The sequence below is a fragment of the Alteromonas sp. G4i13 genome (assembly GCF_054960505.1).
This window is the reverse complement of sequence record NZ_JBHNYX010000017.1, coordinates 1-57,671: the sequence shown is the minus strand read 5'-3', so window position 1 is coordinate 57,671 and position 57,671 is coordinate 1. Positions and strand designations below refer to the sequence as shown.

50 protein-coding genes and 1 pseudogene are annotated in these 57,671 nt (G+C 44.3%); 16 read left to right on the top strand and 35 right to left on the bottom strand.

The window, feature by feature from the left end; genetic code table 11:
• Positions 1–483 precede the first annotated feature (483 nt).
• The 3 genes from ACFI6J_RS10365 to ACFI6J_RS10355 all read right to left on the bottom strand — a co-directional run bounded on the left by ACFI6J_RS10365 (position 484) and on the right by ACFI6J_RS10355 (position 3,725).
• Entirely contained in the window at positions 484–1,500 is a 1,017-nt protein-coding gene (locus ACFI6J_RS10365) for an aspartate-semialdehyde dehydrogenase (RefSeq protein ID WP_014979671.1), read from the bottom strand.
• Between the two features lie 29 nt (positions 1,501–1,529).
• Positions 1,530–2,732 carry a 4-phosphoerythronate dehydrogenase gene (locus ACFI6J_RS10360; RefSeq protein ID WP_014976885.1) on the bottom strand — a complete coding sequence of 401 codons (1,203 nt, stop codon included), beginning with the start codon at positions 2,730–2,732 and terminating at the stop codon, positions 1,530–1,532.
• A gap of 237 nt (positions 2,733–2,969) precedes the next feature.
• The gene (locus ACFI6J_RS10355) at positions 2,970–3,725 is read right to left on the bottom strand and encodes a class II aldolase/adducin family protein (protein ID WP_014976886.1); all 756 of its coding nucleotides are present in this window, start codon (positions 3,723–3,725) and stop codon (positions 2,970–2,972) included.
• A gap of 176 nt (positions 3,726–3,901) precedes the next feature.
• Here ACFI6J_RS10355 and ACFI6J_RS10350 point away from each other — a divergent pair, with 176 nt between their 5' ends.
• Both ACFI6J_RS10350 and ACFI6J_RS10345 read left to right on the top strand, forming a co-directional pair.
• Entirely contained in the window at positions 3,902–4,591 is a 690-nt protein-coding gene (locus ACFI6J_RS10350) for a Crp/Fnr family transcriptional regulator (RefSeq protein WP_014949951.1), read from the top strand.
• An 81-nt stretch (positions 4,592–4,672) separates the two neighbouring features.
• Positions 4,673–5,581, top strand: a complete 909-nt coding sequence (locus ACFI6J_RS10345; protein WP_278346205.1) for an alpha/beta fold hydrolase — start codon at positions 4,673–4,675, stop codon at positions 5,579–5,581.
• A 219-nt stretch (positions 5,582–5,800) separates the two neighbouring features.
• Here ACFI6J_RS10345 and ACFI6J_RS10340 read toward each other — a convergent pair whose 3' ends face one another.
• The 5 genes from ACFI6J_RS10340 to ACFI6J_RS10320 form a co-directional block, all read right to left on the bottom strand.
• Entirely contained in the window at positions 5,801–6,088 is a 288-nt protein-coding gene (locus ACFI6J_RS10340; protein WP_110288632.1) for a type II toxin-antitoxin system RelE/ParE family toxin, read from the bottom strand.
• Positions 6,089–6,319 carry a ribbon-helix-helix domain-containing protein gene (locus ACFI6J_RS10335; protein WP_110288631.1) on the bottom strand — a complete coding sequence of 77 codons (231 nt, stop codon included), beginning with the start codon at positions 6,317–6,319 and terminating at the stop codon, positions 6,089–6,091.
• Positions 6,320–6,574: 255 nt separating this feature from the next.
• On the bottom strand, positions 6,575–7,741 hold the full coding sequence (locus ACFI6J_RS10330; RefSeq protein WP_278346204.1) for an alpha/beta hydrolase: 1,167 nt from the start codon (positions 7,739–7,741) through the stop codon (positions 6,575–6,577).
• Positions 7,742–8,008: 267 nt separating this feature from the next.
• The gene (gene fabB / locus ACFI6J_RS10325; RefSeq protein ID WP_168462852.1) at positions 8,009–9,223 is read right to left on the bottom strand and encodes a beta-ketoacyl-ACP synthase I; all 1,215 of its coding nucleotides are present in this window, start codon (positions 9,221–9,223) and stop codon (positions 8,009–8,011) included.
• A gap of 296 nt (positions 9,224–9,519) precedes the next feature.
• Positions 9,520–11,082 carry an AMP-binding protein gene (locus ACFI6J_RS10320; protein WP_278346203.1) on the bottom strand — a complete coding sequence of 521 codons (1,563 nt, stop codon included), beginning with the start codon at positions 11,080–11,082 and terminating at the stop codon, positions 9,520–9,522.
• 223 nt (positions 11,083–11,305) lie between these two features.
• Here ACFI6J_RS10320 and ACFI6J_RS10315 point away from each other — a divergent pair, with 223 nt between their 5' ends.
• Positions 11,306–12,550, top strand: coding sequence for a galactose oxidase (locus ACFI6J_RS10315; protein WP_282763501.1), 1,245 nt, complete (start codon positions 11,306–11,308; stop codon positions 12,548–12,550).
• Between the two features lie 33 nt (positions 12,551–12,583).
• Positions 12,584–14,647: a bifunctional tRNA (5-methylaminomethyl-2-thiouridine)(34)-methyltransferase MnmC2/FAD-dependent 5-carboxymethylaminomethyl-2-thiouridine(34) oxidoreductase MnmC1 gene (mnmC, locus tag ACFI6J_RS10310; RefSeq protein WP_278346202.1), complete on the top strand. Its 2,064-nt coding sequence runs from the start codon at positions 12,584–12,586 to the stop codon at positions 14,645–14,647.
• Positions 14,648–14,768: 121 nt separating this feature from the next.
• On the opposite strand, the gene ACFI6J_RS10305 is transcribed toward mnmC, so the two are convergent.
• The 6 genes and pseudogenes from ACFI6J_RS10305 to ACFI6J_RS10280 all read right to left on the bottom strand — a co-directional run bounded on the left by ACFI6J_RS10305 (position 14,769) and on the right by ACFI6J_RS10280 (position 18,601).
• A complete protein-coding gene (locus ACFI6J_RS10305) occupies positions 14,769–15,494 on the bottom strand; it encodes a FlgO family outer membrane protein (RefSeq protein WP_278346201.1) in 726 nt (241 codons plus the stop codon).
• A 10-nt stretch (positions 15,495–15,504) separates the two neighbouring features.
• The gene (locus tag ACFI6J_RS10300; RefSeq protein WP_278346200.1) at positions 15,505–16,269 is read right to left on the bottom strand and encodes a FlgO family outer membrane protein; all 765 of its coding nucleotides are present in this window, start codon (positions 16,267–16,269) and stop codon (positions 15,505–15,507) included.
• A 4-nt stretch (positions 16,270–16,273) separates the two neighbouring features.
• Complete coding sequence (locus ACFI6J_RS10295) at positions 16,274–16,939, bottom strand: FlgO family outer membrane protein (protein ID WP_278346199.1); 666 nt, start codon at positions 16,937–16,939, stop codon at positions 16,274–16,276.
• Between the two features lie 384 nt (positions 16,940–17,323).
• Entirely contained in the window at positions 17,324–17,743 is a 420-nt protein-coding gene (locus ACFI6J_RS10290; RefSeq protein ID WP_039236431.1) for a GNAT family N-acetyltransferase, read from the bottom strand.
• Positions 17,740–18,118, bottom strand: a pseudogene (locus tag ACFI6J_RS10285) (VOC family protein). The gene ACFI6J_RS10290 and the pseudogene ACFI6J_RS10285 overlap by 4 nt, the downstream one beginning before the upstream one ends.
• Positions 18,119–18,163: 45 nt before the next feature.
• Positions 18,164–18,601 carry a GNAT family N-acetyltransferase gene (locus ACFI6J_RS10280; RefSeq protein ID WP_278346197.1) on the bottom strand — a complete coding sequence of 146 codons (438 nt, stop codon included), beginning with the start codon at positions 18,599–18,601 and terminating at the stop codon, positions 18,164–18,166.
• Positions 18,602–18,867: 266 nt separating this feature from the next.
• On the opposite strand from ACFI6J_RS10280, the gene ACFI6J_RS10275 reads away from it, so the two are divergent.
• Entirely contained in the window at positions 18,868–19,578 is a 711-nt protein-coding gene (locus ACFI6J_RS10275; RefSeq protein WP_278346196.1) for a hypothetical protein, read from the top strand.
• Between the two features lie 93 nt (positions 19,579–19,671).
• Here the strand turns inward: ACFI6J_RS10275 and ACFI6J_RS10270 are convergent, their stop codons facing one another.
• On the bottom strand, positions 19,672–20,175 hold the full coding sequence (locus tag ACFI6J_RS10270) for a DUF2938 domain-containing protein (protein WP_278346195.1): 504 nt from the start codon (positions 20,173–20,175) through the stop codon (positions 19,672–19,674).
• A 91-nt stretch (positions 20,176–20,266) separates the two neighbouring features.
• Here ACFI6J_RS10270 and ACFI6J_RS10265 point away from each other — a divergent pair, with 91 nt between their 5' ends.
• Positions 20,267–20,686 carry a helix-turn-helix domain-containing protein gene (locus tag ACFI6J_RS10265; protein ID WP_278346194.1) on the top strand — a complete coding sequence of 140 codons (420 nt, stop codon included), beginning with the start codon at positions 20,267–20,269 and terminating at the stop codon, positions 20,684–20,686.
• Between the two features lie 60 nt (positions 20,687–20,746).
• Here ACFI6J_RS10265 and ACFI6J_RS10260 read toward each other — a convergent pair whose 3' ends face one another.
• From ACFI6J_RS10260 to ACFI6J_RS10250, 3 genes are read right to left on the bottom strand one after another with little or no spacing between them, the layout of a single operon-like run.
• A complete protein-coding gene (locus tag ACFI6J_RS10260; protein WP_278346193.1) occupies positions 20,747–21,235 on the bottom strand; it encodes a GNAT family N-acetyltransferase in 489 nt (162 codons plus the stop codon).
• Positions 21,236–21,240: 5 nt separating this feature from the next.
• Complete coding sequence (locus ACFI6J_RS10255; protein ID WP_278346192.1) at positions 21,241–21,972, bottom strand: SDR family oxidoreductase; 732 nt, start codon at positions 21,970–21,972, stop codon at positions 21,241–21,243.
• Between the two features lie 26 nt (positions 21,973–21,998).
• Entirely contained in the window at positions 21,999–22,655 is a 657-nt protein-coding gene (locus ACFI6J_RS10250; protein ID WP_462586073.1) for a hypothetical protein, read from the bottom strand.
• 208 nt (positions 22,656–22,863) lie between these two features.
• Here ACFI6J_RS10250 and ACFI6J_RS10245 point away from each other — a divergent pair, with 208 nt between their 5' ends.
• The gene (locus ACFI6J_RS10245) at positions 22,864–24,390 is read left to right on the top strand and encodes an ATP-binding cassette domain-containing protein (protein WP_342351270.1); all 1,527 of its coding nucleotides are present in this window, start codon (positions 22,864–22,866) and stop codon (positions 24,388–24,390) included.
• 223 nt (positions 24,391–24,613) lie between these two features.
• On the opposite strand, the gene ACFI6J_RS10240 is transcribed toward ACFI6J_RS10245, so the two are convergent.
• The 3 genes from ACFI6J_RS10240 to ACFI6J_RS10230 form a co-directional block, all read right to left on the bottom strand.
• Complete coding sequence (locus tag ACFI6J_RS10240) at positions 24,614–25,297, bottom strand: DUF1826 domain-containing protein (protein ID WP_278346189.1); 684 nt, start codon at positions 25,295–25,297, stop codon at positions 24,614–24,616.
• Position 25,298: 1 nt separating this feature from the next.
• A complete protein-coding gene (zigA, locus tag ACFI6J_RS10235) occupies positions 25,299–26,501 on the bottom strand; it encodes a zinc metallochaperone GTPase ZigA (protein WP_278346188.1) in 1,203 nt (400 codons plus the stop codon).
• Positions 26,502–26,582: 81 nt separating this feature from the next.
• A complete protein-coding gene (locus tag ACFI6J_RS10230; protein WP_278346187.1) occupies positions 26,583–27,539 on the bottom strand; it encodes a GlxA family transcriptional regulator in 957 nt (318 codons plus the stop codon).
• Positions 27,540–27,643: 104 nt separating this feature from the next.
• On the opposite strand from ACFI6J_RS10230, the gene ACFI6J_RS10225 reads away from it, so the two are divergent.
• On the top strand, positions 27,644–28,189 hold the full coding sequence (locus ACFI6J_RS10225; RefSeq protein ID WP_462586072.1) for a cysteine hydrolase family protein: 546 nt from the start codon (positions 27,644–27,646) through the stop codon (positions 28,187–28,189).
• A 32-nt stretch (positions 28,190–28,221) separates the two neighbouring features.
• On the opposite strand, the gene ACFI6J_RS10220 is transcribed toward ACFI6J_RS10225, so the two are convergent.
• From ACFI6J_RS10220 to ACFI6J_RS10210, 3 genes are all read right to left on the bottom strand, one after another.
• On the bottom strand, positions 28,222–28,782 hold the full coding sequence (locus ACFI6J_RS10220; protein ID WP_278346184.1) for an isochorismatase family protein: 561 nt from the start codon (positions 28,780–28,782) through the stop codon (positions 28,222–28,224).
• Between the two features lie 82 nt (positions 28,783–28,864).
• Positions 28,865–30,172 (bottom strand): short-chain fatty acid transporter, encoded by a 1,308-nt coding sequence (locus ACFI6J_RS10215; protein WP_282763511.1) that lies wholly within the window; start codon positions 30,170–30,172, stop codon positions 28,865–28,867.
• A gap of 67 nt (positions 30,173–30,239) precedes the next feature.
• Positions 30,240–34,361 carry a two-component regulator propeller domain-containing protein gene (locus tag ACFI6J_RS10210; protein WP_282763513.1) on the bottom strand — a complete coding sequence of 1,374 codons (4,122 nt, stop codon included), beginning with the start codon at positions 34,359–34,361 and terminating at the stop codon, positions 30,240–30,242.
• A 292-nt stretch (positions 34,362–34,653) separates the two neighbouring features.
• On the opposite strand from ACFI6J_RS10210, the gene ACFI6J_RS10205 reads away from it, so the two are divergent.
• Positions 34,654–35,882, top strand: a protein-coding gene (locus ACFI6J_RS10205) for an IS3 family transposase (RefSeq protein WP_462586071.1) whose coding sequence is annotated in 2 segments (ribosomal slippage) — positions 34,654–35,005 and positions 35,005–35,882 — 1,230 coding nt in all. Because the reading frame shifts where the segments join, the coding sequence is not laid out codon by codon here.
• 46 nt (positions 35,883–35,928) lie between these two features.
• Here ACFI6J_RS10205 and ACFI6J_RS10200 read toward each other — a convergent pair.
• From ACFI6J_RS10200 to ACFI6J_RS10185, 4 genes are all read right to left on the bottom strand, one after another.
• A complete protein-coding gene (locus ACFI6J_RS10200) occupies positions 35,929–38,682 on the bottom strand; it encodes a M16 family metallopeptidase (protein ID WP_278347073.1) in 2,754 nt (917 codons plus the stop codon).
• A 204-nt stretch (positions 38,683–38,886) separates the two neighbouring features.
• Positions 38,887–39,180 carry a YfcL family protein gene (locus ACFI6J_RS10195; protein WP_278347074.1) on the bottom strand — a complete coding sequence of 98 codons (294 nt, stop codon included), beginning with the start codon at positions 39,178–39,180 and terminating at the stop codon, positions 38,887–38,889.
• A 96-nt stretch (positions 39,181–39,276) separates the two neighbouring features.
• On the bottom strand, positions 39,277–40,440 hold the full coding sequence (locus ACFI6J_RS10190) for an ATP-NAD kinase family protein (protein WP_014949977.1): 1,164 nt from the start codon (positions 40,438–40,440) through the stop codon (positions 39,277–39,279).
• Positions 40,441–40,453: 13 nt separating this feature from the next.
• Entirely contained in the window at positions 40,454–41,176 is a 723-nt protein-coding gene (locus ACFI6J_RS10185; protein WP_278347076.1) for an elongation factor P hydroxylase, read from the bottom strand.
• 154 nt (positions 41,177–41,330) lie between these two features.
• Here ACFI6J_RS10185 and ACFI6J_RS10180 point away from each other — a divergent pair, with 154 nt between their 5' ends.
• The 3 genes from ACFI6J_RS10180 (at position 41,331) to ACFI6J_RS10170 (ending at position 43,787) form a co-directional block, all read left to right on the top strand.
• The gene (locus ACFI6J_RS10180) at positions 41,331–42,041 is read left to right on the top strand and encodes an FFLEELY motif protein (RefSeq protein WP_101565118.1); all 711 of its coding nucleotides are present in this window, start codon (positions 41,331–41,333) and stop codon (positions 42,039–42,041) included.
• 64 nt (positions 42,042–42,105) lie between these two features.
• Entirely contained in the window at positions 42,106–42,555 is a 450-nt protein-coding gene (locus tag ACFI6J_RS10175) for an acyl-CoA thioesterase (RefSeq protein ID WP_014976907.1), read from the top strand.
• On the top strand, positions 42,552–43,787 hold the full coding sequence (locus tag ACFI6J_RS10170; protein WP_278347077.1) for a retropepsin-like aspartic protease family protein: 1,236 nt from the start codon (positions 42,552–42,554) through the stop codon (positions 43,785–43,787). The genes ACFI6J_RS10175 and ACFI6J_RS10170 overlap by 4 nt, the downstream gene beginning before the upstream one ends.
• A gap of 63 nt (positions 43,788–43,850) precedes the next feature.
• Here ACFI6J_RS10170 and ACFI6J_RS10165 read toward each other — a convergent pair whose 3' ends face one another.
• The 3 genes from ACFI6J_RS10165 to ACFI6J_RS10155 all read right to left on the bottom strand — a co-directional run bounded on the left by ACFI6J_RS10165 (position 43,851) and on the right by ACFI6J_RS10155 (position 47,353).
• Positions 43,851–44,210, bottom strand: a complete 360-nt coding sequence (locus tag ACFI6J_RS10165; protein ID WP_278347078.1) for a HopJ type III effector protein — start codon at positions 44,208–44,210, stop codon at positions 43,851–43,853.
• A 142-nt stretch (positions 44,211–44,352) separates the two neighbouring features.
• Positions 44,353–46,395, bottom strand: a complete 2,043-nt coding sequence (locus ACFI6J_RS10160) for an NADPH-dependent 2,4-dienoyl-CoA reductase (protein ID WP_282761991.1) — start codon at positions 46,393–46,395, stop codon at positions 44,353–44,355.
• Positions 46,396–46,513: 118 nt separating this feature from the next.
• Entirely contained in the window at positions 46,514–47,353 is an 840-nt protein-coding gene (locus ACFI6J_RS10155) for a crotonase/enoyl-CoA hydratase family protein (RefSeq protein WP_282761993.1), read from the bottom strand.
• 138 nt (positions 47,354–47,491) lie between these two features.
• Between ACFI6J_RS10155 and ACFI6J_RS10150 the strand changes: the two genes are divergently transcribed.
• Entirely contained in the window at positions 47,492–48,112 is a 621-nt protein-coding gene (locus ACFI6J_RS10150; RefSeq protein ID WP_014949985.1) for a TetR/AcrR family transcriptional regulator, read from the top strand.
• A 43-nt stretch (positions 48,113–48,155) separates the two neighbouring features.
• Here ACFI6J_RS10150 and ACFI6J_RS10145 read toward each other — a convergent pair whose 3' ends face one another.
• Positions 48,156–49,808 (bottom strand): GMC family oxidoreductase, encoded by a 1,653-nt coding sequence (locus ACFI6J_RS10145; protein WP_075177513.1) that lies wholly within the window; start codon positions 49,806–49,808, stop codon positions 48,156–48,158.
• A gap of 214 nt (positions 49,809–50,022) precedes the next feature.
• On the opposite strand from ACFI6J_RS10145, the gene ACFI6J_RS10140 reads away from it, so the two are divergent.
• Positions 50,023–50,748: a DUF1439 domain-containing protein gene (locus tag ACFI6J_RS10140; RefSeq protein WP_014949987.1), complete on the top strand. Its 726-nt coding sequence runs from the start codon at positions 50,023–50,025 to the stop codon at positions 50,746–50,748.
• Positions 50,749–50,776: 28 nt separating this feature from the next.
• On the opposite strand, the gene ACFI6J_RS10135 is transcribed toward ACFI6J_RS10140, so the two are convergent.
• From ACFI6J_RS10135 to ACFI6J_RS10125, 3 genes are read right to left on the bottom strand one after another with little or no spacing between them, the layout of a single operon-like run.
• Positions 50,777–52,216 (bottom strand): wax ester/triacylglycerol synthase domain-containing protein, encoded by a 1,440-nt coding sequence (locus ACFI6J_RS10135; protein WP_039225237.1) that lies wholly within the window; start codon positions 52,214–52,216, stop codon positions 50,777–50,779.
• Between the two features lie 10 nt (positions 52,217–52,226).
• Entirely contained in the window at positions 52,227–52,892 is a 666-nt protein-coding gene (locus tag ACFI6J_RS10130) for a TetR/AcrR family transcriptional regulator (RefSeq protein ID WP_110288606.1), read from the bottom strand.
• Positions 52,893–52,949: 57 nt separating this feature from the next.
• On the bottom strand, positions 52,950–54,158 hold the full coding sequence (locus tag ACFI6J_RS10125) for a DUF445 domain-containing protein (RefSeq protein WP_014976916.1): 1,209 nt from the start codon (positions 54,156–54,158) through the stop codon (positions 52,950–52,952).
• A gap of 414 nt (positions 54,159–54,572) precedes the next feature.
• On the opposite strand from ACFI6J_RS10125, the gene ACFI6J_RS10120 reads away from it, so the two are divergent.
• Both ACFI6J_RS10120 and ACFI6J_RS10115 read left to right on the top strand, forming a co-directional pair.
• The gene (locus ACFI6J_RS10120; RefSeq protein ID WP_075177517.1) at positions 54,573–56,033 is read left to right on the top strand and encodes a DUF3336 domain-containing protein; all 1,461 of its coding nucleotides are present in this window, start codon (positions 54,573–54,575) and stop codon (positions 56,031–56,033) included.
• Positions 56,034–56,111: 78 nt separating this feature from the next.
• Positions 56,112–57,545, top strand: a complete 1,434-nt coding sequence (locus ACFI6J_RS10115; RefSeq protein WP_049587740.1) for a hypothetical protein — start codon at positions 56,112–56,114, stop codon at positions 57,543–57,545.
• Positions 57,546–57,671 lie beyond the last annotated feature (126 nt).

Sequence of the window (57,671 nt, the reverse complement as noted above, 5' to 3'; positions counted from 1 at the left end):
CCTCAAGCGTCTTTACCACCCGAGACGTATGGGCGGATTTTCTAGCCAATCAGTACGGAAGAAAATATTGGCTTTTATTTTTATTCTTAAGCCACCTTGAAACCATTAATAATCAAGCCAGCGTTTTACAGTCTTTTTGAACTTAGCAGTAAGATTTATTCGCGCTTTATAGAGTTCTTACCGTTCGCCTAAGTGTCTGACTGAGTATTGTTTTTAACGTTGTTCTATTCCTAACTTTACAAACTATAAACCAGTTATTAAGGGTGATCTAGTTAGACAGTAGTATTGAAGCGCTCTAATGCTCAAATTTTCGCTAAAAACGGCCATTCAGTAGCTTCGAGTGCTGTCTTTCTATCCCATTGAATAGTGCCACTTCATTGCAACGGGTAATGCCCCTTTCATTGCGTATCGGCAAGCACAGAAAAATGTTTACCTTTTCCTGTGCTTATCCGATTAATCAGAGGCGGAACCTCTGTAGAATACTTACAAGTAGTCGCGAATGAGTGTCTCAGCAATTTGAATGCTGTTTGTCGCTGCACCCTTGCGAATGTTGTCAGACACCACCCACAAATTTAAACCACACGGATGAGTAATATCATTCCTGATACGCCCCACATGCACAATGTCGTTGCCACTAGCGCTGCTTACTTGCGTTGGGAATTGCTCATTACCGTCGTAAACTGTTACGCCTGGCGCATCGGCTAAAAGCTCTTTAACATGCTGCGCATCTATTGGCGAACGCGTTTCAAGGTGAATAGCTTCAGCATGACCATAGAAAACCGGTACGCGCACAGCCGTGGCGTTTACCAAAATGCTTTGATCGCCCATAATTTTTTGGGTTTCCCACAGCATTTTCATTTCTTCTTTGGTGTAGTCGTTGTCTTGGAATACGTCGATTTGAGGGATAACGTTAAAGGCAATTTGGCGACTAAACGACTCTGGCTTTACTTCACGTGCGTTTAGCAAACCTGCGGTTTGTTTAGCCAGTTCTTCCATGGCTTCTTTACCGGCACCAGAAACTGACTGGTATGTGCACACGTTAATACGGTCAATACCAACAGCGTCTTGAATAGGTTTAAGTGCAACCAACATTTGAATGGTTGAGCAATTTGGGTTCGCAATAATGTTTCTATTGCGAAATTCTGCCAGTGCATGGGCGTTAACTTCTGGCACCACAAGTGGGATATCTGGCTCGTAACGAAACTCTGAAGTATTGTCGATAACAATACAGCCTTCCTCTGCCGCTAGCGGAGCAAATTTTGCAGAAATGCTGCCTCCAGCTGAGAAAAAGCCAAATTGCACTAATGACCAGTCGAAATCATCAGCATCTAATACTTCAATGTCTTCGCCTTTAAACGACACGGTACTACCTGCTGAACGTTTACTGGCAAGAGGATACAAACGGTTTACCGGAAAGTCTCGCTCTTCTAATAGTTCAATCATGGTTTGGCCCACTAGACCTGTGGCGCCAAGTACCGCTACGTCAAACGCTTGCGACATAATGCTTTATGCTCCTAATATTAAAATAACTAAACCAGACTTACGTGAAAGCCCAGTTTGGTGAATGTGTCTTGGATTTGCTTACTGGTGTTTTTTGGCAAGTGTAACGCATAGGCGCTGCACTCGCGACGCACTCTGTATTGCTTGCGCAATGTAGAGAACGTATTTGCTATGTGTGTCTCTGGCGTTTCATTATGGCCTGACGCAAACGCGTTTCGCGTTATCTCATCGTCAATAGCTACATCATACACATTGTGGAATACGGCAATGAGATCCTCAACCGACAACCGCACCGCCTCAGGCGAGTTTAACGCAACTTTGATCGGATTGGTTTTCTCTAAAAAGTCGCTAAGCACTTTGTCTGGGGCTTTGCCCACTACGTCACAAATTTGCTCGTAAATCATTTGCGTACCGCGCACTTTGCCTTCTACAGAGTGCCCCGCGATATGTGGTGTAACGAACCAAACATAGTCAAATAATGCTGTATTTATGGCAGGCTCATTATCGAATACGTCGAGTACCACCGTTGGCGCTTTTTCCCCTTGAAGTACGCTAAGTAGTGCCACTTCATCAATAACCTCACCCCGGCACGCATTTATAAGCAGCTGGTTTGACGTTAATCCTTCCAGAAACACTTCGTCTATCATCTGATATGTAGGATATTCGCCGCCTTTAATAAAAGGCACGTGAAGCGAGATAACATCGCACTTTGCTATTTGCGCTAAGTCTACAAATGACTGACCGTTATGCTCCTTCTTACCAGATTTTGCTAGCGCTTGCTGTAGCGGTGGGTCATACAGACAGTGTTTAACGCCAATTGCCATTAAAATTCTTGATAATGCAGTTCCCACATTACCAGCACCTACTATTCCCACTGTCGCATTATATAAATCGAGCTTTTGGGCTTTTTGCGCGTGCAGCAAAACACTCAACACGTACTCGGCAACCGCTACGGCATTACAGCCTGCTGCACTGCTATGCATAATACCCACGCTATCTAAATGCGTTTTATCTAGATGATTGGTCCCCGCCGTTGCCGTAGTAACAAACTTAAGCTTGTTAGCGCTGGTCAGCAGTTCAGGGGTAACCTTGGTGGTAGAACGTAGCGCAAGAATATCTACATCGCGCAGCATTTCAGGCACAAGAGATTGCCACGCATAGGTTTCAATCTCACCTACGCTATTAAGGTAATCGGTGCCAAACGGAATGGTATCTTCAAGAAGTATTTTCATGGCGCTAAGTGTACCTTAACTTAGGCTTTTAGTAACCCAGCGCCCTTGATTTATCTTATCGGTGATTCGTTTAATTTACGTCATTTTGATGCACGTTTGGCCGCAACATTAAAGAGACGGCCGAAGTTCATACAATCCTTTAAAACGGGAACGCTTAGAGCAAACCGCTTTAGCTCACGTTTTTTGTCCACTTCATCCTTTGCGAACGTGGTATTGGATAACGTTAACTTTAAATAGTTACTTGTCGTAACCAGGGAAACGGCGTTCAACGCGTCGTTTAATACCCGGCCATGCTAACGAACCACCAGCCTGCCGGGTGACTTGATCGGCCTGCATTCGAATGCCATCTAGAATTGCCGAATGAATTGGAATAAGCGGTTTGCCTGTGGCCTGCGCTTTTAACTGAATTTCACAGGCGCGCTGCATAATAAACATAAACAAGAAAGCATCGGGAATATTGTCTGCACAGGTTAAAAGCCCGTGATTGCGCAAAATCATAAATTGGGTATCGCCAAGGTCGCGAACCAATCGCACTTTTTCTTCTGGGTTTAGCGCCACGCCTTCGTAGGCATGATAGGAAAGCGACGCCAGCGGAAAAAGCGACTGTTGCGAGTAAGGCTGCAGTCCTTTTTCTAAAATGGATACCGCCACACCTTCTGCTGTATGCAAATGCAACACGCACTTTGCATCGTCTCTAGCCTCATGAACGGCGCTATGAATAGTAAAACCTGCTGGGTTAATGTCGTATTCACTTTCCATTACTTTGTTACCGTGAAGATCAACTTTAACCAAGCTTGATGCCGTAACTTCATCAAACATTAAACCGTAGGGATTAATCAAGAAATGATGGTCAGGCCCAGGAACACGAGCAGAAATGTGAGTAAAAATGAGGTCGTCCCAACCATACATAGCAACTGCGCGATAACATGCGGCAAGATCAACACGGGTTTGCCATTCTTCACTGCTAACTTTCGACTTTACTGAATCTGTCATAGCTTTACTCTTTTAACGTACAAATTAATTTCATTTGAGGCGGGTGAGCCCTAGGTGGAAGGCTCGATACCTTGAGCGTTTCAATGAAACTTCCACTTACTTTTTCTTACCGCCTACATTACGCGCAGTAATTGCTATACACTGTCGGATATACGACATTGTAAGAAATTTGTTAAATGGAAAAGTTTAAACCTGTTCTCGCTAGCTCTACTTGGTTTGGCGCGATCCCACCCTATTTGCAGGAAGCCATGTTCGACAAGATGCGCCTAAAACACCTAAAAGCCGGGCAGCAACTGCATGCCAAAGGTGAAGACGGTGTCGGTTTCTATGGTGTATGCGAGGGCCGTTTAAGAGTTGTCACTGTGGGCGTAGATGGTCGAGAGATGCTATTTGCGCTACTGGGCCCCGGCACCTGGTTTGGTGAGATATCGATGTTTGACGACCTCCCCCGTACTCACGACAACTTCTGCGAGACAAATTGCACGGTAGCGATTATTCAAAAGAACGCGTTTAAAGCACTGCTTGAACAGTTCCCTGAACTCTACCCGCATTTTACTCGCCTTTTATGCACGCGAGTGCGCAGTGCGTTTCAGTTTATTGACTCAAGCGCAGGGCTTAGCCTTAAGCACCAGCTGGTAAAACGGCTTTTAATGCTTACCACCAGTTACGGTCAACATTTGCCCAAACACAACGCGATTACACTTACCCTTTCGCAAGAGTCTTTAGCGCAAATGATAAATAGCAGTAGGCAAACGGTGAACCAGTTATTAGGTGAACTTCAACAAGAAGGTTTGGTAAAACGGCATTACGGGAAAATCACTATTCCCGAACCAGATACCTTGTTTAGTCGTTACCAGTTTATCTAACCGAAATAACTAGCTGAATTGCTAAAGAATTTGTGGAATATTAATAAAGTCGTGGAAACGCAAAGAAAAGGAAAGTTCGCGTTGAAAATTTTATCTGTCAGCATCGTTATGCTTTTATTAGTCGGTTTTGTATATCAGTCATATTCAAGCTATGTCGATTCCACCTCTTTTGACAAGCGTGGAGAAATGATAGATATCTGTGGCTATAGCCTTTATGTCGAGGACACTGGAACAGGAAAAGTTACCGTAATTTTTGACGCTGGTATGGGTGATGACTCATCAGTCTGGAACAAAGTAGTAGAAGAAGTCTCACAGTTTTCTCGGGTTATTACCTATGATAGAGCTGGCCTTGGGTGGAGTGAGGAAAGCCCGCACGATAGAGACAGTAAAGTCATTGTCGCTGAACTTCACTCGGTTCTAAAAGACAAAGATATTACTGGACCAATTATCCTTGTAGGCCATTCATTTGGTGGGGTTAACATGCAGCGCTATGCCCTTACCTATCCTGAATATATAGCCGCTTTGGTGTTGGTAGACTCTGCCCATGAAGATCAGATAGAGGAGATGCCTCAAACGAATTATCTTCAAAAATACCTTTTCAAATTTGGAATGTGGGCAGCCCCTGTCGGTATTCCCAGATTGTACCTTTCCAACACTAATCCAGAAGAAAAAGCTAAAAAAAGTACAACCAAACATCAATATACCAGCTTAGATGAAGCCGAATACTTTCCAAGAAGCCTTAGTGAATTAAATGAATTAACGCCTAACTTTGGCAATTTGCCTTTGGTTGTTGTTGCGCGAAATAAAGCATCTTCTGAAATCGATAATACAAAAACCAGAGATTTGGTATGGGCGACTTTGCAGGAAGACATTGCCACTCGCTCTACCAATAGCACAATCATTTTTTCAGGGGAACGTCAGCATTCTATTCAGAAAAGGCAGCCAGAAATAGTTGTTGAAGCAATTCAAAAGTTAGCTGAAAAGCTTTAACTAATACTAGAATTCCGCTATGGAATGCCTTGTAGTAATTTTCCGAAAACTTAGTAATAACACAGTAGCCCTCTATTAATATTAGGGTGAGCTTAGGGTTTTACTTAGTCAGATATGGATTTGTACGTGACGAAATGTATTGAGCGGTGCAACTTCGTTTCCGTCTTTAAGGTCTGCCAAAAAAAAGAGCGGACACCGAGTTTTGTTTGTTGGCTTGATTTAGAGCCATTCAACGATGTCTTGCCCACCCAGAATTGCCATTATCTCAACTTCAATACCATTGTATCGATAGTAAATACTGTCTGAACCATAAGCGCAGCGTCTATACCCCTGTCGAATATGGTCAACTGATTGGTATGCGGATGGATTACTTGCAATTCTTTCAAATGTCTGAAAAAAACCTTCGAAATACTTATCCGCTTGGAGTTCGCCAAATTCTACAAATCCATATGTATAAATACGCCTGAGATCCTCTTTGGCATTCAGCGATAACTTGTAGCTTTCCATTTATCTTTTTAATTCAGCCTTAAATTCTTTCAGCATATCTTCAGGCGATTGTTCAATGAATCCGCTTCTCTCTGCACTGACGAGCTTTTGATTTATTTCCTCAGCGCGTCTGGCCCGGCGAATTAAATCATTCACGAGTTCACTTTTGTTTGCATATTCTCGCGTATCTTCAATATGACTTTTGAGCCACGCATCATTTTTTTCAGTCAGAGTGATACTTTGACGAGGCATGACATTTACTCCAATAAATCTTATCTGGTGCAATATTACACCAGACTTGGTTAAACATCAGCATTTTTTAATTTAGAGAAGACAAGAGCCAAAATTATCACAGGCAGCTTGAGTGACGGGTAAATGTACGCAGCCGAAGAATAGTCTTTTCTGGCAACTACAGACAAACATGGTGGCTAGCAATGGTAACGACATGAGATAACCGTAATTGATGTATCTTCCATCACATATACCAAACGGTTGGGTCATCTAGGATCATAGAGCATCTAGAAAACTAGCAATTGAAGATTTTAACTCTTCGTCATCTTGATTTATCAAATTCAAAGCTTCTTGTCCGTATTTTTTTGCAAGATCCACCTGCTCACGTTGCTCGTAACCTTTGGCTAAGTTAAAAATAACCCACGCAGAGTCTGGATATAATGATGCATTGTATTTTAATAACTTCATACCTTTCTCTGGAGAGTGAACACCATTGGTCATGTAGTCTGCGGCGAAGTTTATTGACCCCTTACGAGGTTGAATTTCTTGATAAAGGTCAGAAGATAGCTTTTCGTAGTGTTCAGAAATGGCTTCAGGCCCTCCTTCTATTGCATCAAATGGTAAAACCCAATTCCTGTAGAGTTCGTTTGTTGCATTAACCAAACCGGATATATTCGTTGCAGCATGGGGAAGTTTTTTTAAAATTTCACTTTTCACCCTTAACCCTGGAACACTGTGTTCTTTGAAAAAGGTTTGTAACCTTAAAAAAGAAGCGGCCATTGTATTAGTTGTTTCATACTCACTTTTTACTATTTCATTACCTAAATTCATATATATGAATTGCTTTAAGGATTTACGAGATGAAAGGTAAGTAATAATTTTTTCTACTGTTTTATTATCTCCCCAGTGAAGGGATGGGCTGAAAGCATAATGCGCTGTAAAGAGTTCAGGCCGAGCTTGAACGGCATATAACGAAAGTAATCCTCCAAGAGAGTGACCTTCGAAAATTCTAAATTCAGAAGTCTGATAATTACTGTCTACAAAAGGGATAAGCTCTTTTTCGATATAGTCTAGGAAAACATCTGCTTTACCGCTAAGTACATCAGCTGTTGCGTGTGGAGTAGGTGTATAATCTCTGATGCGGTTTTCATTATCTATAGTAACCACAATAGTCTCAGGAATTAGCCAGTCATCATAAAAGCGTGCAATTACCGCACTTACCATTTGTTTATAATACTTGCCGTCCAAAGCATATATTACTGGGTATCTGTGAGTGGGATCTTCTCCATACTTCTCAGGAAGGTAAACACTTATTTTCTGTTCTTCGTTGAGTACTTTTGAATTTAACACATGCTCTTCTAAAGTAAGCTGTTGCGCCAATATCGAACTTGAAAAACAAAATGATAAGAATAAGCCAAACAAAAACTTCCCTGCTACATTCATGATTTCCTATCTTTTTTTGAATTGATTTATTGCTCACTATATAAATGTACCTATTAATGTTCAAGCTGACCGATGCGTTAGCTTAAATAGAGAATTAAAAAGTAATTGGTATTGTCTTCTCTATAATACCTAGGCACTTTTCATAGAAAAATGGAACAAAAAAGGGCGTAAACACAAACACCCACGGTGCTCAGGTTTACGCCCTTTTGTCTTCTTTGAAACTTCTTAACTGAAGCTAAAAAAGCTTACTGGTTCAAGCGGTTTCAATTAACCGTTGTAACGCTGCATAACTAACGTTGCGTTAGTGCCGCCAAAGCCAAAGCTGTTAGACATAATTGTGTTTAACGTTGCTTCACGTGCTTGGGTAACAATATCTAGCCCTTGTGCCGCGTCGTCTAACGTGTCTATGTTAATTGATGGCGCAATAAAGTTATTCTCCATCATCAACAAGCTGTAAATAGCTTCGTTTACACCCGCAGCTCCTAGTGCGTGACCTGTCAGCGACTTGGTTGCACTAATAGGTACGCCCGCTTGGCCAAACACTTCTTGAATCGCCGCAAGTTCCTTCACGTCACCTACAGGCGTAGATGTGCCGTGGGTATTCAAGTAATCGATAGGCGCATCAATATTTTGCATTGCCATTTTCATACAGCGAATTGCGCCTTCACCCGACGGTGCAACCATGTCGAAGCCGTCTGATGTAGCGCCGTAACCTACTACTTCGCCGTAGATTTTTGCGCCGCGTGCAAGCGCGTGCTCAAGTTCTTCAACAACAACCATACCACCGCCGCCAGAACTTACAAAGCCGTCGCGTGCTGCGTCATAAGTACGTGATGCCACAGCAGGATTGTCGTTATATTTAGAGCTTAGTGCGCCCATAGCGTCGAATTGGCTTGATAGTGACCAATGTAATTCTTCACCGCCACCGGCGAATACTACGTCTTGCTTACCAAGCTGAATAAGCTCTAGCGCATTACCAATACAGTGGGCACTAGTTGCACACGCAGAGGCAATTGAATAGTTCACGCCACGAATTTTAAACGGTGTCGCTAAGCAAGCCGATACCGTAGATGCCATACAGCGGGGAACCATGTATGGACCAACACGCTTCACGCCTTTTTCGCGAAGAATATCAGCAGAAAGCACTTGGTTTTCAGAAGACGCGCCACCTGAGCCAGCAATAATACCTGTGCGCTCGTTTGAAATGTCGCTATCTTCTAAACCAGAGTCTGCAATGGCTTGTTGCATCGCCACGTATGCGTAGCCTGCCGCATCGCCCATAAAGCGCATAGCTTTACGGTCAATATGGTCTTTCAAATCGATGTCGATGTTGCCCCAAACTTGGCTGCGAAGGCCCATTTCGGCGAACTGTTCTGAAAATGTAATTCCAGACTTACCCGCTTTAAGTGAAGCAAGTACGTCTTCTTTATTTACGCCGATGCTTGATACGATACCAAGACCGGTGATAACTGCTCTTCTCATAGTTTACCCTTTGCGTTGTTGCGGCTTATGGTAACGATTTTGAATGGTAAAGTGGTCTGCTCTGCCAATTGCCATACTCAAATTTGCTAAACTTGAGCGTTGCAGTAGCTGTTTCAATTCTGGGCTTATGTATATAAACAGGTAGTTTCCCACTTCCCTTCTTTTTCGTTTCTGCCGTCTTTGCCTAAGCTTTCTTGTTCAGAATATTTCCAATGTAGCATGAATGCACAGGGTCATGACCAGCGTTAATTTATACCTTCATAAAACCTTCAAAATAGCTTTAGCGGTTTCTTTTATTAAGTAAATTGGGCTCTAAGTTTGTTCTTAAATATTTTACCCGTATCTTCTCTGGGCAGAGTATCGAGCATTTGCAAAATTTTAGGCCACTTGAACCGCGCCAGTTTGCCATCTAAATACCCATGTAGCGCATCAATCGACAGCGCGTTGTCGGGTGAGCATTGAACAGCCACCACAACATTTTCACCATACTCAGCATCAGGCACACCGAACACCGCGCAGTCTGCAACTTCAGGCATTTCTATGATGACGCTTTCTATTTCAGCAGGAAATATATTGGCGCCACCTGAGATGATCATGTCTTTTTTCCTATCGCAAATATATAAGTAGCCATCTTCGTCCACATGACCCATATCTCCTAATGTCGTGAATTCACCAACATGTAAGTCGCTTTGCGTGCCCGTAGTATTGGTATATTCGAATGGCGCGAACATGGAAAGGTGCGCGTATATGACGCCAACATCACCTACTTCGCACTCCTCTTTATCGTCGCTCAGTATTTTAATCGCGGCACCCGGAATGGGCTTACCCACAGAATTTGGCTTATCTAATGCTTCTTGAGATGAAATTAAGGTCATAAAGCCTAATTCACTAGCGCCATAAGACTCATAGAAAATTGGACCAAACCAGTTAATCATTGCTTCTTTCACATCGCTCGGCAGTGCTGACCCGGTTGATAAGGCAAAACGCAAACTTGAAGTGTCGTATTTGCTTCTTATCGACTCTGGCAGTTTAAGTAGCCTCACCATCATGGTAGGAACGATATAGGCGTGAGTCAGCTTAAACCGCTCTATGTCTTGTAAAAAGCGTTCGGGGTCGAATTGAGGCTCAATGTATACATCAATATTACCTGCTGCTAAACAGCAGAGCGTAAGCGCATGTGGTGCACTGTGATAAAGCGGTGCCGAGACGAAGAAGCGATCACCTATTGATAGCTGCATTAACGCTTCAGACAGCCCTTTAAATATTAAATAAGGGTCTGGCCGAGTTAGGTCTACATCTCGCTTAATACCTTTAGGCTTTCCAGTGCTGCCAGATGTGTAGGGAAACATGCCCTTAAAGCGCTTAGGCGGTTCATTGTGGCGCTTTGCGTTTGGGGCAGCTAATAGCGTATCAAGGCACAGATACCGCTCCCCGATTTTCGGTTCCGAAGCCAGTTTAGAATCACCTGTAAGATGATAGCGCTCTAAAATGCTTTTTGGCGTTTTAATCGTGTATATCGCAGACAAGGTGGGAACTTGTAATAACGTTTCGTGGGCATTCTCACCCTTTAATAAATCGCGATGAGCGAATAGCACTTTAGCGCCACAGTCGTCTAAAATAGGCAAAAGTTCGGCAACGGGGCTGTGCCAATTAAGCAGAACATAGCGCGAACCCACATATCGGCATGCCTCTACTATTTCAAATATATCGACGTGGTTTCGCATAAAAATAGCTACCACATCGTTATCGCACACACCTTGCTCAGCCAGTGCACGTGCTATGATACGTGCACGATCATCCATTTCGTCTCTAGTGCGTTTGCAAATGCTTTGACCACATTGGTGAAACACGCCCGCCATACCTTCTCCCTGAACTATGTTCAATAGACTTAGCGCTAAATTTAACAAACTATTTACAATAACAATTAAATAAACGTATTGTTTTTACTGATAGATTGTTATTTGCAAAAGCAATAAGAAAAGAAGAGTTTTAAGCAGGTACAAACTTTTGCGGAAAAACAAAAAGGTGACAGGTAGAATACGCGGCCAAACGTTCGAAATTTAGATAAAACTGAAGATTGCTGTGTTATTAAAAAAGCCAAGAACCATTGCTCTACGCATTTTTCAAAGTACGGTACCCCGACTTTCTTTCGTGGTGGCTGCCTTTATCATTGCTTCTGCAGCGACTGTCTCAGTAACAGCTGCGCCTATCGTCCTCCCCGCGCTACCAGAGCCAGTTTCAAACAATGCCGTAGCTTCTGTAACCATAGACGACACACAATATGTATTTAGTTTTATGGGGCTGGGCAAAGGCAAGACCCATAAAGACGTGCACAATCGTGCTTGGCAGCTTCCTATTGATAGCAAAGATAAACCTTGGCAGTGGCAAGCCCTTCCCCCAGTTCCATCCAGCCTTGCACTAAAAGGTCGTTTGGCTTCCGTAGCAGTGGGCGTTAATGACAGCGTTTATATTTTTGGCGGTTACACGGTTGATGAAGATCACAATGAAATTAGTACGCCAGATGTTTATAAATACGCTCCTGTAACAGGGGAATATACGCTATTAACGCCTATGCCCGTGCCTGTTGATGATGCAACTGCTTTAGTTTACCAAGACCGTTACGTTTACTTAGTTTCAGGCTGGCACAACGATGGCAACGTAAACCTTGTGCAGGTTTACGATACGCAAACCGGCCAATGGCAACAGGCGAGCCCTTTTCTTGGCAATCCAGTATTCGGGCAAGCTGGCGGCATCGTTAATAACACTATGGTAATTTGTGACGGCGTTTCTGTAACACCTCACAGCGATAAACGCCGTAGCTTTGCTGCAGAAACTGCCTGCTTTAAAGGCGTAATTGATAAGCAAAACCCTTTTAAGATTGATTGGCGCACGCTTGACCATCCAACGGGTGCTGCGCGCTATCGCATGGCGGCAGCGGGCAATGAAGCCACCAATAAAATCTATTTTGTTGGCGGCTCAACTAATCCGTACAACTATAATGGCATTGGCTATAACGGCGAGCCTTCAACTGCAGATGACGCCATATGGACCTTTGATATTGCCGAAGGCACTTGGGTTATCTCGAAAACAGAAGCTGAAGCGCCTACGATGGATCATCGCGGATTAATTAACGTTAACGGTTCTTGGGTTACTATTGGCGGTATGCTTGGCGTACAGCTCGTGACCAGTAAAGTAATCCCGCACTTTTCAACACTCGCAGAAGTGTCTTGTTTATCTAAAAGGCAGGCTAATTCTGGCGCTTCAAAACAAGCATCGGATGGGCAAGCTGATGAAGTAGTGAAAACTGCCTCCAATTCAAAGTGCTAACACCAAAACAATATAAACGGAGAAAAATAAACAGTGAAATCTAAGCATGCACAGGTTCATTTTAATGAGAGCGGTACGCCTGTCGCCGACCATTTTGACGACGTTTATTTTTCTAACGACAGCGGAATTGATGAAACCCAACACGTTTTTGTTGCAGGCAACGACCTTGCTGAGCGCTGGCAACAGTGGCGCAACCCTACTTTTGTCATCGCCGAAACAGGTTTTGGAACTGGGCTGAACTTTTTGGTCGCCATGCGTGCCTTTAACGAATTTAGAGCAGCGAACCCTGATCATCCGTTAAAGCGCCTCTACTTTATTACCACCGAAAAGTTTCCACTGCCTCAACAGGATATGCAGCGTGCGCTAGAAGCTTTTCCTGCCCTTAAAGACGAAGCGCAAGCACTCGCTTCACTTTATCCCATGGGACTTGAAGGTTGTCATCGCCTTCATTTTGACAACCATTCAACCACACTCGACTTGTGGATTGGTGATGTTCACGATCTTCTACCTCAGTGGCATTCCCCTGAAAATGGCCTCATCGATGCCTGGTTTTTAGATGGTTTTGCACCTAGCAAAAACCCTGATATGTGGACAGATGCTCTGTTTAGCCAAATGGCTCGCTTGTCAAAAACCGGAACTACCTTTGGAACCTTTACCGCCGCAGGAATCGTAAAGCGTGGGCTAGCTGGAGTGGGTTTTACCATTAAAAAACGCAACGGTTTTGGCCGTAAGCGCGACATGCTGACCGGCGTTTTTAACCAAGACCATGAGAATGTGCAGCATAAACTTCGCCTGCCTGCTGGCCCCTACTATAGGTACGCGAACGACAGTTTAGATAAAACAAGTGAAGTCGCGGTAGTAGGCTCCGGCCTTGCAGCAGCTACGGCATGCCTGGCTTTAGTAAAACGCGGCATTAGCACTACTTTGTATTTTGATGGTGACACCCTTGCAAGCGGCGCTTCTGGCAACCCGCAAGGCGGCTTTTATCCGCAGCTCCATAGCGAAGCAAGTATTGCCAGCCGCATTCAGGCGCACAGTTTTTTGTATGCTAGACAAGCCTACGACCACACTTTTGAACATGTAAAAGCCTGTGGCCTAGCCGACGTTGCCCATGATTTCTGTGGTGTTATTCAACTAAGCTTTAACGACAAGGTAGCAGAACGCCAAAATAAATTGGCTGCTGCCGACGTATGGCCTGAAGCTTTGATCAAGCCGGTGAACAGCAAAGAAGTAAGCGATATCGCTAACCTAGCTCTTCCCTACTCTGGCTTATACATCGGCCTCGGCGGATGGATTTCTCCTCCACAGCTAGTTAATACCATGATTGAAGAAGCACTTCAAAGTGGCAAACTCGAGCTGAAACCCAATCATACCTATATATCTCATGAGGCAATTGAGACAACAAAGCAGCGGGTGCAGATTCGTTTTAACTTAGATAGCGCTGAGAGTGAAGAAGTTATTACTGCCGATCACCTTATCCTTGCCCTTGGTGCAGGTGCGGTAAACGCTAGCGATTTTAACAGCCTATCCCTTCGCCCTGTTCGCGGCCAGGTTGAAGCTATTCCCACCCAAATGCCAATTGAACAGCTTAACACTGTGTTGTGTCATAAAGGCTATATGACACCTGTATTCGAAGGTCGGCACGCGTTAGGTTCAACCTACGTTAAAAACGACTTAAGTACCGATGTACGAGGCGATGAAACTGAAATGAACCTCGCCACACACGAACAGGCGCTGGCAAACACCGACATCGTGCAAGCATTACAACATGACGGTAAAGCCAGAGCGGCTACGCGTTTAGGTTCACCCGACCACCAGCCTGTTGTCGGTGCACTACATAACTTTGATTCATTAAAAGAGCTCTACACTATGCTAGGCGTGGGCAAGCCGTTGACTAGCGCGCCAGTGTTGCCAAGCAGCGTAGTTTCCACGCTTACTTGCTTAGGGTCACGAGGGTTAACCACAGCACCTTTAATGGCAGAGGTCTTGGTGAGCAGTCTATGTAAGGAGCCGCTACCTTTAAGTAACGATTTGCTTAATGCAGTGAACACAAGCCGCTTTATGACTCGCGAAGCAATTAGAAGTCAGGGTAAATAAAAGGAGAGGTCTTTGTGAAAATTCTACTGTGCCTAGACACAAAAGATCGGATGTTTAGAGGTTTTAAAGCGAATATGCAATGAGTTCGCTTTCGAAAACAGAGTGCAAAGGAAGTAAATGGCTAGTTTACGCTAGCCATTTTATTTAAATCCATCACGATAAAAGCGGGAATGTATACGTTGGCGCTTGCCACCACTTGTTTATTTTCCAGCGACACGATGCGGGCGTTTACGCGGACGCCTCTGTCATCTTCAATGATGGTGCCAGTTACAACATGGTCCATTTCAACCTGTTTAGCGAGTGCAGTACCATCTCGAGTAAGTACGAAATCGCCGACTGGCGTTACGGTAATGCCACCTGCAAGCTTAAAGTCGACAACCGCTAACCCAAAGTCTTGTAGCTCGGCTATTAGATACTCTGAAAGCTGATTGCCTAACACGGTGCTGTCGCTCAACGACTGATTAAGCCTCACAAAGCTCGCCACACCCACCATATCTTGCTGCGTAAGACGGGTTGCATTGTCCATTAACTCCATCGCAAGTTGCGAGGCGTAATCATTTAAGCGCTTATGCGTTTGTGAAGGTGAATAGCCATGATGTAGTGGGTCTTTATAGCCGGGTTCGACTTCCACGTGCTGTTGATATTGTCTATCGCGAGAATCTGGTGTGTACTCCAGCCCTGAGCGGCTTGGTACAGGCACTGGCTCGGCGTGATGAGTAATTTCACCGTCTTCACCTAACCAAAATGAGCCAATAGACTCTGTGCTAGTGCACCCTGTCATACATACACTCAGCATTACGCCAGCGGCTGCCCAACTGCTTGACACAAGCTTCTTTGTAAACACCATGCTGAAACTCCTAGCCGCGACTTAGCTTAACGCCATCGCGCATACCGTTTTGCTGGCTACCGTCACTTGGAATAAGTGCATCTACTACGTAGAACGGCACTAACATTTGCGCAGTTGCCACAACTGCGCGCGACTCCATGCCCAAAATACGAGCGTTAACTAACACGCCACCTTGGTGCTTTGTCATCGTTCCCGTTAACACGTATTCAATAGGAAGGCTGCTGCTCAATTCCAGATAGTCTCGGCTTAATACAAAATCGCCATCGTCAGTAATGCGAATATACTCGGTGGCTTTGAAGTCGATAACCGGCACGCGGAATTTATGCAGTTCGTGAACGAAAGATTCCGCCATCTGACGACCAAGCAAGTCTGTTTTCTGCAAGTCAGTATCTAGCAGTGCAAAATGGGTTACACCAATAGGTGTTTTGTTATTCACATATTCCATATTGGCAATTAAGTCTTGCGCCATGTTCTTCACATAGTCGCCAATGTGCTTGGTTAGAGGTCGACCTTTATACGCGCCCTGTACGCTCGAATACAAAGGAGGTTGACCGATAGCGCCGTATGCGTCCATACCCTGAGACTGGGTATCACTGGTATTTTCAACTGGCTTTGAAGGAGCGCGGTCGGCGGCAGTAATATCAATCACATTCATGACCGGGCGCTGAGGCGCTTGTTCGGCTACCTCTTCTTCCCCCATCATCATAGAACACCCGCTAACGCTTAGCAGTGAAGCACAAAGCGAAAGCGCCGCGTATTGATTTCGTCTTTTCATGGGGTTACCTCGTACCTTCAGTTCTGTATAACTTGCCGTTTCTGGTGGTTACTTGTTCTTCGCGCCAAAACAGTTCGGCAGGGAAAAAGCGTGTTGCTGCAGCGACAATGTTTTTATTTCTAGCGTTGATAATTCGAGCGTTAACCACCGCACCAGACTCTTGATACACCATGGTGCCGGTAATATAAAAATCGACGCGCTCAATGTTGGAAAGCTGGTCGATATCGCGGGTTAATACTCTGTCGCTTTCGTTACTAACAATTATATCGTTCGAAAGCTTAAATTCTTGAGTAGAAAAGCCTCTTTTCGTGGCCTCAGTAATCATTCCCTGTTCAAGTTGATGGCCCAACAACATTAGCGGATGTTGATGATCAGCACTGTATTTCATGGTATCGGCAGGTACAAAGCCAACTACCGCATAGCGAGACTGACGTGCTGGACCCACATCAGCAAAAAGTTCGTTTGCCAACATATAGGTATGGTATTCCACATTCCCCAATGCCGATACGTCGCTGGCATCGGTTTGCGCAAATTGACTCTTAGGTTCGTCAGATGAAGAGCAACCAGAGAGTAAGCCCAAGAGAAGCGCGGTATACGCCAAGGCTTTCGCGACTAAGCGACCATTTTCTGTCAGCAAAGCGTAAGAGACAGGTTTTGTCATACTTTTCATTACACGTGTCCAGTGAAAAACGTCAAATTTCTATCGGAAAGAAGCAAAAACTCATCGAAAAACAGTGATCAGCTACTACGCAAACCGACATTTTCAGTGTCTTTAAACAAGCTTCTGCAAAATTCACACCAAAGAGAGGCTACAAGTCGCGTTGAGAACGCTACTTTTAAGCGTGTTAGATAAGGCGGCTAATTTCAGGGAGATATAGCTTTTCAGTGCTGAAGGAATTTAATATCCATCGCCATCCAATTCATAAAAAGCGGAAGGAACTTGCCGCCTTAGGACAGAAAGCTGCCGATAATTAATAGGCAATTATCATAATACCAAGTGACTAGAAAACTTGAGGACTCCTGAGACTCTCATGCCGCGTTAATGACCAATTAGCTAAATAAACCTGCACATGCCTAAACCTAAACTTTCACCATCACGAGGTTCAAAACCGAATTTAAGATAAAAACTCTCTTTACCGTGCGCAGCCAACAAGCCAATGGTTGCGCCAGGTGCGCAGCAAGACTCTAAATGTCTAATCAACGTGTTCATTATTTTCGATCCCAAGCCTTTATTCTGATGTTCTGGATGAATAATGACGTCTTGAATATAAAAATACATTGCGCCATCGCCAATCACTCGACCACAACCTACAAGATTGTTATCGAAGTAAATTGTTGCCCAAAACAACGAGGCATCAATACTTTTTTGAACAACCGATAGACACGGGTTACTCCATCCAATTAATTTTCTTAAACTGGCAAAGTCTTCAACTGACGGAGGACTTTCTTTAATTGTGTAATTCGTATGCATCATTGGTCATTCTGCCCCTCGTTCTCGCAAAAGCTAGCTACCTAATTCGGTAATGTGAAGTAGTTCGCCCGACGGGCCCCACAGATAGAAAACGCTTCCCCAATGTTGTTGCTCAATTGGCGAAATTTTCGTTTTATGTAACGAGCGCGAGCACAAATCAAAAGAGTCCTGAATGTCTGCTACACATATTTGTAGCATAAAGTTATTCGCCAATTCAGTATTATAGAAGCGCTGGAGAAAGAATAGACAATCACCATTCTCAAACAGTGTTAGGTCTTCATTTACGTATGAAGCATTAAATCCAATCTCAGAATAAAATGCTTTAGAAATATCGTAGTTTTTGCTTGGAATAAAAGTCTTAATATCTATGACGTCCATATCTTACGATTTCTCTCATTTCGCTGTTTCTAATTTAAATCGTGGCTAAATGGCTATAACAGCAAGCATGTCTTCGCCATCTTCATCTAACCCCACCTCTTCGAAACCAAAGCTTGAATAGAAGGCTTTGGCGACAGGATTCTTAGGGTTATAGCATATCTCAATAAATTTGAGCTCGGAAGTTTGCTTTATAAGCGTGATAGCTTCAGATAAAGCAACTCTGCCAATCCCTTTGTTTTGGTGGCTCTCATCTATCATAAAGCGCCAAATGGACACCTTAGTTGGCGTTTCCTGAACCCACATCAAGAATCCTACGGGCTGGTCGTTGCAATAAATGGCTTTGCAGGTATGGTTCTCGTTGTAGAAAGACTCAACCAACGACCACATATTGCACGCAACAAACCCTTGCTGATTTTCCGCTACATCCAAGTCACAAACCTGCTCATAGTTAGATTTGTTTATCTCTTCCAGTGAAATTTTCATCCTGTTTTTTTCCGGTTAATTATTAAGAACAAATAAATAATTGTGGCCGTTTTGATATTTTAAACTTTCTTATCAGCAATTGAGGTAAGTAATTTCGTTATTCATTGTGATATGTTGTTCTTGGTTTGTGTTTTAATCTTTATAGTACGGTGACACGCTTTACAGGAACTGTTGGTTAGGAGCATACGGAATAGCGCTTTTGACAGAGGTAATCTTACCCACAACAAGCACAACATCTTTCAGTTATTGAAATAAGGATATTTATATTGAAAAAACTCTCTTTTGTTTTGACCGCAGTATTGTTCACTACTGTGGGTTACTTTATCGGTTCGTTAACCAGTGAGCCACGTCTTCAGAAACAAGGCCAAGCAACTAACCTAAACAATACAGCAGTTCCCCACGCGGATAAGTCAGGTTCAACTTCGTCTCAAGCACTAACTTCAGCGGAAGAACTTACGGTGACGAAAGTCGATACTGACGCTGAGCTAAAAAATGAAAAGCTAACTAGTGATGAAACCAATGTTCACGCTTTGATTGAACCAGAAGAACCCATTGACGATACAAGTTACATTTTGCAGGTCAATAACGACATTGCCACATTAGACACTAAGCGTTTAGGTTCGTTGACTATTACGGAATTAAAGGGCCTTGTAGAGACGATAAAGTTTGCTCCAAAGACTAGTGAGACCCTTTCAATAGAAAGCGATCTGCAAGATTCACTTATCGACAAACTAAATGAGCAAGACGCAGCACTGTATCAAGAGGCCGTTTGCAATAATGACCTTTGTGCAATAGAGGTGGCGTCAGATGACGCTGAAATATTAAATAGTCTAGTAGATGACTTAATGTTTGATGCAGACATTTCATCCAGTATGCAAGGAGGCTTTGTTAGGCTATACAGTGAAGACAATCAACACTTTGCTACATTTCTTGGCGTCAGAAAAGGTAAGGCATCAACTGTAATAATCGCCAACTGAATGCTCTCTAATTGCTTATTCTACGAATCAACGCCTCACTGTTGTCAGGCTCTGTCTAGCATTCTGCAGCTTTCACTTTTATTCATCGCTCGATCAATTCAATAATTCTAATGACAAGACGAGCTTTAGTATCATAGCCGAAAGGTACAGCCCAACGCCAAATACGACGTGATTAATAATGCTGTGTAACCGAGCGTTATTGGGATTAGGCGTTTTCGATGCGGCAATACCCGCCCCCATACCTGGCTGCAATATAAAAAACGGTGCAACGACTGTAGCGATACCGGCCGCCACTGCTGGACCTAGCGTCGGTTCGAACAACCAAGACTCTCCGCATATGAAAATAAGCAGTGCTGCATAGGCAATTCCAATTAGGTAATGGGCTGTCCACCCAATAGTACTTTCCCCGTGAACAGCATGGGCACTTGAAATAGAAGTATGACGAAACTGCCCTTTTCTCATGTGCCCTATCCAGCGCCCCACCATGCCCCAATTGGTAGGGGCAATACCAAACAATTGCTTTCTCAACAAGGCCCACAAATCCATCACTAAAGTAGCTCCAATACCTATCAGCAAGATAAAAACAATACTTTGCATATTCACTCTCAATAACTAGTTTCAATTAACATGAGATGCTAGCCTACAACTTCAAGTTAACTTTAAGTCAAGCATTCCTTTGGGAAAAAGTATGGAAATATCTCAGGTCGCCAAAAAGTCAGGAGTGTCGGCATCAACACTGCGCTTTTATGAAGAAAAAGGCCTTATCAAATCTATTGGTCGACAAGGTATACGTCGCGTATTTAGCTCAAACGTTTTAGAGCGCCTTGAATTAATCGCACTAGGCCGCGCAGCTGGTTTTTCACTGGAAGAAATTTCTGGGATATTAGGAACCGATGCAAAGCCTGATATAGACCGCGCTCTGCTACTTAAAAAAGCGAGCGAATTAGATGGAACAATCAAAAAATTAGAAGCAATGCGTGATGGTCTGCAGCATGCAGCTGCTTGCACAGCACCGAGTCATTTGGAATGTCCGAGGTTTCGTCGATTGATGAACCTTGCAGCCGCAGGGGTGATTGAAGGCGTTGCCGCGAATAAGGCAGCAAAATAAATATCCGTATCAATGGAAACCACTCAACGCTTTGCGGGTACTAAAGTCACCATCGCAGAGCTACCTCAAAATGGCAAAAATATGGCTATCGTAAAACCGTCCATTTTTAAAAATGGCGCGTTGCAATATCGCTTCTTGCTTAAACCCTGCATCTAACAGCAGCTTTTGCGAAGCAAGATTGGATGAAAATACGCAGGCAAAAATGCGCTCTATACTTGTGTTTGAGAAAGTAAGGGCGATAATTTGGCGCAGCGCGTCACGCATAATCCCTTTTCGCCAATGTGATGAACAAAGCCAGTACCCGACCTCTCCGGCTCTTTCATATTCAAAGTTTCCAGGGTTAACACCAATACACCCTACTAACTCGCCGTAGTACTCTACAGCTTTTATAAAACCCTCTTTGCTCCCCTCTTGAATCCACCATGTGGCATCTTCTTTTGTATAAGGGCTGGGAATTTTTGTCGACAGAAATTGCGTGACCGACGGTTGATTCAAAATATCTACCAGTCTACCTACATCGCTCATTTTAAAATCTCTGAGTGTTATCACGCGCTTTACTTCCCACCCGCTAAATCAATAAACGACCCTGTAATATATGAAGACTGAGGTGATAGAAGCCAGGCTATCGCCTGTGCGACTTCATCTGCTGTACCGCCCCGCTGCATAGGAATTTGTGAGCTTAACCGTTCTACTCTGCCAGGTTCACCACCATCGGCATGAATGTCTGTTTTAATAAAACCAGGCCGGACGCTGTTTACACGAATGTTCTTCGCAGCAAGTTCTAATGAAAGCCCTTTGGTGAATGAATCCATTGCCCCTTTCGACGTCGCATAGTCGACGTATTCAAAAGGAGCACCAGTACGAGAGGCAATGGACGAAACATTAACGATTGCGCCTCCTGCAACGCTTTGTTTTACAAAAGCCTTTGAACACAAGAATGCGCTAAGCACATTGGTATTAAGTACTTTGGTGAAGCGCTCTGCACTGACGTTAATTAACTCAGTTTTGGTAAATAAAACACCCACATTGTTAACCAAATGCGTTACCTCATCCCACTGTTCCCTTACATATTCGAACATGTCCAGCACTTGCGCTTCATCTGAAACATCGGCTTCATGAGCAAATGCAACGCCACCGTTGTCAGCTATCGACGCGCACACCCTATCCGCAGCATTTTTATCTGATAGGTAATTAACGCAAACCTTATAATCGTTACTTCCCAACAATTTAGCAGTTGCGGCACCAATACCGCGGCTCGCCCCAGTAACAATGACTACTTCTTCCACTCGATATCCCTTTCTAAAAAATTTGATTACTCTTTACTCAGCAATCGCTTTATAAAATACGCTTGAGTACAACACACAATCACAATTAACGTTACTGAAATTTCTGAAGGCATTCCCAATTGTGCAAGAGCGATAACAGGCTCAGGTAGCTTCCCACCGATAAATACTAAGTGGCGAAGGTCAAAAAAGACTGGGAAAATTGAGTAGCATAGCAGGTCATAAAACATAAAAGCGCCGAATACACACACTTTTCTCAAGATACCCACAGGGCTGCATAGCCAAAGGAAAATGGTACATAGCAAAGAGATTAAGTAAGTTGTACCACTTCCCATCAAAAGCACGACCGCCACACGGTTTTGGTCGTATAAAACGCTGCTATGCTGTATGTTTAGGATAGGCTTTATAATATAAGAGTTAAATTCGCGGTGAATATCAACACTTAAAGGTTTTACCTCTGGAATGAAACTAACAACTGCTACCGCACTGCCGGGCCAATGCTTTATATGATTCAGCGCCCCCATTTCCGGAAAAATTTCGAAGCCAGGCCAAACAGCAATGACTAACTGCCCCATCCCTAATATTTTCCCTGCTATTCCGTGCCCTAGCTCGTGTATTAAAACCGAAATAATAAAATAAATGAGTGCTACACAGATTAATGTAAATCCTTTTTTAAACGTAACCATTCCTTGTTCTCTTAGCTAATCTATTTGGGGCAATAAGTATTAAAGTTGAAGCTGTTGGTTTTTAATACAAATACTAAGAGGTGTAAATTACATCAAGGTTCCCAAGATAATCGTGATTAAACATAGAGCACCATTTTCGAAAGGCACAGCAGGCTAATTAGCTCTACTGAGGAATAACACCATTGACAGGTAAACAGAAAACTTCACAATGGTTCTACTTTATATTCACTCGCGATCATTAATGCTGTACCTTTCTGAATTTCAAATAAAGCTTCCTAATCAATACATTACTCCTGCATTTTCGCTAGCGCTCTGTACTGAAAGTGCGCCGTCGCACTTCCTTATCGCAGGTAGAAACAGTAGCGGAAAGTCACTCTTAATTTCCGCGCTTGCCGGTAATGGGAAGGTAGCAAGCGGTAGTCGTGAATGTACTTCGGTTGTTGCAGAGGTATCGGTTTTTAAACAGCAAGCGATAATTGAAGAAGAAAAACAAAAAGACAGTGCAGATATTTTAGACGTAATAGCTGAGCCAACACAGGTTCGCGAACTATTCGCACAGACTAATGAGGATTATCAAAACCACCCTTATTACGACGAACTCGCCTCTGCGCTTAGAATTGAGCATTTGCTAGATAATGGGTTTCTTTCACTTTCAACAGGTGAAACCCGCAAGATTATTATCATGTTGGCATGGTTAAGTAATGCCTCTATTATTTTGCTTGATGAACCCTTCGAAGGTTTAGATGTTGAAGCGATAAGCGCATTTAGTCGCTTTCTTGTCTCTCAGCAGCAAGCTTCTTTAGTACTTACCGCCAACAAACTCGCAGATATTCCCAAGAATATGCAAGCCCAGTTGATTGTTATGGATGACTTGGCTATTACTTGGAAATCTGACGATAAACTTAACTATGACGGTTTGCGCTCAGAACTAAGCACCTGGTTTGCACTAGAGTCTGATGATATTGATGTTCCCTCAGCCCTTAACGCTAAAGACAAACACGGCGATGGTGCCAATCGCACTGACCGAAACCTCAATGATCAAAACAGTGAGTTAGATTCACTACCTCATACCTTAATTCAGCTTAAAGATGGGTTCGTGCGCTTCGATGAGCGAACCGTATTTGAAAAGCTTAACTTTACGCTTAACAAAAATGAGCATTGGCAGATCACTGGTCCAAATGGGTCAGGCAAAACCTGTTTGCTTCAAATGTTTACCGGTGATAACTCCCATTGTTATACCAACGATTTAACAATGTTTGGCATAAAACGTGGCACCGGCGAGAGCATATGGGACATTAAAAAGCACATTGGAATTATGTCGAATGCGCTCCACATGCAGTACAAAGTGAATGCAAGTGTCGAGCACGTTATCATTTCAGGCTTTCACGACAGTATTGGTCTGTACACTCGCCCCACGCTAGCGGAACGCGTGGTGGCAGAGCAGTGGCTTGAAGTACTGGGTTTGAAACAGAAAAAGAACTCGCCGATTCAGTCACTGTCTTTTGGTGACCAGCGATTAGTACTTATTGCACGTTCTATGGTTAAGCACCCCGCCGTGCTTATTTTGGATGAACCTTGCAATGGTTTAGACGACTTCAACCGCCAAAAAGCGCTTAAGCTTATTGATATATTGGCTAAAGCAGGCACAAGTACACTGCTGTATGTAAATCACCATGCAGAAGAACGCATTCCTAGCATTCACAATACGTTAAATATGAAAGACTATAATGTTTAAGGGTATATGTTGAAAACCTTGGCTTTTCAAGTTTTCGCTAAAAAGGTGTGGCACTTGCCTGTTAGACTATTTACCTTAACGCTGGAAGCTTAAAAGGGGATATTTAAGAAGATTAGCGCAGCTAGGTACCGAGAAAGAAAAAAGCGCTATCACAAGGGAAAACTCATGGAAAAAGTGATAGCGCCGAAGTAACCGAGGGTGAGGTACAATAAGTACTTAAAAACTACATGGGATCCAGGGTAAGCAACACGCGATGAGTACCAGGGATGACTTTGCAGGACCGATGCACGGCGGCAAATTCTTCATGGCCCTGCCACGACTTACCTTTAAGTAAACCCACATCAAACGCATTCATTTGCCTAACGCTGCACTCGTGATAGTGCTGGCCCAACCTATTCTTAGTAAGCCCTTGCGTATTCGCGTCGTTAAGACCAATCATTGGGCGTGTAACCACACTCTCTTTCGGCAGCCACTCTGTACCTTCGCCCAAATAGGTATTCACCAACCGAACAGGAATGTTGTCCACATGAAAGCTTGGGCACATTGCTGATGAAAGGGGCACTAACCTTACGCCCACACTGTCACAGTCAAATAGCGTGGTGAGCATGTCAGACAGCAAATAAATATCGTCAATGGCAGCCTGCTTTCCGGCACTATTTCTTCCATCAGGTAAAAGCTTTGCGATTTCCTCTTTCAGTGATGTTAAAGAGAAAACACCGCGAATCCCCATTCCTAATGACTTAAAAACGTCGACATAATATTGCGTGACAAGTGGTACTTCAGGCCTTGTCCATAACGCAACGCTTATCCCTTTTTCAAAGATATCGCCCAACACCATAGCATCGGCGCTTGAACGCCAAGAGCCGCTGTGTTCAAAGGAAGTAATGTGGTCTTGTAACGCCTGCATATTAGTGCTCCCACGCAGGAAATGGGTCAGGCATTTCAGCCCAAACATGATGGCCTTGAATAAGCTGATCGTCTGTTAACAAGCAACGATCTAACCGCTCGATAATGTCGTTTTTATTAAGCCCTTGTCCAATGAACACCAGTTCTTGACGCATGTCACCGAAGGGCTCCATCCATTGTTCTTCAATCGCTTTAAGGTATTCAGGGTCTTCAGGCCACTGCTCTTTGGGTACGGCTTTCCAAAACAGCCCAGCAGCCCCGTATCTCGCCATACCGCCAGCTTGGCTCCAGCTGCCCGCTAATTGAGGGCGTGTTGCCAGCCAGAAGAAGCCTTTTGAACGAATTAACTTACCTGCAATGTCTTTACTATGAATAAAATCATAAAACTTCTGCGGATCGAACGGACGTCGCGCTTCGTACGAAAAGCTGCTTATACCAAACTCTTCAGTCTCTGGTACGTGCTCGCCACGCATTTCTTTCAGCCAACCGGGCGACTGCTGAGCACGCTCGAAGCTAAACCGCCCTGTGTTCAGCACTTTGTCGAGGGGCACTTTTCCATGCTCGATAGGAATTTGAATAGCCTCGGTATTAAGTGTTTGCAGAATACTTTTAAGGCGCGCCAACTCTTGTTCAGAGACTAAGTCGGTTTTGCTTATTAGCAATATATCAGCAAATTCCACTTGTTCGACCAACAAGTCTGCCACGCTTCGCTCGTCTTCCTCCCCCAAGCTCTCACCCACTTCATTGAGAAACTTAGCTTCGTCATAGTCTTTAAGAAAATTCAATGCGTCGACAACGGTAACCATCGAATCGAGGCGTGATATTTCCGACAAGCTTTTACCGTCTTCATCGGCAAACGTGAAGGTCTCAGCTACAGGCAAAGGCTCCGAAATACCTGTAGACTCTATTACCAGATAATCGTATTTACCTTCATGCGCTAAACGCTCTATCTCTTCAAGCAAATCTTCTCGCAACGTGCAACAAATACAGCCATTGCTCATTTCAACTAGCTTTTCTTCGGCTCGATTAAAGCTAATTTCATTTTTCACCGTAGCAGCATCGATATTGATTTCACTCATATCGTTAACAATAACGGCTACTCTTAATCCATCACGATTATTCAGAATATGATTTAGAACCGTGGTCTTACCGGCGCCTAGAAAGCCCGAAAGTACGGTAACGGGAAGCTGAGTTTGAATAGACATAACGACTCGCTAAGTTTCACTTTAAATCTCGAATTTAATTAATGTTATAACATAACAACTAAAATAAAAATAACGATATGATTAATTTATTGCAAAACGCTTGCGGTATTCCACCGGACTAAGCCCATACTCTTTACGGAATATCTTCCTAAACGCATTGACGTTTTGATAGCCCACGTTGAATGCAATATCAGTAATGCTACGCGTAGATACTTCAATTTGCTGACAAGCATGATGAAGTCTCAGCTTCTGCAGATAGTCGATGACTGACATACCTAACGCTTGCGTAAATCTTCGCTGTAAGGTTCGCTGACTAACGAAAGTGTGGCTGGCTAAATCGCTAAGAGAAATTGGCTGACTGTAATGATTTGCCAAGTAATTTTGCGCTTTAACAACGAGAGCATCACCATGATCTTTTTTGGGTGAAAACTGGTGATAAAAGCCTTGCTCCCTGTAACCTGTATCCACCACCATCTCTTTAGAAAGACTCAAGGCAATGGTGGGTGAACTTAAGGTCGATATAATTTCAAACACAAGATCAATCCACGCCATTCTTCCACCAGCTGTTATTACACCCTCCCCGTTTACCACGATAGCCTTAGCATCTAGCTTTGCAGTGGGAAAGGTTGCCATGAAGTGATCGGCAATTCGCCAGTGTGTAGTACACACTTTGTTATCTAAAAAGCCCCCTTTGCCAAGAATAAATGCACCTACGCAAGCAGATGCGAGCAATACACCTTGGGACTGCATGACTTCCATATAGTTGATAAGTGATGTGAAGTCATGCTCAAAAAATGTTTCACTCATGCTTGGCGGCAAGATGACGACATCAACCAGTGCATTTGAATTCAACTGTTCCGCTTTGTAAATACTCGCGCTAAATGCCACATCAGCGTTGATTTGCTCACACATCGTATTTGCTAACTCTAACATCTCAACGATGCCGTAAAGCGCAGATTGGCTTGCGGTTGGATAGTTTATTACTGCTATTTTTATTTCTTTCATCGTTTCATTGTCGTTCTGTGAACGCTGTCGCATTTGGCGCGCTTTTTGTCATTATCGTCACTCTCTATTACACGTGAAAATCTGCAAAATAGTCAATATCGAGTAAGCACAACTTAAACCGTGCTAGAGACTATTTCTTGGAAAAAGAGGGTAAGACCGTGGTTAAACAAGCACTTATTGTTATAGATATTCAAAACGATTACTTTCCTGAAGGGAGGTATCCTTTACACAAACCAGAGCTTGCGATGCAAGAAACACTTAAAGCGATGGCTATTGCAAAGGAAAAGAGCATTCCGATTATTCACATACAGCACCTTGTGCCTGTTGAGGCCGGAGAAGGGTTGTTTTTCTATGAAGGATCTCATGGCGCTGAAATTCATAAAGAGGTGATAGCCGCTGCCCCGGATGCGCCCATCATCACAAAGCAACACGCCGATTGTTTTGAAAACACCAATTTAGACGAAACCTTACAGTCATTGGGCGTGGATGAAATTCTTCTTGCAGGTATGATGACCCACAACTGCGTAACTCACACAGCATTATCACCAGCTGCTGCCAAGTATTCCCCCAAAGTCATTGAACCTTGCACCTGCACGCGTGACGCCATTGGTCATCTATTGGCGCTGGATTCTATGCAAGTGCGTGGTATTGACATTGTATCGATAGAAACCGCATTCGCTTAGCTCCGACTTGTTTCGCTCATCACGTTGTTCGACTACTTGATGAGCGCTAACACTTCTCGGAATTTTGGATGTTGGCATGATTTTAAAAGGCCAAAAAGTGTCATCTCAAAACTGCTGATCCGTGCGCCCTGCTCACGCATATTTTGGATGGCGAGCACAGCATTTGAAGACTCTCTTGAAGAAATGCAGTCCTGTATTACTTCCACAGTGTGATTATTTTCCAATAAACCCGTTACCGTTTGATAAACGCATACGTGCGCTTCAATTCCCACAACCAGCCATCGACTTAATTCCATTTCACCAATGTACGCCAGTATTTCAGACGAGCACTGGTCAGTACCCGCTACTGCGTTAAAAGTAAATTTCTTAAAGTGAGGATCGCTTGCGACATGACTTTCAATTTCAGGGACCGTTTTCCCCAAGCCATCAGGATTTTGCTCAAGTACAACTACGGGAATATTGAGCAATTTACAACACTGTATTAGCTTTACTGTTTTGCAGATCATTGTCTGGCTATCATTGACTTTTCGAGCCAGCGCGCCCTGAACATCTACGATCAACAATCCTACCTTTTCTTCGTCTAAAAGCATCATTCACACCGCTTGTATTTAAGTTGTGGCTTCATATTCGGCTCTATTCGCCTTGTTTGACGGCGTTAAATTGCTCTCGAAATCCTCACACAAACCGCAATACCAAGGAAATAATGACACCGGTTACGATAAGCTGAACTAAGCAAAAGCCCATAATGTCTTTGGCTTTCAAGCCGGCTATGGCAAGTACGGGTAGCGCCCAAAATGGCTGAATCAAATTGGTCCACGCATCACCCCACGCTACCGCCATGGCAACTCTATTTATTTCGGCTCCAAGTTCAGCGGCAGCAGGCAAGATTACTGGGGCTTGCACTGCCCACTGCCCTCCACCCGACGGCACAAAGATATTAACAATGCCTGCGCTAATAAAACTCCATACTGGCAGCGACTCTGCAGATGCAAAGCTAATCAGCCACTCTGACATGGTTTGGGCCAATCCTGATTGAACCATTACCGCCATGATCCCTGCATAAAATGGGAACTGTATAACAATACCACTACCGCCCTGAACGGCTTGCTGCAGGCTATGCAGTACATTGCGTGGTGTACCGTGAAGGACAATAGCGAGAAAGAGAAATAGCGTATTAACGATATTGAGATTAAGCCCGCCCCCAGAAACAAAGTAGTTAGTGAGATAAGCAAGCCCTGCAAAGCCTACAAGCAACCCAAGCACTTTACTATTTTCAAGCTTGTCGGCGGGCCGCTCGTTTGTTGGTGAAGGCAAAGCGTCGTCTTGTAGCTTTGCGCTATCGACAATAATGCTTTCAGATTCAGGCGGTAACATTAAACGATTAACAAGAGGAATAATCACGAACATGATTGCCAATAACAGTAAGTTAAACCCACTGAAAATAGTCTCTCCAGTGCCAATTACACCAATCTGTGCTTCTGAAAAATGGCCCGGCGTTGCAATAGTTAAGGGCACAGAGCCCGCTAGACCGCCATGCCATACAATAAAACCTGAGTACGCGCTTGCCACCAATAACCGATAATCAACCGACACTTTTCTTGCTAAAGCTTTAGCAAACAACGCGCCTACAACAAGACCAAAGCCCCAGTTTATCCAGCTTGCGATAAGCGACACCAACGTGACCAGCACAATGGCGCTCCCAGGGCTTTTTGCTAAGCTCGCAAGCCTCTCAAGTAAGGATTTTACTAACGGCGTGCATGCTAGCATAAACCCAGTGACTAGCACTAAGAGCATTTGCATTGAAAATGTGAGCAGCCCCCAAAATCCGTCACCCCACTGTTGAATAGTTGTAAGTGGAGACTGATTTTGAATGACCACTGCAAACGCAAACGTAATTAGGGTGAGTAATAAAACGAAAATGTAGGGGTCAGGAAGATATCGTTCGACGAGTTTGACGAAGGGTTTTGATGCTCGGTTTAGCATTAACGCTCTCACAACATGTTAAAAACTTGTTGCATATTAACGCGTTTATTTCCCCGTTGGCGAGGGTCTAATTAACTTTGTTGAGCCAGTGCTGTAATGTTGAAGTTACTTTATTGTGCTCTATGGGTTTGGTGAGAAAATCATCCATACCGGCTTTCATACACATATCTTTGTCGCCCTGCATAGCATTCGCCGTCATCGCTATGATGGGTACACGTTTGTAAACTTCGCCAGCTGCACCATAGCGAATAAGCTTGGTTGCTTCGAACCCGTCCATTTCCGGCATTTGGCAATCCATTACAATGGCACTGTAATGCGCCTTTAGCTTGCTGCTTTTTAACAGTTCTAACGCTTCTACACCGTTGTTGGCAACGTCAACCACATACCCTTCGCTTTCTAGAACATTGGTGGCCACTATTTGATTAATGGCATTGTCTTCTACTAACAAGATTCGATAAGCATTATCATCAGAGGTGGACTTTGCGTTTTCTTCAGGTGATTGCACGTGCTGAGTGTTGCCTTCGATAATATGAACCGGATCATCCTCCCGTTTTTTAAAGCGTGGTTTAGCTTCATAGTCAGATGTATTTACTGATTCCTCTACAATTCGAATTAAATCTGAAGAGGTCAGTGGCTTAGGAAGACTCTCATCAACGTCTACTCCGCCATAGACAACAGAGCTCTCCATGTCGCTTAGCTGTGTCATTAATACCAAACGCGTATGTTTTGTTCTGGGGTTATCTAAAAGTATCTGGCCGAAGTGTTGTGAAAACTCCTCCTCTTCTGCTTTCTCCAGAAATACAACATCAATGGGTATTGCCGGTATCTCTTGCTCGCTGTCTTTCAAATATAAGCTAATCGCTTCCTCAATCGAAGATGCGGTCAGCGTAAGCACTCCCCAAAGTTTCAGCTGGCTTTGCATGGCACGTCTTGTTGAAGCATTGTCGTCAATAATCAGGCAACACATGTCTTGTTTAGCAAGCTGAGGGCGCACAGCGTTGCGTTGCTCGGCGTAGCGAATTTCGCATGTAACATCAAAACGGCTGCCTTTGCCAAGCTCGGTGGTAACACTTATGTCTCCTCCTAACAATTGGCACAGCTTTTTGGTAATGCTCAACCCAAGCCCTGTTCCGCCATAGCGTCTAGTTGTAGAAGCGTCGACCTGTGTAAACGCATCGAACAAATGAGGTAGTTTTGATGCGGGAATACCAATGCCCGTATCTGCCACCGCAATGTGCATAAGCGCAGTATTCTGATTGTTAGTAGGAAGCAATTCTGCCGTGACAGAGAGCTCTCCCTGCTCAGTAAATTTAACGGCGTTACTTAAAAGGTTTGTGAGGATTTGTTGAATTCGACTGGGGTCTGAGTTTATTTTCGACTCACTGACCTTTGACAAATCTACAACAACATCCAGCCCTTTTTCTTGCGCTAGATGCGCAACCGATTGAGCAATACTCTCAATCAATTCCCTTACATCAAATTCAACGGACTCAATCTCGAGTTTATCCGCTTCTATTTTAGAGAAATCCAAAATATCATTAATCAGGGCCAGTAGAGAATTAGCGCTTGAGCTTGCGATGTTGACGCGCTGTGATTGCTCAGTAGTTAGGTTGCTTTTCTTAAGCAGACCCAGCATCCCTATCACGCCGTTCATTGGCGTTCTAATTTCATGGCTCATATTTGCAAGGAATTCAGACTTCAACTTGGTTGCTTCTTCGGCTTGTTCCAGCGCTTTTTTCAAATCGTTGGCCTGAGCTTTCAACGAGGCTGTTTTTTCTGAAACTTGTTGCTCTAGCGCCTGAACAAAGCGCTTCTGCTTGGTAATCTCTGTTTGCTGTAAGCGGGTTCTTAAGTAAATGATCAACAGAACAATGCCGAGTAAAAACGCAATGTAAATGCTGTATGCCCACCATGTTTTCCAAGGAGCTGCTGCTACATGCAAATTAACCGACATGACTTCACTGCCCCATTCACCATTAGGCTTCATTGCTTTGACCAGCAATGTATAGGTGCCGCCATTTAGGTTAGTAAATGAAACGTTGTTGTGATTTCCGATATCAATCCACTGTTCATCGTATCCTTCTAATTTGTAGGAAAAATGCGAACGCTTGGGAGCAGAGAAGTCTAGAAGAGCAAAATCTAATGAGAAGAAATAGTCTTCGTAGGAAAGATTAATATCCGTAACGTAGGATAGTGGTTTATCAAGGCTTACTGCTTCGCCCATTTTATTGAAGCCAGTTAGCACAATTTTAGAGTCGACTAACTCAGACTGTCCTGGCACATACTCAAAGTATTCAATACCTCGCTGGCTACTGGTAAAGAACGTGTTGTTAGCGGCTCTAAGTAAACTGTTTGAATAAAAGTTCTGACTTACAGCCCCTGCAGTGCTAGTGTAATTAATGGCACTTTCAGTAGCCGGATTAAAAAGAAAGATCCCTTTATTCGTGGTAAGCCAGAGCTGGCCCTCGTCGCCGTCTGCAATCGCTCTTACTAAGGTAGCGGGCAACCCTTTCTGCTCCCCAAACCAATCAAAGGATTTCGATTCAGGCTTATAAAGGTTCAACCCCCGTTGGGTTGCAATCCAAATTTGGCCGTTTTTGGTCTCATGAATATCTTCGACAATGCTGCCCAACAGACCTGCATTGTGATCTTTATTGTACTCAATCTGAGTGAAAGTATTGTCCTGAATGGACCATAAATTTACGCCACTTCCAGTGCCAATCCACATATTTCCTTGAGAGTCATTTACAATGGCGTGAATCTCTGGGTGAGCTAAACCGTCAGTCGTTGAAAGATGCCTAAAGGCGCCAGATTGCACGTTGTATATATAAATACCATGCTTGTAGGTACCTATCCATACATTGCCTTCGTTATCTAACGCTAACGCTCTGAATTCTCTGAACTGGCGATATTTGCTGTCTTCTCTGGGGTATTCTAAGCGACTTACATTTCCATTCTTTCTGTTAACACGTGCAATAAAGTTGTCTTGTGCCACCCAAATATTGCCGTGTTCATCGGGGACAATAATAGGTCGTTCTATAACTCCCCTATTTGAATATTCACTTTCTTCTTTAAATACCGAGTCAAATTCCTTTTGGAGTTTTTGCTCTTTCACTTTCCATGTATAAATTTCAGCATTTGCTGTAGCAATCAATACATCGCCACTATTTTTGAAGGTATCTAGCTCAATGCCACTGGGTGAAACCAATGAGTCACTATTGATCTGCTTGATTTTACGGCGAGGAGATAGTTTAAATATGCCGTGAACTTCACTGGTTACCCATTTTGTTTTAGTGTGGTCTTCATATATTATGCGAAGTCCGTTGTCATAGCCGAAGTCCATCTTCTCTACGTAATTTCCCTCACCTGTATGTCTATAAAGACCCGTGGTGGTCACAAACCAAATGCACCCTTCGTGATCTTCAATCATTGAGTTCACTTGGCCTAATGCTTTGCCGTCTCGCGTAGTTTGTGCAAGGAACACGCCTGAACTTGGAAAGAAAAGAAAAGGGCCTTCCTGAGTCGCCACATAGAATTGGCTTGACGACGTACGCAGCAAGCTACGTATTTCATTGGCTCCTGTTGCAGTACGATTATCAGGGTCGGGAAAGAAGTGCTTGGCGGTGAGAGTTCTTTTGTCTAGCAAGTTCAAGCCAAAACTGGTGGCTACCCACAGACTGTTGTCATTATTATCCATAATGTCCCAAATGCGATTATGAGACAGACTGTGGTCCTCATTGCTTTTCTTCTGAACCCTTTCGAATTCCCCATTTCCTAGAAAACGATTTAAACCTTGATCATACGAACCTAGCCAAATTTGGCCCGTTTTATCGTGGAAGAGTGATTGGATTCGGTTTGAAGATATGGAGCGAGGGTCGTCTGGATCATTCAAGTAACGAGAATAGCGACCTGTTGTTGGGTCGTACTTGTTAACTCCACCTCCCCACGTTCCAATCCATATATTGCCCTCTGCATCCAACATCAAATTGCCAGCGTCGTTGTGTGATAGCCCTTGGCTAGGATCGCTGTCAGACTCAAACAACGTAACTCTACGACCGTCGTAACGCATTACACCGTTTTCGGCAGTACCAAACCACAAAAAGCCTTGGCGATCTTGGATAATGGAATAAATCTCTGATGAGACGAAGCCATCTTCGGCAGTTAAAAGCTCAACCGAATACTCATTCATCAGCTTGTCTGCATTAGATGGATAAATACAGGGAATATAAAACAGGCAGAGAAGAGCTATTGCAAACAAGCGCACTGGTGCAAGTACAGGATTTGTTATGCTCGCAAAGAAGGCATTCTTCAAAGTGGAATCAAGACATTAAATTAAACTTTCTTAACCATAAATCATCTATTGAACGCAATCTATTCTACAAAAGACGCATTTGTCACATAAAAAGGGCCGAAAATGATATCGGCCCTTTTTCTCTTGGTTGTCCCGTCCTAAAATACGTTGACATAAAGAGGACTTCTTTATGACAACTTCAAGTAATCAAAGACCTAAGCGCACACAGCGTGATTACACATTAGCTTTTAAATTGGGTGTGGTTGAGCGTGTAGAAAAAGGCGAATTCACTTATAAACAGGCACAAGCTCACTTCGGAATACAAGGAAGGTCGACGGTATTAGTTTGGCTCAGAAAGCATGGTAGACTCGACTGGTCGAAACCATTTCAGCATCCACTTATGCCAAGTTCAAAAGAAACACCAGCCGAAAAAATAAAACGCCTCGAGAGAGAATTAGCTGACGAAAAGCTCCGTAATAAAATCCTTAATGGAATGGTAGATATTATGGATAACGAGTATGGAGCGGGTCTCAGAAAAAAGTACTTATCCGGTACGTCTGGCAAGCCAAAACAAGAAAAGAAATAAATTTGGCGGCAGCATGCCGGGTTGTGGGAATATCGAGACAGTCGGTTTACCAGGCTGTTTCTCGTATGGAGCATAGAAGAACAGAGCTATCGGTGATTAAAGAGTGGGTACTTTATTGGCGTAAGTTTATGCCACAAATAGGGACGCGCAAGCTCTATAAACTTATAAAACCAAAGCTGGTTGAGCATGGGATTAAACTAGGTCGAGATGGCTTTTTTACTTACTTAAGGAGCGAGGGACTACTCGTTAAGCCAAAGAAAAGTTTTACCAAAACTACATTCAGTAAACATTGGATGAAAAAGCATCCAAATTTACTTAAGGAAGAAGGTCTGCATAATGCAGAGCATGTGCTTGTTAGCGATATCACCTATCTCGAATCCGACCAAGGTGTACACTATCTATCGTTAGTAACAGACTCTAGCACGCGTAAAATTGTAGGGCACCACTTGAGCTTGGATATGAGGGCTGAAAATGTAGTCAAAGCACTGAAGATGGCCGTCAAAGATAAACGATATGCAGATAACAGTGTTCACCACTCAGACAGAGGGCTACAATACTGTTCAGCTATCTACCAGAATGAGTTGAATGCGAATGGGATCCAGCCGTCAATGACAGATGGTTACGACTGTTATCAAAATGCATTAGCAGAACGAATAAACGGTATACTTAAGCAAGAGTTCTTACTCTACCGATGTAAAACAATCGAAGAGTTGAAAATACTCGTTACCGAATCAATCAATATTTACAATGAAATGAGACCGCACTTAGCATTAGATATGGAAACGCCTAACGCAGTGCATAATAGAAAAGGCCAGCTTCGAGAGCTGGCCTAATAACTGTCAACCTATATTAGGACGACACAGGTTAATTATTTACCAACTACAGTGAATTCATGCTTTGCACGCTAACGGGCCCGAGCTGAGCCGCTTCAACTTCTGCTTTAATCTTCTCGGCATCTCCGATGATTATCCAGGTTAATTTCTCTGGGTGCAGCACTTCTTTCGCCGCGTTACTCAAATCGTCTAAAGACAAGCTGTTGTATTTCTCGACCAAAGACTCTGGGTAGCTATATTGTCTGTTAAATCTTTCACTCGACAGTAAGCTATACAATACCGCGTTAGCCGTCTCAAATTGACCTGGCAAAGAGCGAACTTCGTCTAACCGCGCCCTTTCAAGTTCATTCGCCATTGGCGGCTTTTCACCTAAGTAAGCGTTAAGCTCTTTCTTAAGCTCAAGCAGTGATGGACCTGTTTTATCGGTTTGCACCGGCGCATAAACCATAAACGGGCGCTGTCCCCTAGCATCTTGCAGGAAGGTGTACGCGCCATAAGACCAGCTTTTATCTTCACGCAGGTTCATATTAACGCGAGCAGTAAAAGCACCACCTAAGGTTAAATTCATGGCATTAATTGCAATATTATTGTCAGCCCCTGTTGGTGGCGCTAAATGTGCAGCCAGAATAAGCGACTGTTGTGCACCAGGGCGGTCGATAATAATCGCTTGGCCTTGCTCAGGCATTGACGCTTCAGCAATTTGCTTCGCACCTTTGCTACCTTCTACCTTCCATTTGCCAAACTCTTTCTCAAGCATGGGTTTAATGGCACCTAACGTGGTGTCACCAACAACAAAAATTGTCGCATTGTCTGGGCGTAGCCACGTATTTTTAAAGTTAACAAGGTCATCTCGCGTAATCGCTTGTACGTCTTGTTCAGTTCCGGTCCCGGTAAACGGAATACCGTACGCATGGCCTTCACCATAAATAAGAGGCGGAAGTAACGTAAGCGCAATACTTACAGGGCGTGTTTTTTGCTGTGCAATATTACTTAATATAAGCGCTCGTTGACGTTCAATCTCTTCCTCTTTGAACGTTGGTGATTTCAAGATATCCCCCATCAGCGCCAAAGAAGGCTCCATGTTCTCTGTTAACATTGACATGGTAACTGTGGTGGTATCTAGGTTTGAGCCGGCGTTTAAATCAGTACCCAACTGCTCAAGCTCTGCCGCAAGCTCCAGCGCGTCATATTTTCCCGCGCCTTCGTCAAGCATCTGTGTGGTGAAGCTCGCAAGTCCTAACTTGCCACCCGCATCAGCAGCGTAACCTGCGTCGAATTGCACCGCAACATTCACCAATGGAACCGTAGAGCGTTTTGCAAATACTACCTTTACACCGTTAGAAAGCGTAGTTTCTGTCACCTCAGGAAAGCTCAGTTGAGTCTCTGCATCGATTGAAGGCAAGCCAGAGCTGCGGTCAACGCCTTCGGTAGATGCTGTGTGCTCAATAAACGGAACAACCGTGATTTGATGCCACCCTTCTTTTAGCCATTTATTCGCAGCCGCTTTAACCCCTTTAGGAGTAGCCTGTCCTAGCTCACTCAATTCAGTTTTGAAGTAGTTAGGGTCGCCAGCAATGAATTCACCACTAGCAAGCGTATCGGCTTTACCGCCAAAGCCCCCAACCTCTTCAAGCCCGCGAATAATTGAAGCACGTCGCTTAGTCGACACCAATTTAACTTCGTCTTTGCTTGGACCTTTACGCAAAAACTCGCTAATGACTTTATCTATTTCTTTTTCTACTGTCGCAACGTCAACGCCATCTTTTACGTCAACCGTCACACCAAAAATAGACGCCATTTGTAGCTCGTAGTTAAACACCGAGGCATTGGTAGCAATTTGTTGGTCGTACACCAGTTCTTTATAAAGGCGTGAGTTTTTACCATCGCCCATGACACTCGCGGCAATGAACAAGTCTGTTGCGGTTGAAGAGGTATTTTCAGGTGAAACCCAAAGGCGGTAAATGCGCGATTGTGGCACCTTGTCTTGAATTACTTCTCGGGTATTTGCATTGCGCTTGGGTACCCATGCTTCCCATTTAGACAGTGCTGGGCCCGGCTCAATATCAGCGAAGTACTTGTTAACCAGAGGTTTGGCTTCTTCTGCGTTAATATCGCCGCTTAGCACCAGTATTGCGTTATTCGGTCCGTAATATTGGTTAAACCAGCCTTTAACGTCGTCTAACGATGCGGAGTTAAGATCTTCCATCGAGCCAATAACCGTATGATGGTAAGGGTGCCCTATGGGAAATAAGCCTTCAAAAATATGCGTGAATACGCTTCCGTAAGGCTGGTCTTCGCCCTGACGTTTTTCATTTTGTACAACGCCACGCTGTTCGTCTAATTTCTCTTGTGTTACCGCACCTAGCAAGTGCCCCATGCGATCAGATTCCATCCAGAGAATACGATCAAGTGCAGGTGTCGGAACGGTTTGGAAATAGTTAGTACGGTCAAAGTTTGTGGTACCGTTTAATCCTGTTGCCCCAGCTTCTTGTAACGGCCCAAACCATTCATCGTCATAGTTCTCCGTGCCGTTAAACATTAAGTGTTCAAATAGGTGCGCAAACCCTGATTTGCCGTTTGGTTCGTCTTTTGAACCCACCTTATACCAAACCGCAACGGCAACCACTGGGGCCTTGCGGTCTTCATGAACAATTACCGTTAACCCATTATCGGTAGTGAACTTTTCGTAGTCGATATTGATATCGTTTTTAGCAAACGCTGAGCCAACCAGCGTACTACTTACTGCCAGCACACCTACACTTACTTTTAAGCGCTTGGTGAGATGCTTAAGTACAGTCATTTCGTCATCCTTAATCTTATTATCTGTGCTGAACACCAAAATGTGCCAGGCACCACAAAACGGCTTTACGCCAATACTAAACATAAATCAATTTGGTAGTTTATAAAGAGTTACGATGCAGAAAACTGTAACGGATTGTAAAAGAGAGGATAAACGACGAACGAAGAAAAATTGATAGGGGAAAAGTAAGGAAGAAAGTCGCAATTATATTGCGACTAGCCGTGCCCAAAGCGCTTTAACTTGTTTAGCGTCTTCACTTTCTAATTCGTTGTTGGCGAATGCGCTATTTAGGCTCTCGAGCATTTTATCATTAAGCATCGCAACCGTAGCATCTTCTTGCATTTCTAACTGGCGAGCCTCTACTGCAAAGTGACCTTGCAAGTAGCTGGCTATAAACAATTCGTCATCACTACCGTGATTTACCACGTCATCAAGCGATGCCTCAATATCTGCGATGGCGTTAACGACATTTTCTGGTGCTGCAGCAGGTGGTAACACGTCTTACTCCTTCCTGTTTTTAAATATCAAATCTTAGTTCGAGATAAACTCATTTTTTATGGCTATACATGTGCCGTGTTGTATCAAACTACGTCTTTAAACAGCTTGGCAAAGTACTTTATCTTTATACCCAGTGATAACCGTGAACGCGCCTGCGAGTTCAGCGTCTAGCGTTGCATCGCTTGAGTCTAAGCGAAGCGGCTTACCGTTTAATGCCTGTAATTTTTGTTTAGTGGCAACAACGAGCATATTCTGCTTGCCAATTTGACGGATAAAAGCAGGGCTAAGCTGCTGATTTCCGCGACCTAATATGTGACCCTGACCACCGATAACCGTCAAAATGACTTTGGTGGGCTTGTCATGAGTCAGCGCAATCAGTTCGCTCGCAGTAACGTCACTTGCGATTAGCTCACCTTGTTTAACCACATCCACACCTAACAAGGTATTTTCTAGGCCAAGAAAGTCCATGACCGCACCTACGGTGGAGCCGGATCCCATGACAAAATAGGTATCAGGCTCATCGTCAATAATTTCACCAACGTAAGCGGCAATGTCGTCAAGCACTAAGGCCTCGTCTTCTTTCCCGCCCATTTTTACTGCTTGAACGTAAGTGAGCTCTGCGGGTACGCGCATTTCACCATAGTGTTTGGCAATAACTTTGCCCTCGCGAAACGCGTTTTCGTCAATATCACGTACTTCGGCGTCCATTTCACTCACAAGCTCGCCTGCGATCATCTGACTTACTACCTGCCCTGCCGCTGACGGCGACACGCAGTAAACGCCAGAGTGAATTTTGCAACCTGCAGGCACACCTAGCACGGGCACCTGTGTGCCAACTACGCTACAAATATTACGGGCTGTGCCGTCGCCACCGGCAAAAAGCAGTAAGTCGACGTTGGCGTCCACCATTGCTTTAGCTGCACGCTCTGAATCTTCGCCCTCGGTTTGCACGGCATCGGCCGTATAGATTACCTCATAAGGAATACCCAGAGATTCACAGATTGTTTCACCCATATCGCCCGATGCTGTCACGACGGTAAATTGCCCAGATAAAGCCTCTAGAATACTGAGCGCTTTCGCCATTTTTTCGTTGGCTTTTTTCTCTGCTCCCATGGCCAGTGCTTTTTCGCGAATTTCTGCACCGTCGCTGCCTTTAAGCGCGAGTGCTCCGCCTATGCCGGCAAAGGGGTTTACCACAACACCCAGTTTGAATTTGGGTTTGTTATCAAACGTTGATTGGCTAAGATCAGTATGATTCATTCGGCATCTACTCCTATCCCGCCACCCAATTTGCTGTTAGCGTATTTTTTGACGTGTCTGTTACCGTGCTATTTATTATGCTGCTACATGAACCAGACGACTTACCTTTACCAAACGCAGATGACAGCGCATTAATAAATTGTTCAGCCCGAGGCGGAAAGCCCTCAGATTTATAGCGTTCAAGCTGTGCGGCTACGTTTCGCGTAAAACCTTCTCTGTCGGGCTCAGCGCCGTTTAAGTTATCCGTGCTTACCTGAAACTTTCTTCCTGCTGCTTCTGTAAACGCCCACTCAATGGCCTGGGGCTTAATTTCTACTTTTTCGAAGTCAGCTTGCTGTGATGCATCGCGGCCATCTGGGCAATACCAGTAACCGTAATCTTCTAATAGTCGACGCTTTTCACCCGCAATACACCAGTGCGCAATTTCATGCAAAGCGCTTGAAAAAAATCCATGAGCAAACACGACTTGATGATAAGGTGTTGCGCTGTCTGCTGGGATGTAAATGGGTTCGTCATCACCTAAAACCAAGCGCGTATTAAAATCTTCAAATGTCGAATTAAACAACGCGATTAACACAGGTACATCAACATCTGCTTCTAAGTGATCCGACCCCGTAGTCGTTTCTCGGTGCATGCCCGGATATTCACTTTTTAGGCTTTCAACGTTTGAGCCTTCAGTATCGGTATTTCTAGTTTCAGTCTTGGCAAACAATGCGTGATGACTTGCGATGTTCATGGCGGCTAATAAATTCTACATAACAGAGCTATTTCAATGGCGGTGGAGTATACCAGTAAAACTTTGTCTTCTCACTTGAAAGGCTCGCTTGCTTAGGTCAATCTAGGTTTACAACAACGAATTAGCCACACTATCTCAACAGGGAGTTTGTCATTTGGCGCAAGAGATAATTAAACATATTCATCGGGTCAATGCCCTTCGTGACTTAGCCAATCAGTTGGGTGTAATGCCTATCATTCATCAATTGCAACATTGGCAATGCGAACGCTTACTGGTCACGCACGACGATTTAGCACAGCAAAAACGTTACCAAAAAGCCATGGCTTTTTTTGTAGATGAATTGTACGGGCCAAAAGATTTTAGCCAACGGGACGCTGATTTAGTGCGAGTTATTCCGAAGCTCGCAAAAGTATTGCCTGACAAAGCTATGAACGCTATGGACGACGCATTGTCGTTAAATGCACTATCGTTCGATTTAGATATGGCGATGGCTCAGTACTTACAAAGCCATTTTCCCGGAGAACCTATCAACCGAGATAACTACGCTTTGGCGTATCGTAATGTGGGCAGAATTGAGGATAGAAAGCATCAAATCGACATAATTTCCCATTTGGGCGATCAACTCGCCGACGTTATAAAAATTCGTGGTATAGGTATGTTAATTTCACTGTCCCGTCGTCCGGCTAAATTAGCAGGATTACTCGCATTGCATGAATTTTTGGAACGAGGGTTTGATGCGTTTAAAGCGATAGGTGACGTGCAGAGCTTTATTGACCCCGTATTGGTGAGAGAAAAAGCGATAATGCAATTATTGTTAAGCGATGATTTAACGTTACCTGAAGATAATCCCCTGCCTGTGGTATGAGGCACAATGCCTGAACTTGAAGAAGCAGAGTAGATCAAAGCAAAAATATGAGTAAGGAAAAAATTTGAGCACCCCAACGCTTAATTGGATGTTAGACGCCCCCTATGTGCAGCAGTGGCATATTGATGATACGCACATCGACCACTATCAGCACGTTAATAATGTGGCGTACCTGTCGCAGTTAGAAAGCCTAGCATGGGCCCATTCAAACGCGCTTGGCTTGCAGTTTGCCGATTATCAATCGCTTAACCGTGGCATGGTCATTAAGCGCCACGAGCTAAACTACCACCTGCCAACACATCTTGGAGATACGTTAGAATGCGCTACATGGATAGTGCATTGCGACAGCAAACTTACTTTGAAACGCCAGTTTCAATTTATCTGCCCAAAGCGAAACAAAACCGTATTTGATGCTATGACGACATTCGTATGTGTTAGCCTTGATACTGGCGCCCCAAAGCGAATGCCTAAACAATTCGTGGACATCTATGGCAAAGCGTGTGTGGCGCAATGAAAACGTGGCTAGCGATAGTGCTTTCGCTCTTCCTTATTGTGTCGTTAGGCATAAACGTTTACCTATGGCTTAGTTTAAAGCAGCACAATGATAAAGCTTATGCACTAGAGGCCAGTTATGAACACCGTTTAGATAGTGACAAGCAGCTAGAAACCCAAGCACAGTTGGTGGATGAAACTCAGGTAAACGAAAAAGCTGAGCCTTTCAACAATGAACGCTCTCCCGCCAACTTTTCACCTATGACAGGCACTAAAACGGCACCCAACGCACTTGACGATCTACGCACCTCTTCACCACTCGTTAATCAAGAGCAATTAGAGTCACTGACTACCCTACTCAATAACGAGCAATACGCGTTGCTCGCCACTGAATTAACAAACCTTTTAAAATATGACCCGCTCAACGAATCTCTGTTGTTGCTAGAGGGTGAACTGATTGAGTTAACCAAGCCTCTTTCAACGGACATAGTGCACTACTACGACTTGGCCGAACTGCCTCTTTCAACTGAAACTCTCTCATTTATTGACGCAAAAATTGCCACTTTGTATCAACAGGCCCAGACGCAGTTAAGTCAAGACGAACAATGGGAATTGGTTGCCAGATTAAATGAGCCACTGTATCAACGCATACCTGACGCTAGGCACTACACCCTTAATTTGGCTGAAGCTTACGCTTATCAGCAAAAGCTTACGTTAATGGAAGACGTGCTTGCTGCCCTTCCATCAAACGACAGAGACGCTAATATCATTCGCAATAAAGCCTATGAAATGCGCGATATTGCTGACACAGATAACACGCTTAGCGAAAGTGAAATAGAGCCAACAGGCGCTGAAGCCGCACGTTATCAAACCCGTATAGCCTTAGCGCGCATTGGCGATCAATATCGCCTTGATGTAAAGGCGCTTAACCAAAAAGCCACCATGATTTTAGATACGGGTGCCAGTACCACCGCAATATCATCCCGACTCTTTGCGCGTTTAGGCCGTATGCGAAACCTCACGTTCATTGGTAACTTCAACATTAGAACCGCGTCAGGAACCATTGAAGCCCCTCTGGTACAAATACCCCGATTTTACTTTGCTGGCTACGAGTTCAACGATGTTTCTGCCATCGTGCTGCCCGAAGACGCTCTACCCGATGCCGACGGATTGTTGGGAATGAACGTTCTAGGTCAGTTTGACTTTGCAATAATGCCCCAGTCTAGTGAGTTGATTTTGACAGAGCGAGATTAATGCAGTCTGCGAAAGGGCGAGCGCTTAGCACCTCTCGCCTTTTAGCCTCTATAGCGCGATGTACTAATTTTGCAATTCAACTAAAGGAAATGTCTCAAACACCACCCCTTCGTGGCCCGTTTCCATAAAGTTGCGGATATTGGCATGGTCGTCGCCGTTAGGGTTATTAAGTACATCTTCTCGATAAAAACGCCCAAATAAGGCTAGGGTTTGCGCTTGGTTTAGGTTTAAGTGCTGACCGAGTGCGAGCAGTTTGCAAGAGCCATTGTTCTGATTGGCTTCGTTTTTCACGTCACCATTAGTGAAAGCGGTGGGCGTGAAAACAAATGCGCTATCAACGAGCGTGATAACGTTGTTAAATTCGATAGTATCTGGGGAATTAGTGACTGCTTGAACTAAGTCTTGGGTGCTGCTGTATGCCATGTTTATCTCAAAAAAAGAAAACGATAATAACAGGTCTATGTCATTACAAAAGTCCACAACAGGTTCACTTTTGATATAAACAGAAAAAAGCGCCTCTTCATGAGGCGCTTATAATGCTAACAAGGTTGGGTTTACTAGCTCGTTAAACCGCAGCGCACACGCGCGTACCTTGGTCGATGGCGCGTTTTGCGTCTAGCTCTAACGCTTCATCAGCACCACCAATTAAGTGATAAGGCATGTTTAAACCTTCAACGATATCACGCATCGGCTCTTGGCCTGCACAGATGATAATGTTGTCTACCGGCAATACTTGGCTGTTACCATCAACCGTAATATGTAGCCCTTCGTCATCAATTTTATCGTAGCTTACACCTGGGATCATGGTCACGCCTTTGGCAAGCAGGCCTACTCTGTGTGCCCATCCCGTTGTTTTACCTAAACCTGCGCCAACTTTGGTTGTCTTGCGCTGCAATAGGAAAATCTCTCTTGGCGATGGCTCAGGCTGCGGCTTAACGCCTTCAATGCCTGCGCGAGCAGAGAAGGTCATATCAATGCCCCACTCTTTCATAAACGCTGGAATATCTTGGCTTGGCGTTTCTTTGCCATGAGACAAGTACTCAGCGGTATCAAAACCAATACCACCAGCGCCGATAATGGCCACTTTATTGCCAACGGGTTTCTTTTCTTTCAATACTTCGATATAGGTCAGCACTTTCTCGTGCTCAATGCCTTCAATCGCAGGCGTGCGCGGCTTAATGCCCGTCGCAATCATCACTTCATCGAAACCTTCGTCGTTTAGCGCAGCCGCATCAACATAAGTATTGAGTTTAAGGGTAATATTTTTATGAAGCTCAATTTGGCGCTTGAAATAACGCAGCGTTTCGTAGAACTCCTCTTTGCCTGGAATTTGTTTGGCGATATTAAATTGACCACCAATTTCACTAGATGCATCATAAATCACCACGTAGTGACCGCGCTTGGCAGAAGTCACTGCCGCTGCTAATCCAGCTGGGCCCGCACCTACCACTGCAACACGCTTTTTGGTTTCTGCTGGTTTTACGTTAATTTCAAGCTCGTGACAGGCACGAGGGTTTACCAAACAGCTGGTCATTTTGCCGTTGAAAACATGGTCAAGGCATGCTTGGTTGCAGCCAATACAGGTATTAATTTCGTCGGCCTTATTTTGCTGGGCTTTGCGCACAAAATCAGGGTCTGCCAAGAATGGACGTGCCATAGACACCATATCAGCATCGCCGCGAGACAGCACTTCTTCAGCCACTTCAGGCGTGTTGATACGGTTCGATGTGATCACTGGAATTGAAAGCGCCTCTCTGAATTTTGCGGTAACCCACGTAAATGCCGCTCGCGGTACTTTAGTGGCAATGGTTGGAATACGCGCTTCGTGCCAGCCAATACCGGTGTTAATGATAGTGGCACCGGCTTTTTCAATCTCTTTACCAAGCTGCACGACTTCTTCATAAGTAGAGCCACCTTCAACAAGGTCTAGCATCGATAAGCGATAAATAATGATGAAGTTCTTACCTACCGCCTCGCGCACGCGGCGTACCACTTCAATAGGCAAGCGGATACGATTTTCGTATTCACCGCCCCACTCATCATCGCGGTGATTTGTGCGTCTCGCAATAAACTGATTGAGGAAATAACCTTCAGACCCCATGATTTCAACGCCATCGTAACCCGCGCGCTGTGCTTGGGTTGCGGCAGTGATGAAATCTTTAATTTGCTTTTCAATCTCGTCAGCTTCAAGTGCTTTTGGCTTAAACGGGTTAATTGGTGCTTGTACCGCAGAAGGTGCCACTAGCTTTGGGCTATACGCATAGCGGCCCGTATGCAGAATTTGCATACAGATTTTACCGCCTGCTATGTGTACCGCGTCAGTCACTTCTTTATGGTTTTTAACCGCTTCGTCTGTATCTAATCGAAATGTTGATGGGTGAGTTGCGCCTTCTTCATTTGGCCCGATACCACCAGTAACGATAAGCCCTACGCCACCTCTGGCACGTTCACCATAAAATGCCGCCATACGTTTATGGCCGTCGGGTAATTCTTCTAAGCCTGTATGCATAGAGCCCATTAGCACGCGGTTTTTAAGGGTAGTAAAGCCTAAGTCTAAAGGACGAAATAAATGAGGGTAAATGGGATGATCGGTAACGGTCTGATTCATGATACATTCCTGAAAGTCGTTTTGGCTTCGTAAAAGCCGTTAAAAAGCCTGTTTAAATATTCTTATCTAATGCGCTCTTTCTCTGAAGGCGCTATGTAATTCAACGAATTACATTCACTTACGAATTCATTTTCTTAATGGCTGGGTGCAATGGCGGATATTCTGGCAGCGTTTTGGTTTCCTGTGCTTCCATGGCTTTAAACACATCTTCCATTTGGAACATGCCCGCTTGCCATGTGGCCATATAGGTCAAGCTCTCTGCCACCGTGTGTTCTGCCGCGTAGTTAATCATAGTCTTAGTGCCTGAAACTGCTAACGGCGAATTCATTGCAATCTGCTGCGCTATTTTCATCACTGCGTCTAGCAATGATTCTTGGTCGTCAAATACCTGATTTACAAAGCCAAGCTGCTGCGCTTCTGCTGCACCAAAATTGCGACCTGTATAAGCCAGTTCTTTAACTATGCCAATGGGAATGAGTTTTGGAAGTCGCTGAAGTGTGCCTACGTCCGCCGTCATACCTAACTGGGTTTCTTTTATGGTGAAAAAGGCGTCTTGGGTGCAATAGCGCATGTCGCATGCACTAAGCAAATCTACTGCACCACCAATTGCCCCGCCCTGCACGGCACCAATAACCGGCATACGTGCCTGCTCTATGGCGGTAAAGGTATCTTGAAGCAACATCACCATACGGCGCATACGCTCTGCTCTGCGCGACGGGTCGCCCTTAAAGTCTTCTTTCATGTTCAGGAACACCGATAAGTCCATACCGGCAGAGAAATGCTTACCCGTTGATGAAATAACAATGACACGGGCGTTGCCTTCATCGTCTATTTCACGAATAGCCGCTGGCAATTCGGTCCAGAACTCTGGGATCATGCTGTTCATTGCGTCGGGGCGGTTTAGTACTACGTGGGCAATATGACCCTCTTGTTTTACTTCTAATGTAGAGTACTTCATGGTTTGCGCTGTCTCCTTGGGCTGTTCCTGTTAACAAATTTGCAAACTAGACAGCGTCAAGATAAAAGGCTATGTTGACAGTGTCAAGATAAAACGTTATCTATTCGTCTCAATTTTGAAAATGGAAACATCGGGTTTATGGCTAATGCAGTACAAAGCTACCATCACGGCGACTTGCGCAGCGCACTGATAGAGGCGGCAACGGCGCGTCTGTCTGAATACGGCGTTGATAGTTTATCTCTCAGAAAGCTGGCAGAAGATGCCGGAGTGTCACGTACTGCGCCCTATCACCATTTTAAAGACAAGAGTGCGCTTTTAAGCGCTATTGCAGCCAAAGGCTTTAGCGATTGGCATACCGCAGCTAAACGAATCTTCGAACAAGAAGACAAAACACCGCAGGCACGTTTCCGCGAATTTGTGCACGAATACATTGGCTACGCTGCCGACAACCCAGAGATGTACGAATTGATGTTTGGTCGCACTATTTGGCAAAACCAAGCGGCGACCAACGATCTGAAAGAGGTTGCATTTCCCTGCTTTCAGTTTCAGGTGACGATGACGCGCTATTGGCAAGATAAAGGGCTTCTCCCAAATAATCAGGATGCGCTGAGACTCGCACAGGTTACCTGGGGCACGTTACACGGGATTGCACGATTGCTCATTGATGGTATCTACGCTGACAGCAGTCATATCGAGGAAATGTGTGATTGTGCAGCAGATTTGTTTATGCAAAAGCAAATGGATGCTTATAACGGATGAATTGCCAGAGCGAGACGAAGACTCGCTCGTAGCACTTTTTTAGTTACGCCGATTCCGCTTTAGCCATAGATACTGGCTGGCCTTCGTGCGTCGCTTTAATAAACTCAGCAGCACGTTCAGCAATCATGACGGTGGGCGCATTGGTATTGCCGCCAATTAGGCTGGGCATCACAGAAGCATCTACCACTCTAAGACCTGCTATACCTCTTACCCGCAATTGGGTATCAACCACTGCCATCTCATCGTCATTACTGCCCATTTTACAGGTACCAATTGGGTGATAGATGGTTTCAGCACGCTCACGTAAAAACTCTAAAATTTCTTCATCTGTTTGTGCTTCTACCCCAGGATATAGTTCACTGCCTTGGAACTTGTCGAAGTCTGGTGCAGATAGCAGCTTACGGGCAATGCGCACACCTTCAATCATGACTTGCTGATCTTCCTCTGCAGTCAAATAATTGGGGTCAATAAGGGCTTGATCAGCAGGATGGTTGCTTTGAAGCGAAATAGTGCCGCGGCTTTTGGGGTATAGACAGCATACGTGAAGGCCATAACCGTAACCAAAAGCTAACTGTCTTCCATGGTCGTTTAAAATTGCCGGTAGAAAGTGAAACTGGATGTCTGGACCTTGTGTCGCTAAGCTTGAGCTAACAAAGCCACCTGCTTCGGCAATGTTGGACGAGAAAATACCTTTGCGCCTAAACGCATAGTCTGCGGTGGCTTTTACGTAGGAAGGCAAGGCCCCTAACGCCACGGCATAGCCCTCTCTCGCTTTACAAGTATATTGTACAATTGCATCAAGATGGTCTTGTAAGTTTTGACCCACACCAGGCAAATCTTGCTGAACAAAAATCCCCTTTTCTTCTAGCTCTGCTCTGGGGCCTATACCTGAAAGCATGAGAAGTTGTGGTGAATTAATCGCGCCGCCACACAGGATAACTTCGCTTTTAGCAAAATAGCGATTTACTACGCCTTTTTCACGTACCTGAACGCCAATTGCACGCCCCTCTTTTAACAGCACTTTTTCGGCTGCGACTCTTGTAAGTACAGTTAAATTGTTGCGATGCTTGGCCTGCGTTAAATATCCCTTCGCCGTTGAACAGCGCTGCCCGTTGGCCTGCGTAACATGGTAATACCCTAACCCTTCCCTGTCGTCTCGGTTAAAGTCGTCGAGCTGTTGATAGCCTGCAATCGACGCTGAGTTCACAAATGCGTCTGACAGCACGCTGGTATGCCTAAGCTTGCTAACATTGAGTGGGCCGCCTGTGCCGTGGTATTCATCAGCACCTTCTTCAAAGTTCTCAGAGCGTTTGAAATAAGGCAGTACATCATCAAACGACCAACCTTCAGCTCCTTCTTCATTAGCCCAGCGGTCGTAGTCTTCTTTTTGCCCGCGAATATAACACATCGCATTAACCGAACTGCTGCCGCCCAAGGTTTTACCGCGGGGCCAGAACAGTTCTCTGTCATACATCTCTTTTTGGGGTGCTGTGTGATAACCCCAGCCAATCCCCTCAAACCTACTGAGTAAAGACAACCCAAATGGGATATGAATAAGCGGATTAGTGTCCTTTGAGCCAGCCTCTAATAGCAAAACATCTAACGCGGGGTTTTCTGATAAACGAGTGGCAAGCACCGCGCCCGCAGAACCGCCGCCTACAATAATGTAATCGTATTTGCTCAGTACTTCGCTCATTTCGCCAACTCCTTGAGGGCAAGACTATTAAATGTTAAAAAAACGTTGTGGTACGACCAGATTACCAAACAACACTTCGCCAAGAAAAGACTTAAATTGTAAGATTTAAAAAATCTAATAATCCTGATAACTTAAGTGCTATATCGAAGTAGCCCCTACTCTGAAAAAACTAACAACAAGCCACCGCCTAGTAGATTTAGGCTAAGAATGAACGTTGACCAAAAACCTATCGTTTAAAGACAAATGTAAAGTCTACCTTGCACAATGGCTTGTGAAATGGGGCAAGCTGACGCACGACGACTTCACGAAATCAGAGCTTCATGACCTCGTAAAAGGCAGCTTTCCTTACTCATTCACTTTCGATATCCCCATGGGAACTGGCACGGTTACCGTGCTTGAAGGAAACATCACGCTAGATAGTGAAAGCAACCGTATTGGTCTGCAGTGCCTCGCTGCGCTTAATATTGTGGTTGCCACCACGACTATTTATCGCGCTCATGTTGTATTTACCGTGTCAGCTTCACCCTATTACGACAAAAATATGAGTACACTCTATTTGACAGGCGTCGCCACTGACAGCGTCACCTTAGTTAACGATGATTACGCGTTGATTAAAGACACGCAATTTCTGATGTCGCGACTCTTCCCCAAAAGCGTTAATTCTTTGCTTGGTGGCTCTTTAAAATCAGCGTTATCACTGTTTAGCGCCGGCACATCCGATATGGCTGCAGACTATCTAAAGGTCTATTTATCTGGCTCGAAACAAGCAGTGTTGGACTACCACATCCCTCTCATTAACAACGCCATTAAAAAGCAAATTAAGCAGGAAGACTTAAGCCATACCATGCGTAACGACCATTGGCGCGAGGTTCTGTTCTCAAAAGCTGGCCAAAACGTGCGTGTAGAAGACGACGTACTGCGCTTTTACCTCATTGAATGACAACGCTTACTGTTTGAAGCAATGCACGCTAGTGATCTGACACAATAGAAACAGGGACGGTATCCACCTGTTCACCAATATCGTCGATGTTTAACCTGGGATCGTCCACACTTGCTTCTAGCATATCGAACGCCTCTTTGACGTAGCGCGCTAACGGCTGTAGCGATTCAATATTCTTATTGCAGCACACTAATCCCACATTTGCCGTGCCTGCATATGTCATAAGCGTAATATTTACCCCGCCACCAGGCGTCATGGTAGAAATGGGGTAACAAGCCAGAAGCTCTGCATCTTTTAGATACCGCGTGTCTTTTGGCCCAGGTACATTGGAGATTAAGATGTTGGCAATGGGTTTGACTACGCTAGATAGCCTTAACCACTCAAAGACCAGTGCAAGCGATTGAATAACAATAGTATAGCCGCTAAATGCTGCGGGCCGCGCGTGCTGCGCTGCATGTTTTACAATGCGGTGATTCACTACAATTTGGCGCAAACGTAAATAAGGATCGGTTTCGCCGTGAGCAAGCTGCACCGGCACAATAGCTATCTTATTGCCCGTGGTTTTCTCGCCGGGTTTACGCAAATTGATTGGCATATTGGTGAACAAGGCTTTTTTAAATACTTGCCCGTGGTCTTGCAGCAGTTTATGTACGCCAATATCGAAGGCACATAGCAACACCTCGTTTGCCGTAGAGCGCGTTCGCCTTGCCAGGGCTTTCACACGCTTAAAGTCTAAGTCCATGGTAGCCACAGCCCTTCCCGCTTTCACTTGTCCAGTCAGCACTGTTTTCGTACCAGTGAAAGGAATAGGCATATAGTGTGGGTTCACTCGCAGCACTTTCATGAATATACGAATAAAGATAATTAGCAAATCGAGCGCGGTTTTAAGCGCGTAACCCACTCCCACTAAGCGCTTATAAAAGCTCACAGGCTCTCTGCGCTTATGGCGCAGTCGTTTTACTGCCCATACTGGTGTGAACTTAGTCTCATGTGAGTTTGATACATATCCCGCTTGGAACCAGCGCACTAAGGTTGCCCCATCGCCATACATATGATGAACCCGCGCATAAATAGCAAACGTCTCGCTGTTGTCATCAAAGATGAAATGGTATTGCCAAAGGGGCTTGTCGGGATCTAACCGCGAAGCATGTAATCTTGCTACAAACGCATCGAGTGCTTCGCGGTTTGTAACATCAGCCACACGATGAATTTGAACGTGATAATCCATGTTGAGCTTTTTTACCGGCGCAAACCTCACCGGGTACCCCAATACCGTTTTTACCGCACAGTTGAAGGGAGAAGTAGCACGGGCAAAGCTTCTTATTTCTTGGAATAATTGCGGGACATATTCGGTACCTTTTGCCCCTTTAGGTATGGCAAGTAGCTGCAAGCAAGCTACGTGTTTTGGATTCTCGTCTGATTCGGTTATCCAAAATGACTTATCTAAGAAACTGAGCGTTTTTGCCATTACTATTCCTTTACGCGAAGTCGAGGGGTGACGGGGTTGAGGCATCTCTCATAAAGTCATGAGAGTCGAGCATCTGTTCTAACTGCTGTTTTTGTTCATCGGATAGCGCCAATCTTGGCAATACGCTTACCATCATTAGCGACAAGGCATGATAGCGCTGCAGCGTACTATCCATATGGCTGTTTAATTCATCAAATTGACAAGACTGTGTGATGATTAAGGACATTAAATCCACCATAAGTGCCCTGTCTGCCCTTGAGGCAATAAGAATGTCGCGTTTCGATAGTGACTCAAAAAGAAACGCTAATTGCTTATTTAAGCTAGACAATATGTGCTGTCTAGGACGCACGATACTAGGATATTTTTCTGCTAAGTCAGCCGGGCTACGGTAGAAAAAGCGAAACACATGAATACTGTCTATAAGCAAGTAGAGGTAATACATAATTTCTTCAGGATGAAGTGTATCAAGCTTTTCTCGGCTTAGTATCTTCTGCATCTGCTGTTCATGCATTTTCATCAACGCGTTAACCAGGCTGTCCTTGCCTTTAAAGTGGTAGTAGAGATTCCCCGGACTAATATCCAGCTCAATGGCGATATCAACACTGGTAACGGTGTTTTCGCCGTGCTCATTAAATAAGGTTAGCGCGGTGAGTAGTATTTTCTGCGCGGTTTTCATAATTTAGTTCAATCCTTTGCCAACCCAGTGCGTTAATTTTTTTATTCGTGAAACACGCTACATAAACACCAGATAGAGTTGAGCAATACCAGCTACCATACCTAGAATAGCGCCGGTTACGATGAGCTTCCACTCATCCTGTTGATAAGCTGGGCGCAAAACGCCTTCAAATTCTTCAACACTTAACGCCTGCATGCGCTCACTTAAATCGTGCCCAATCTGCATAGCATTATTAGCGTAATCAAACGCATAAAGCAGATACTTATCAGAATTATCAAATATCTGACGCACCGCTAGTGCCTTCATTTTATGGTAATTTTCTGACCCCACACCCAACGCAAAATACGGTTGCGCTATAGCAACATAGCGTTCAATAGCGTCGTTGACATGAAGCTCAATGAGTTCTAAAAGCTGGGCTGAGCCTGAACCATGCAAGATTACATGGGTGATGTTTTTAGGCGTTATAAGCTTTTCTTCAATAATGTTTGAATAGACTTCGGACACTTCTTTTTGGCGCTTTAAAAACATACCTTGAATAGTAATAGGCCCCAGTTTTCTTGGGCGTTTGGGTTCGAATATGATTTTGATAGCAATCCAATTAGTGGCATAACCCACAAGCAGTCCACCTAACGGTAGAATCCACCATGCTTGGTAGAAATACCAAAGTAGCATGGTGGGCAAACCAAACAAAAAGCCAAAATAGAAGCCGGAACGCACAATAAACGGAAACTCTTTGCTGCCTGCCGTTAAGAAAATTTCATTAACGAGCTCGGGCGCATTCACCAGCTGCTCTACCACCAGCTCTTTAATATCTAAAATTTCTGAGACATTGTGCTGAAAGTCGTCCACCATTTTATGAACCACATTAGGAATGTCGTTTTCGATGCGTTGATAGACTAAATTTTTGCCCTGTACAGGCAACGCAGCCCAAAGTTGAGGCGCAGATTCTGCCATTACATCGTTAACGACTTTGCGAATAACTTGACTTAAACGCCGCTCAATTGCTTTAGTGAGCTCGTCTGCGTCTAAACGCTGTGCTAACTCTTCAACACTAAGCAGTTTGCCTAGCACTAGCTCAACCTCAATCTCGGCCATTTGGCGGCGCTTCGCAGGAATGAGTCCCTGCCACCCTAAGAAAGGCTTAATACCAACAAACTCAATGGGGTAAAACATCATTTTTACCGCCAGATAGTTGGTTAGCCATCCAACAATAGCGCTAATTAAAGGAATTGATAGCAGACTTAGCGTTTCAAAGTTCCATTCCATACTACGAACATGTGGTCCAATTTGTTATTTTCTCTCTCAGGCTACTGAGTGCTTATGAAATGGTCAATGTAAAAAGTGAAATTACTGCTAATTGTTGATTGAAAACAGCTAAATGAAAGTCTAAAAGTTAGAACGTTTGACCTTGTGTGATTCACCTAATGTGCATCAGTTTTCTCAACAACAAACGATTAGGTAGTGAATTCTAAATTTACGCCATACACTCAAAATAGTGTATGAACCGCTGTTCTCAAACCCTTGCTTTGAGTCTTCGTTATATGGACATTTAAAGACCTGTAATTTTTGAGAGCTGCGTTCTAAGTGAAAACTATCGTTTTGCTGGTGTTTTTTGGGTCAGTGTACTTTTTCCAATGAGTAGAAGGTACAGCCCTCATCAATCAAAAATAGGTACTCGTCATGGCAGTATTCGACTTGCGGTTAAAAAAGCTTGAACATGAAATCGAGCATGCAGGCAATTATGATGAATATGAGGCCGCGTGCTTAGCGCACGATGCATTGTCTGGTGCAGAGGAATGGAAAGCCGAAGACGCTAGCGATGATTACGACTACAAACTAATTCGCAAACGGGTTCAGCGCCTACAGCTTGCCAGAGGCAAAGGCGATTTACATGCGCTTATGTCGATTCTGCACGAGGGGCTACACGGCAATTTAGGCAATATTGCCAACCCCGTATTACTTACCCAGTGTAAAATAGGCACTAAATATCTTATTGAACAGTTTATTGACGAAGTGATATTGGCGCTAGAGCAAATTTATCACGCCGATGAACAAGACGTAGACTTTTACGAGAAACTGTCATTTTTTGAAGAGACTGCACACGCCTTCGGGCGCAGCTGCCTTATGCTTTCAGGTGGCGCAGGCTTAGGCTTTTTCCATGCTGGCGTGGTTAAGTCATTAAACGAAAAGAATTTGTTACCTACCGTAGTGTCTGGCTCTAGCGCTGGTTCTATCATCGCAGCCATGTTGGGTACACGAACTCACGACCAATTATTAGAAGCACTCAGCGCCGACTTTATTTACGAGACTTTTAAACACTGGCGAAGCTTTGCCGGTCTTGGAAAGAAAGGGCTATTTGATAGTTCCGTGCTCGAAAATGCGCTGATTGAACTTTTCGACCTTACCACTTTTGAGGAAGCCTTTAAGAAAACAGGTCGACACATTACTGTGACGGTATCCCCTGCCGACCTCCATCAACATTCGCGCTTGTTAAATGCTAAAACCTCACCGAATGCAATTATTACTCAAGCGGTACGTGCATCCTGTGCAGTTCCCATCATTTTTAGCCCTGTACAGTTAAGAGCGAAAACGCCTTCGGGCGAGATTGTGCCTTATATTCCTAACCGTCGTTTTGCCGATGGCTCATTAATGGCCGACCTTCCCTTCGAGCGCTTAGCGAGGCTATATGGCGTAAATCACAGTATCGTGAGCCAAACAAACCCGTTGGCAGTGCCATTCATTTCCGCAAACCGCATTGACCCCAACTCGCTGTGGGACATGTCTGCGCGCCATCTTGGCCAACTAGCGAAAACTAACAGTATTTTCGCCATTGATATCATTGAAAGGTTAACCGGTAATAAAAGTGCCAAATTGGCTATTCATAAAGTTCGTTCTATCATTGATCAGCAATACGTAGGTAACATCAATATTTTACCCAAGCGCCAAATTAGAAATTTATCGCAGGTGTTGTCTAATCCGACGCGCGAAAGCATCAATCAGTTGATCGTCAGTGGCGAACGGGCATCATGGCCGCAACTTCATGTTATTAAAAGAAATACCAAAATTAGCGAAAATTTACGGTATCATTTAGGCCAATTGAAAAAACGTGAGGCAGTAGAGCTTGGGCACGAAGTAAGATAGCGTGTGCGTCGCTTGACCTGTCTTGAATTGCCAATAGCAAAGTAATGGCAATTCGCAGCATCTTTTGAAAGGAAAACGGTGAGCGCACAAAGCCAAAACCCCGACAGCATTTACACGCAGCAAGTAAAACAACTAATCAATATGATTTATCCTCAAGAAACGGGCTACGGTTCGGTGTTCGAGGATGCGAGTCACTATTTTTCGCTTACCCCCTCTCTTGAGCAGCACATTGAAGACTTAAAAGCTCAGCTTAAGAAAATTGAGGGAAATAAAAACAAAGAGGTGCTTGCAGAGCAACTGACCAAGCAAATAACAAACAGCACTGAAAAGCTTGAAGAAGAGCGTCTGGCAAGGATAGAGCGGCTTGACGCTGTAAGCACCAAAATTATTGAGCTTTGTGAGGGCGATAACTGGCAAGAAACACAACAGCTCAGCGCTAAGTTACTTGGTACACTTATGCTGCTCACACGAGGACCAGAGGGCAACTTTGCACGTGTGCACATGCGCTTCAAACCGCTCTACAAAGCGGTGCTTACACTGCGCTTAGTCGATAGACTGTTAGAGCACGACACGATTGCTCACAAATATCTCTCGAAGTATCGCGAAGCTGCATCCCGGTTTCGTGGGAACCGCTATTGGCGCGATAAATGGAAAACTGAGCTTGGACGACCGCTAATTACCGCAGCGTTACTTCAAGATATTGGCCTGCAAAGCCCTGCCGCACTTACCATCTTGAAAGGGGAAAATGGCGATCTAGACGAATTTCGTTTGCTGGAAGAGTCGCAGCGAAAGGATCTTCTGAAGCTAAACTATCACTTCACTTTAAAGTACTTGTCTGAGGGGTTAGGCCTACCTAAGTATGTAGGAAACAACAAAGAAGAAAGAGATCGCTTTGTTCAAACTCACAAAGAAGCCAATGAATTTTTGCAGCAGCTGGTAAAAGATGCATTTGTATCGAAAACGGGGCTGGGAGAAATTGTAAAGATCCCTCAAATTTATGTTTCAATTGTGCTTTCAACTAAGTCTGACTACTCACGTATGAGCTTGCCTAAAGGCTACATGCTCATTGAACAATTAGCGAAAAAAGGCGGCTTAAATAAGCAGTTAGCTCAGGATTTTGTTGAGCTTGTGGGGTATTTCCCACAAGGGTTCGGCATTACCTACATACCGATGAATGAGAAAGGTCATGAAAAGGACCAGTACGAATGTGCAATAGTGATTGGCCTTAACCCTGCAAATCCAGCTGAGCCTTTATGTAAAGTGGTAACAAGAAATCAGAAGTACATTACCAGCGGTACGCAAGAAATCATTCCCAAAGGAAGAAACCTTTATTTCCCAGCTAACCGCAAGAAACTCATGCGCGTAGGGAAAGACAGACTAAGTGAAATTATGAGTCAATTGTCGAGCAACTTTACTCCGGACGCACTTGACGATTTAGTACCGAGTTTCTGGGAACCCTATGACTTCTTCGGTTTTAAAAAGCATCAGAATTTGTGGGCGAAAAATAAATAGCGAGTAAGTATTGTTCCATAAACAATATGATAAAACACGGACTGAATGAGACGTTTTTATGACTATTGAGGTAAGCCGAGCACAACTTAGAAAAGCAAGATTGGGAGTCTATTTTGTCGCTTTAGT

Excerpts from the sequence above, each read along its gene's own strand:
- ACFI6J_RS10150 (WP_014949985.1), top strand. The coding sequence starts at position 47,492 with ATGGCTAATGCAGTACAAAGCTACCATCACGGCGACTTGCGCAGCGCA.
- ACFI6J_RS10265 (WP_278346194.1), top strand. The coding sequence starts at position 20,267 with ATGGAAATATCTCAGGTCGCCAAAAAGTCAGGAGTGTCGGCATCAACA.
- ACFI6J_RS10190 (WP_014949977.1), bottom strand. The coding sequence starts at position 40,440 with ATGAATCATACTGATCTTAGCCAATCAACGTTTGATAACAAACCCAAA.
- ACFI6J_RS10305 (WP_278346201.1), bottom strand. The coding sequence starts at position 15,494 with ATGGTGTTTACAAAGAAGCTTGTGTCAAGCAGTTGGGCAGCCGCTGGC.
- ACFI6J_RS10240 (WP_278346189.1), bottom strand. The coding sequence starts at position 25,297 with ATGCAGGCGTTACAAGACCACATTACTTCCTTTGAACACAGCGGCTCT.
- ACFI6J_RS10330 (WP_278346204.1), bottom strand. The coding sequence starts at position 7,741 with ATGAATGTAGCAGGGAAGTTTTTGTTTGGCTTATTCTTATCATTTTGT.
- ACFI6J_RS10160 (WP_282761991.1), bottom strand. The coding sequence starts at position 46,395 with ATGAATCAGACCGTTACCGATCATCCCATTTACCCTCATTTATTTCGT.
- ACFI6J_RS10165 (WP_278347078.1), bottom strand. The coding sequence starts at position 44,210 with ATGGCATACAGCAGCACCCAAGACTTAGTTCAAGCAGTCACTAATTCC.
- ACFI6J_RS10335 (WP_110288631.1), bottom strand. The coding sequence starts at position 6,319 with ATGCCTCGTCAAAGTATCACTCTGACTGAAAAAAATGATGCGTGGCTC.
- ACFI6J_RS10280 (WP_278346197.1), bottom strand. The coding sequence starts at position 18,601 with ATGAAAATTTCACTGGAAGAGATAAACAAATCTAACTATGAGCAGGTT.
- ACFI6J_RS10210 (WP_282763513.1), bottom strand. The coding sequence starts at position 34,361 with ATGAATGAGTATTCGGTTGAGCTTTTAACTGCCGAAGATGGCTTCGTC.
- ACFI6J_RS10185 (WP_278347076.1), bottom strand. The coding sequence starts at position 41,176 with ATGAACATCGCAAGTCATCACGCATTGTTTGCCAAGACTGAAACTAGA.
- ACFI6J_RS10130 (WP_110288606.1), bottom strand. The coding sequence starts at position 52,892 with ATGAAAACCGCGCAGAAAATACTACTCACCGCGCTAACCTTATTTAAT.
- ACFI6J_RS10245 (WP_342351270.1), top strand. The coding sequence starts at position 22,864 with ATGGTTCTACTTTATATTCACTCGCGATCATTAATGCTGTACCTTTCT.
- ACFI6J_RS10295 (WP_278346199.1), bottom strand. The coding sequence starts at position 16,939 with ATGAAAAGTATGACAAAACCTGTCTCTTACGCTTTGCTGACAGAAAAT.
- ACFI6J_RS10230 (WP_278346187.1), bottom strand. The coding sequence starts at position 27,539 with ATGCGACAGCGTTCACAGAACGACAATGAAACGATGAAAGAAATAAAA.
- ACFI6J_RS10220 (WP_278346184.1), bottom strand. The coding sequence starts at position 28,782 with ATGATGCTTTTAGACGAAGAAAAGGTAGGATTGTTGATCGTAGATGTT.
- ACFI6J_RS10145 (WP_075177513.1), bottom strand. The coding sequence starts at position 49,808 with ATGAGCGAAGTACTGAGCAAATACGATTACATTATTGTAGGCGGCGGT.
- ACFI6J_RS10200 (WP_278347073.1), bottom strand. The coding sequence starts at position 38,682 with ATGACTGTACTTAAGCATCTCACCAAGCGCTTAAAAGTAAGTGTAGGT.
- ACFI6J_RS10350 (WP_014949951.1), top strand. The coding sequence starts at position 3,902 with ATGGAAAAGTTTAAACCTGTTCTCGCTAGCTCTACTTGGTTTGGCGCG.
- ACFI6J_RS10270 (WP_278346195.1), bottom strand. The coding sequence starts at position 20,175 with ATGCAAAGTATTGTTTTTATCTTGCTGATAGGTATTGGAGCTACTTTA.
- fabB (WP_168462852.1), bottom strand. The coding sequence starts at position 9,223 with ATGAGAAGAGCAGTTATCACCGGTCTTGGTATCGTATCAAGCATCGGC.
- ACFI6J_RS10135 (WP_039225237.1), bottom strand. The coding sequence starts at position 52,216 with ATGGCAAAAACGCTCAGTTTCTTAGATAAGTCATTTTGGATAACCGAA.
- zigA (WP_278346188.1), bottom strand. The coding sequence starts at position 26,501 with ATGTCTATTCAAACTCAGCTTCCCGTTACCGTACTTTCGGGCTTTCTA.
- ACFI6J_RS10125 (WP_014976916.1), bottom strand. The coding sequence starts at position 54,158 with ATGGAATGGAACTTTGAAACGCTAAGTCTGCTATCAATTCCTTTAATT.
- ACFI6J_RS10290 (WP_039236431.1), bottom strand. The coding sequence starts at position 17,743 with ATGATGCATACGAATTACACAATTAAAGAAAGTCCTCCGTCAGTTGAA.
- ACFI6J_RS10365 (WP_014979671.1), bottom strand. The coding sequence starts at position 1,500 with ATGTCGCAAGCGTTTGACGTAGCGGTACTTGGCGCCACAGGTCTAGTG.
- ACFI6J_RS10360 (WP_014976885.1), bottom strand. The coding sequence starts at position 2,732 with ATGAAAATACTTCTTGAAGATACCATTCCGTTTGGCACCGATTACCTT.
- ACFI6J_RS10120 (WP_075177517.1), top strand. The coding sequence starts at position 54,573 with ATGGCAGTATTCGACTTGCGGTTAAAAAAGCTTGAACATGAAATCGAG.
- ACFI6J_RS10300 (WP_278346200.1), bottom strand. The coding sequence starts at position 16,269 with ATGAAAAGACGAAATCAATACGCGGCGCTTTCGCTTTGTGCTTCACTG.
- ACFI6J_RS10355 (WP_014976886.1), bottom strand. The coding sequence starts at position 3,725 with ATGACAGATTCAGTAAAGTCGAAAGTTAGCAGTGAAGAATGGCAAACC.
- ACFI6J_RS10340 (WP_110288632.1), bottom strand. The coding sequence starts at position 6,088 with ATGGAAAGCTACAAGTTATCGCTGAATGCCAAAGAGGATCTCAGGCGT.
- ACFI6J_RS10250 (WP_462586073.1), bottom strand. The coding sequence starts at position 22,655 with ATGGTTACGTTTAAAAAAGGATTTACATTAATCTGTGTAGCACTCATT.
- ACFI6J_RS10170 (WP_278347077.1), top strand. The coding sequence starts at position 42,552 with ATGAAAACGTGGCTAGCGATAGTGCTTTCGCTCTTCCTTATTGTGTCG.
- ACFI6J_RS10320 (WP_278346203.1), bottom strand. The coding sequence starts at position 11,082 with ATGGCGGGCGTGTTTCACCAATGTGGTCAAAGCATTTGCAAACGCACT.
- ACFI6J_RS10155 (WP_282761993.1), bottom strand. The coding sequence starts at position 47,353 with ATGAAGTACTCTACATTAGAAGTAAAACAAGAGGGTCATATTGCCCAC.
- ACFI6J_RS10215 (WP_282763511.1), bottom strand. The coding sequence starts at position 30,172 with ATGCTAAACCGAGCATCAAAACCCTTCGTCAAACTCGTCGAACGATAT.